This is a genomic window from Cupriavidus sp. 291-E7 (assembly GCF_057798835.1).
In genome coordinates this window covers 57672-113460 of record NZ_JBYOJV010000019.1, presented here as the reverse complement: position 1 = coordinate 113460, position 55789 = coordinate 57672, and the positions used below count along the sequence as shown (strand labels likewise).

The window sequence follows — 55789 nt, the reverse complement described above, 5'->3', positions numbered from 1 at the left end:
CGTCTGGGCCCAGGTGCGCTTTGGACTGGCGCCGCTGGCGCGATTGCGTGCGGCGGTGGCGCGGCTGCAGGCGGGGCGCGAACCGACGCTGCCGGGCGACTGGCCCGCCGAAGTCCAGCCGCTGGTCGACGAGATTCACCTGCTGCTGCGGCGCAATCATGAGGCCGTCGAGCGATCTCGCCGGCAGGCGGCGGATTTGGCGCATGCGGTCAAGACGCCGCTGGCGATCCTGGCCAACGATGCCGCCACCTTGCCCGCGCCTGCATCGCAGCGCGTGGCGCAGCAGGTCGATGCCATGCGCAAGCAGGTGGACCGGCACCTGGCGCGCGCCAGGGCGGCGGGGGCCGGCGGGGCGGCAGGCAACGCCGTGGCGATCCGGCCCGCCGTGGAAGAACTCGTGCGGGCCTTGCAGCGGCTGCATGCGGACAAGCCAATAGCGGTCCAGATCGACGGACAGGCCAGCTTTGCGGGCGACCGCCAGGACCTTGTGGAAATGCTCGGCAACCTGCTCGATAACGCCTGGCAGTGGGCGCAGGGCCGGATCCGCGTTGCGCTGGTGCCATCGGAGAACGAGGTGGAGATCCGCATCGAAGACGATGGCCCCGGCATGCCCGACGACGTCATGATCCAGGCGGCGCAGCGCTTTACGCGGCTCGACGAGTCCGCCGACGGTAGCGGCCTTGGATTGGCCATCGTACGCGATGTCAGCGCGCTTTATGGCGGCACGTTTGCGCTGGCAAAGTCTCCGCTGGGCGGGCTGGCGGTCAGCGTGCGGCTACCTGCCGCGTCCAACGCTGGCTGACCGGGCCAATCGGGTATCATCGCGCCCTTTGCCGTTTTCGCTCCAGTCCCTTGTCTCAAGCCGTACCCAGCGCCGCAGCACGCCGCCGCCAGCGGCCGCCCGTTGCCCCGGCGCGCCTGCTCGGGCCTCATCACTTTGCCTATTACCGCGGTCATCTGCAGGGTCTCGACCTTGGGCGGCTGGCCACGCGCTATCTGACGCCGGGCCTTGACCTGCGCCAGGCGCGTACCACGCTGGCCTGGATCGAAGGCGAGCTGGTGCGCGGCGTGAAGCGCCTGGCAACGCGGCCCCGGCACGATGGCGAAGCCACGATCCTGACCGAGAAAACGTGGCTGGCCATGATCGTGCCGCCGTCCGGCGAGCGCGGCGCGGCCAGGCAGACAAGGCAGCGCAAGCTGCTGCGGGCGCTGGACGCGCTGCAGCCGCTGCTGCTGGCGCACCCATCACCCGGCGACGCCGTTGCGGGCTGGTTCACGCCCGCCGTTGCCACGCGGCTGGCCGATGCGGGATGGCCGACGCTAGGCGCGCTACGGACGGCCGTGGCCGCCGATGCGCGTCACTGGTATCGCCACGCGCAGGGCATCGGTGACGCGACGGCGCGCGAGATCGAGGCATGGCTGCGCGCGCAGTCGCTGGAAGCTGGCGCGCCCGAGCTGCCGCCGAATCTGGCCCCGCTCGAATCGCTGAAACACGCGGCGGCCCAGTCGGATGTGGGCGCCGTTCAGGCATGGCTTCAGGGCTATCAGCCAGAGGGCAGCCACACCTGGCGCAGCTATCGCACACAGGCCGAGCGCTTTCTGCTTTGGACGGTTTTCGCGCGCGGCAAGACGCTGGGCCGCCTGGACGCGGAAGACTGCGGCGCATACCTGGCTTTCCTGGCCGACCCGCAGCCGGCCGCGCAATGGGTGGGGCCACGCGGCACACCACGGGACCGCCATGACTGGCGGCCGTTCGAAGGCCCGTTGTCGCCGGCCAGTATTCGCCACGCGGGCAAGATCCTGAAGGCGCTCTGCGGATGGCTGGTGCGGCAAGGGCACCTGCAAGCGAATCCGTTCGAATCGGCCGCGATGCCGGATGCCCAAAGCGCGCCGCGCATTCAGGTGGATCGCAGTCTTGGACGTACCCAATGGCAGCATCTGAAACGGTACGTCGGAGACTTGCCGGCGGACGATCCCCGTGCGGCACGGCTGCGTTTCATGCTCCGGCTGGCGCATGCCACGGGACTCCGCGTTTCGGAGCAGGCGCAGGCACTGGTTGGCCATCTGGCGCTGGCCGATGGGTGGAAGCTGAGCGTGCCCGGCAATCGTTCACGCACCAATGCCTTGCCGGAGACCGTCATCGATGCCTTGCGCGATCACATGGAGGCGCGCGGACTGGGACGAGACTTCGAGCGCTTGCCCGCCACTACGCCGCTGATCGGACGTGTTCAGCAGGGTGCGGACGACGTGCCGCTGTCGGTCGCGCAGGTGGCCGCGATCTGGAAGCGCTGCTTCACGCGCGCGGGGCAATGGCTGGCCGACGACGATCCCACGGCAGCCGTGCGGCTTGCGCAGGCCAGCGCGCACTGGCTGCGGCATACGGCGGGCGCCCATGCGCTGTCCAGAGGCATGGCGCGCAAGGCCGTGCAGGAGCAGTTGGGCCATGCCTCGATCAGCACTACCGCCGCCTACGCCGACGTCGAGCTGCATTAAGGCGCGCGGCGCTATACGTATTTGCCGGTCAGGCCGCCATCGACCACCAGTTCGGTGCCGGTGACATAGGCCGCCGCATCCGACACCAGAAACGCGCACGCATGGGCGACGTCCCATGCGGTACCCATGCGTTGCAACGGCACCTGCCTGCTGCGTGCTTCGCGCGCATCGTCGAGGCTGGTCTCCGAGAACTGCCTGGCCACGGTATGCGCGATGCGCGGCGTATCGATCAGCCCCGGCACCACGCAATTGGCACGGATACCGTGCGCCGCATATTGCTGCGCGATCATGCGCGTGAACTGGATCACGGCCGCCTTGGTCACGCAATAGGACAGGTGCGGGTAACCGAGGTAGCGCAGTCCCGCCACCGACGAAATCGTGACAATGGCGCCACGCCCGCGCTCGACCATCGATGGCAATACCTGCTGCGATGCCAGCAGCAGGCTGCGCACATTGACGTTGTGGGCGGCGTCGAAGTCAGCGATGTCGGTGTTCAGGGGGCCGCCGGGCTTGCCGATGCCCACGTTATGGTGCAGCACATCGATGGGACCAAAGCACTCGCGTGCCGCGGCGAACAGGCGCGCGATATCGGCCTCCACCGCCACGTCGCCGACGAACGTTTCCGCCGTGCCGCCTTCGGCGCGAATCAGCGCGGTGGTTTCGGCAGCCGACGCTGCGTCGCGATCCGCCACACAGACCCGCGCGCCAAGGCGCGCATAGGTCAGGCTGGCCGCACGGCCGATGCTCCAGCCGGGGCCTGCCGAGCCGCCGCCGGCTACGAACACGGTCCGGTCTTGCAGGCTCAACGGCAGGGCGTTCATCTGCCGTCTCCGTGGGGCGCGTTGCCGGCGTATGGAATGGCTTCCTCGACCACGTCCCAGATGTAGCGCCCCGATGGGCTTTGCTGCTCCTCGACGATATGCGCGACCAGCCCCGCCGCGCGCGAAATCACCGCGAATCCACGCATGACGGCGGTCGGCACGCCGATTTCGCCAAGCAGGGCGGCCACCGCACCCGTGGCGTTGATCGTGATCGGGCGGCCCGATACTTCGTCCACGGCTGCCGACAGGCGTTTCAACGCACCGATGTGCGCGCCACCGAGTTCGCTTTCGGCTTGGCCAAGCTCCAGCAGCTTGTAGGCGCGCGGGTCCACCGGCTTGTGCAGATGGTGGCCGAAGCCCGGCACCGGCGCCTTTCTCTCCTTGCAGTCGCGCGCGATGGCCAGTGCTTCGGCATCGGGGTCCTGCGCGGCAAGAATGCGGTCCAGCAGCACCGAGCAGTTTTCCATCGTGCCGACAAACGAGCTGCCCACAGCGAGCAGCCCGGCGGAGACCGCGCCCTGCAGGTTCTCGGGGGCGCTCATATAGATCAGCCGCGTGGCGATCGCGCTGGGCGTCAGGCCATGTTCCATCAGCACGACCAGCACCATGTCCGCAATGCGCATGTCCACGGGGCGCGGTGTGCGGCCCAGGATCTGCATCAGCATCACCTCGGTAAAGGTCTTCTTGCCCAGCAGGTCTTCCACGAGATCGGCGTCGCGGTAGTGTAGGCTGGTCAGGGTATGGGTGCAGAGCCGGGTCACCGGCTTTTGTTTTTCTTGCTGACTCATGATTGGTCTCCGGTGGTGGGCAACTCGGCCAGGGCGTGGTCGCGCACGGTGTTCTTGAGCACCTTGCCGACGGTCGAGCGCGGCAGGCTGGCATGGAAGTGGATCTGCTTGGGGGTCTGCACGGGACCAAGCCGCTCGCGCACGAAAGCGATCAGGTCGGCGGCGGCGGCCTCGCAGCCGTCGCGCAATTGCACGGCGGCGTGTACGGCTTCGCCCCATTTGTCGTCGGGCACGCCAAACACGGCGCACTCGTGCACGGCCGGATGCTGGCCCAGCGCGTTTTCCACATCGATCGGGTAGACGTTGAAGCCGCCGGTGATGACCACGTCACGCAGGCGGTCCTTCAGGTACAGGTAGCCGCGCGGATCGATCAGGCCCCGGTCGCCGGTATGCAGCCAGCCATCGACGATCGTCGCGGCCGTCAGGTCCGGCCGCTTCCAGTAACCGGTCATGACCAGATCGCCCCGTGCCACCACTTCGCCGACTTCGCCGGGGGGCAGCAGGCGACCATCGGGCGCCATGATGGCGACATCGCTGAACCAGGTAGCGCGGCCCACCGAGGCCAGATTGCGCTCGTCGTCGAAATCCTCGGGGCCGATGACGGTCAGCAGTTGCGGCGCTTCGGTCTGGCCGTAGGTGGTGGCCACCACGGGGCCGAAGAATTCGCGTGCCTGGCGGATCTTCTCCGGGGGCATCGGTGCACCGCCATAGATCAGGCGGCGCAGCGCGGGGTAGTCGGCACGGGACGCGCCGGGTAGCGCCATCAGCATGTAGATCAGCGTCGGCGGCATGAAGCAGATGGTTGCCCCGCGATGGCGGAACGCGGTCCGCACGGCTTCGGCGCCGCTGCCTTCCATGATCACGTGGCAGCCACCCTGTGCCAGGATCGGCATCACATAGGTGGAGGTGCCGTGCGTGATCGGGGCCGCCATGACGTAGCGATCCGCCCCGGTAAAGCCCCAGGCGTGGATCTGGTTGACGATATTGGCAAGCCACGCGCGATAGGGCTGCATCACGCCTTTCGGTGCGCCGGTGGTGCCGCCGGTGAACTTGATGGCCTGCGTGGCATCGCGGTCCAGGTCCAGCACTGGGCGCGCGGCATCGGGATACTGGACGATGGCCGAAGCCAGCGTTTCGCCGCGCCCCGGTGCGCGTGCGTGGTCCGTATAGATGCGCGTCCCCGGTGCACCGTCCAGCAGCGCCTCACATCCGGCATCGAGCACGATGATGCCCGGTTCGGTCGCATCGAGAATGCGCCGCAATTCAGGCTGCGTGCTTTTTGGATTCAGCGGCACCCAGATCTTGCCGCTGGCCAGGACCGCCAGCAACGCAACGATGTGCTGCGCCGAGTTGCCGGCGCAGATGCCTACGCAGCGCTGCGGCGCGGGATCGATGCGAAGGAAATGCGTGGCCAGGGCCGCCACCTGGGCAGCCAGCTCGCGATAACGGTATTGGCCGTCGGGCGCGTCGATGGCGATGTTGTCGGGCCAGCGGTCGGCAGCACGCCAGAACAGGTCGATCGGAAGCATGGGATTCTCGGACTCCTTAGTTGACGCGAGCGCCCGACTGCTGCACCACGTCGTGCCAGCGCTTGATTTCGGACATCGCGAAGGTGCGGCACTGTTCCGGCGTGCCAGGCTCGGGCGTGGCCGCCAGGTCCCGCAGACGGTCGCGCACTTCGGTATTGGCCAGTGCCTTGTTCAGGGCGGCGTTCAGGCGGTCGACCACCGGTCGCGGGGTGCCGGCCGGCGCGGAGATGGCGAACCACGACTGGACATCGAAGCCGGGATAGCCGGATTCGGCCACGGTCGGCACGTCGGGCAGCAGCGGCATGCGCTGTGCGCTGGTTACGGCAATGGCGCGCAGCTTGCCGGATTTCACATGCGGCAGCGCTGACGGCGTGTTGTCGAACATCGACTGGACCTGTCCACCCATCAGGTCCGTCACGGCCGGTGCGCTGCCTTTGTAGGGCACGTGCAGCATGTTGGCGCCGCTGCGGGCGCGGAAGATCTCGCCGGACAGATGGATCGACGAACCGCTGCCCGATGAGGCGAACGTCACCCCGTTCGGCGATGACTTCGCCAGCTTCACATAGTCCGCCACGCTCTTGACCGGCAGGCTGGGGTTCACCACCAGCACGTTCGGAATCCTGGCGATCATGCCAACCAGTTCGAAATCCTTTGCGGGGTCGTAATTGAGCTTGTCGTAGAGCGTGGCGTTGATCGTGTTGGCGATGGTGTAGACGTAGAGCGTGTAGCCGTCCGGCGCGGCCTTGGCCACGACCTCCGCGCCGACGTTGCTGTTGGCGCCGGCCCGGTTTTCCACGACCATCGGCTGCCCCAGCGCCTCGCCCATCTTCTGGGCCACCAGCCGCGCCAGCACGTCGGTGGCGCCGCCTGCCGCGTAGCCCACCACCAGCCGCACCGGCCGCGTGGGATAGCCGGCATCGGCGGCCCGGACCAGGGAAGGGCCGCACGCCAGCGCGGTGGCAAGAACAAGGGCATGGCTGATCAGGCGCCTGCGCGCCGCGCTACGGATGGTCATGATGGCTGTCTCCTGTTATCGAATATCGTGGCCAGTGCGCGTCCGTCTGCTCGATGTGCGGCATACTGCGGACTGCTTCCGGCCAGCAAATTCTTTCCGATGACCTCTCGTACTGCGAATCGAAACGTCCGGCAGGCGGACGTTTTGCCGCCGCCCGCCGAGGAGGGCACCCGTGCCCTGCGACGCGGCCTGACGCTGCTGGACGCCATCCTGGCCGGCGGCAAGGATGGCCTGCGCGTGGTGGATCTGTGCCGCGCGGCCGGTCTGGAGCGGCCCACCGTATACCGCCTGCTGGCAACGCTGATCGAGTGTGGCTACGTGGTACAGCGTGGCCGCTTCCGCTACGGAAAGGGGCCAAGACTGGCGGCCTTGCCGCAGCGCGGGGAATCGGCCGATCTGGCCGAAAGGCTCAACCCCGTGCTGGCACGCATCAGCCAGAACTGCGGCGATGCGGCGTTCGGCATCATCCGCGATGGATCGCTGTCGCGCTGCATTGCGCGGCATGTCGGCACGCATCCGGTGCAGGTACTGGTGATCCAGGTGGGCACGCGCCAGCCGCTTGGCGTGGGCGCCGCGGGCCTGGCGCTGCTGGCCGCGCTGCCGGACCCGACCGTGGACGATGTGATTGCTACGAATGCCGAGGTGCTGGCGCAATACGGCGGCATGACGCCGGATCGCATGCGCATCCTGATCCGCGCCACGCGCGAACGCGGGTATTCGGTGATCGGCAATCACGCCACGCGCGGCGCGCTCGCCGTGGGTATGGCGGTGGCGGACCGCGACGGCGAACCCGTGGCCGGCATCAGCGTGGCCACCACGCTGGCGCGCATGCCACGCGAACGGCAGCAATTGCTGGCGCGGGTCATGCGCGACGCCGTCCGCACCTTGCTGCCGCAAGGTCTTTGACGCCGGCGGTTGCCGATTTCATTCAACATCCCGGTCCAAAACTCTTAATTCGGTTTCCTTGCGCCAGGGCGTAACCTGCCCGCATGCCGGCGGTCCGGCATGCCTGAGGGGAGGGTACACACGGTGACCGATCTGGCCGATATCGTCACGCCGCTTCCGCCATCCTGGTTACCTCAAACGCCCGGCTGGCTGGTGCTCGGCGTTGGCATGCTCGGTGCGCTGCTCTGGCTGGGCTGGCGAACGTGGCGTCACTGGCGCGCAAATCGTTATCGCCGCGCCGCGCTGCGGGAACTTGCGCGCCTGCAGCCCGCGCTGAATGCCGATGGCCAGGCGCGTGCCCATGCGCTGCTGCTGGTGGCGGAACTGCTCAAGCGCACGGCGTTGGCGGCCTGGCCGCGCGAAACGGTGGCCGGCTTGTCGGGGACCACCTGGCGCGATTTCCTGCGGACCCACGCCGGCAAGGCCACGGACGCCGTGCCGCCGCTGGCCGTTCTGGTCGAGACCGAGTATCTGGATCGCGCCGCGCTGGCGCATTGGCCGGCACAGCAGGCAACCGATACCGCCACGGCCTGCCGCCGCTGGATTGCCGGACATCAGGCGCCGCAACCATGATCGCGTTCGCCTATCCGTGGCTTTTCGCGCTGTTGCCGCTGCCCCTGTTGGTGTGGTGGCGCCTGCCGCCGTATCGGGAAAGCAGTGCGTCGGTACGTCTGCCGTTCTTTGGCGAAGTGGCGAGCGCCGCGGGATTGCAGCCGTCCGCCGGCGCTCACGTGCCCCGGCGCAACCTCGCACAGCACTTGCTGGCGCCATTGGCATGGGCACTGGTCGTCGCGGCACTGGCCCGGCCGCAGTTCCTGGAACCGCCCATCTACAAGACCGAGCCAGTGCGCGACCTGCTGCTGGCGCTCGACCTGTCGCAGTCGATGGATACCCGCGACTTCCGGAATCCGGCCGGTGTAGTGGAAGCGCGCGTGCAGGCCGTGCGGCAGGTGGTCAGCGACTTCGTGGCACACCGGCCCGGAGATCGCATCGGCCTGATCGTATTTGGCGACGCGCCGTATCCGCTGGCGCCGTTTACGCTCGACCACGCGCTGGTGCGCACGCTGATCGATGACATGGTGCCGGGCATGGCCGGCGCCAGCACGTCGCTCGGCGACGCCATCGGCCTGGGTATCAAGATGTTCGACAACAGCCACGCCGCCGAAAAAGTGCTGATCCTGCTGACCGATGGCAATGACACGGCCAGCCGCATGCCTCCGGCCCAGGCGGCCGATATTGCCAAGGCCCGTGGCGTGGTGGTGCACACCGTGGGAATTGGCGACCCGGCGGCCACGGGCGAGCAGAAGGTGGATCTGGAAACGCTGAAGCGCATTGCCTCCACCACGGGCGGGCGCTACTTCTTCGGCGCGGACCAGACCGCGCTGGCGTCGATCTACGCCACGCTGGATCGCGTGACGCCGCACAAGGAAAAAACGTTGAGCTGGCGGCCGCGCCGTGAACTGTTCATGTGGCCGCTGGGCGCTGCCGTGCTGCTGGTGGTGGCGTATCAACTGGCGATGGCAGGCTATGCGCGTTCGGCGACACGCGCACCCGCCATCCGCAAGGAGCCGGCGGCATGAGCGAATGGCTGCATACGCTTGGCCAGTTCCACTTCCTGCGGCCGTGGTGGCTGCTGGTGCTGATTGCCGCCGTCTGGCTGCCGTGGGCGGTGGGCCGGCAAAGCGATATGCGGCGGCGCTGGCGTGGAACCATCGCACCGCACCTGCTCGATGCGCTGGTCGTGAACGGCGATCAACGGCGCGCGGCGCGCCCCGTGCACCTGACCGCGCTGGCATTGGCGTTGGGTGCCATCGCGCTCGCGGGCCCAACCTGGGAGCGCGAGCGGCCACCGTTCCTCTCGGACAAGGCGCCGCTGGCGATAGCGGTCGACCTGACGCCGGAGATGAATGCCATCGACATCACGCCGACGCGGCTTGAGCGGGCCAAGCTCAAGGTGAAGGCGTTGCTCGCGCATCGTGACGGCGGACGTACCGCGCTTTATGCCTACGCCGGTTCCACGCATCTGGTGCTGCCGCTGACCGACGACGCGAGCCTGCTGCAGACCTTCGTGGACGCGCTGCAAACCGCCATCATGCCCGTGCCCGGCAAAGACACCGCGCGTGCCGTCGGCACCATCGACGCAGCGCTGTCGAAGGAGCCGGTGCCCGGCACGATCCTGCTGCTGACCGATGGCGTCGAGGCCACGGCAGCGCAAGCCTTGCAGAAGCGCGACAAGCGTACGCAGGTCGTGGTGCTGGCGATTGGCACGGCGGCAGGCGGCCCGTTGAAGTCGGGCGACGGCGCGGCCCCCGGGCTTGACGCGGCGGCGCTGCATCGGCTGCGCGACGCGGGCATTCCCGTGGCAACGCTGACGACCGATAGCGACGAGGACGTGGCCTGGGTGCAGCGTCATATCCAGTCGCATGTGGAGCAGGCCAGCGCGCAAGACACCCTGCGCTGGCACGATGCGGGCTGGCCGCTGACGATTCCCATCGCCGTGCTCACATTGCTTTGGTTCCGCAAGGGTTGGTCGATCCGCTGGCTGGCCGCCCTGGCGTTGGTGGTGCCGATGCTCGCGCCCCCGGCCGATGTCCGCGCGCAGGGCAGCCCCGCGCCACGCGGCTGGCACTTCATCGATCTCTGGCTCACGCACGACCAGCAGGGGCGCCGGGCCTTCGAGCGCGGCGACTACACGGCGGCTGCAGCGCTGTTCGACGATCCGATGTGGCGCGGCGTCGCGCTCTACCGCGCGGGCAGGTTCGAGGATGCGGTGCGCGCCTTCGAGCAGATCAGCACGGTCGATGCGCAGTTCAACCTGGGCAACGCGCTTGCGCAGCAGCAGAAATATCAGGAGGCCGCCGCCCGTTACCGTCTGGTGTTGCAGCAGCGCCCGGGATGGGAGCCCGCGCAACGCAATCTGGCGTTGATGACGCAGCGCATCGAGCGCCAGAAACAGCAGGACAAGGGGGACGAGGAACCCCCCGATCTGAAGCCCGACAAGATCGAGCTGGATGCGGGCAAGCCGCCACCGCCTCCGGGCGGTGACAAGATGCAGCAGGGCCTGGTGCAGCAGAACGCCGATATGTGGATGCGCGCGATCCAGACCTCTCCCACGGAACTGCTGGCGCGCAAGTTCGCGCTGCAGGCCAGGCCATGATCGCGCGGTGGCTGGTCTGGTTGTTGCTCTGGCTGACGGCCACGGCGCAGGCCGCGGACCCCACGGTGCGCGTCAGGATCGTGGGGCAGCAGCCCGTGGTCGCCGGGCAGTCCGTGCAGGTCGAGGTGACGATCCTGGCGCCGAATTTCTTCCTGTCGGCACCTGCGTTTCCGGCGCTGCAGGTGCCGGGCGCGGTGATCACGATGCCAGACGAACGCGGCGTCAATTCGACCGAAACCATCGACGGCACCAGTTACGCGGGCATCCGCAAGACCTACGTGTTCACCCCGCAGACAGGCGGCGATTTCGTGCTGCCGACGCCGGACATCCACTTCACCTATTCCGGTGTAGACGGCAAGCCCCACGACGCCAGCGTGATCCTGCCGGCCACCACGATCCATGCCGCCGGGCAGCAACGCACACCCGCGCAGGCGGATGCCGGCGCGCCGACACTGCCAGCGGCGCGCATCCATATCGGGCAAGCCTTCGACCAGCCCATCAGCGGCAAGGAGGCCCATCTTCGCGCGGGGGATGCGCTCGTGCGAACCATCACGATGTTTGCGCCCGGCACACCGGCCATGATGCTTGAGCCGCCCGTGCTGAAGGCGCCACGTGGCGTGCGCCAGTTCCACGCCGATCCGGTGCTGCGCGACGGCGTGGCCGCGACTGGCGATGAACCGGCGGGCGCCACCGGCGGCAGGCGTGTGGAAACCGTGACCTACGTGTTCGAAAGCGGCGGCCGCTACACACTCCCGGCGGTTTCGGTGTCCTGGTATGACCCGGCCACCGGCAAGCGCGCGCAGTCGACGCTTCCGGCCGTGACCGTCGATGTCGGACGCGCCGCGCCCGGCATCGGCCTAGCGCCGACCGGTGGTTCGCCGGGGCTGCCGGACTGGCTCGATACGCGCACCGCCGCCGCGCTGGCCGCGTTGGCACTGGTGGTCGGCTATGCGGCGTATCGCTGGCTCGGCGGATGGCGTCCGCGCTGGCATGCGGCGCATGCCGCGAAGAAGCGGCAGGCTGGCGAGCCGCTGCCGCCGCTGAATCCGTAGGCGACATCGGCGACAAAATCATTCAGATCAAAAACCAAAATTTTGCATTCCGTTCTTGCCGGACGCCCACCCATACTTGGATGGCCGGATCAGGTGATGGCGCCGTACCTTGGAGGGAGTGCCGATGGAACACAAGCGACCGCGCGGGGCCTTGGCCACAGCAGCGCCAGCCTGGCGCCGCAACGCATGGCTGATGGTCCTGGTGCTGGGCATGGCCGTTGCGGGTGCGGGCGCGTCGTACTGGTACACCGCGAGCGCTGGCCGTGCGGCCGCAGGGGCCGCCGTCCGGCCGGGCGATGGCGTGAGTGGTCCGCGCGGCATGGTCCATGTGCCAGGCGGCGAATTCCAGATGGGCAGCGACCACAAGATGGCGCAAGCCAATGAACGGCCGGCGCACAAGGTGCAGGTCAAAGGCTTCTGGATGGACCAGCACCATGTCACCAACGCCGAGTTCCGCAAGTTCACAGAGGCGACCGGCTATGTGACCACTGCCGAGCGCGCGCCGGACTGGGAAACCATGAAGGTCCAGTTGCCGCCGGGTACGCCACGGCCGCCCGACAGCGCGATGGTTGCCGGGGCGATGGTGTTCGTCGGCACCCGTAGCCCGGTGCCGCTGCGCGAATACTGGCGCTGGTGGCGTTTTGTGCCCGGTGCAGACTGGAAGCACCCGGACGGCCCCGGCAGCAATATCGAAGGCAAGGACAACCATCCCGTGGTGCAGGTCTCGTACGAAGACGTGCAGGCGTACGCGCGCTGGGTCGGCAAGCGGCTGCCCACCGAGGCCGAATGGGAGTTTGCGGCGCGCGGTGGCCTGGAGCAGGCCACCTACACCTGGGGCGACAAGTTTGCACCCGATGGCCGCCAGATGGCCAATGTCTGGCAAGGCCAGCAGGTGCAGCCGTTTCCGGTGGTCAGCGCCAAGGCGGGCGGCGCGGCGGGCACCAGCCCCGTCGGCACGTTTCCCGCGAATGGCTATGGCCTGTACGACATGACCGGCAACGCCTGGCAATGGGTTGCCGACTGGTATCGCGCGGACCAGTTCCGGCGCGAGGCACGAACCACCGCGGCAGTGCTACAGAACCCCGCCGGGCCAGCGGACTCCTGGGACCCGACCGAGCCGGGCGTGCCCGTATCGGCGCCCAAGCGCGTGACGCGCGGCGGCTCGTTCCTGTGCAACGAGGACTTCTGCCTGAGCTACCGCCCCAGCGCGCGGCGCGGGACCGATCCGTACACGAGCATGTCGCATCTTGGCTTCCGGCTGGTCATGGATGACGGCACCTGGGCCGATATGCGCAGGCAGCCGGCGGTCGCATCAAGACAATAAGCCGGCGCCATTCAACGACGAGGGAGAGTTGCGTGAAGGGATTCGTCACGGCAGGAACTGACCGGCGTCTGCACCATGCGTTGTCGCGCCTGGCCCTACTGGCGTCATTGCTGGCGGCGTTGGGCGGCTGTGCGTCGGCGCCCGGCACCGATACGGCCGCGGCCACGCAGCCGGCTGGCACGGCCAGCGCTGCCACCGCGTTGCCATCGTGGCGCGACGGCGCGGCGCGGCAGACGATCGTCCGCTTCGTGGAGGCGGTCACCCGCCAGGGTACGCCCGAGTACGTGCCGCCAGCGGAGCGCATCGCCGTGTTCGACAACGATGGCACGCTGTGGAGCGAGCAGCCGCTGTATTTTCAGTTCTTCTTCCTGCTGGACCAAGTGCGGGCCGTGGCGCCGCAGCATCCCGAATGGAAGAACAACCCTGCATTCAAGGCGTTGATGGCCAACGATATGGCGGCGCTGATGCGCGAGGAAAAACGCCTGCTGCCGCTGATCGCCACGGCTAACGCAGGCATGACGGTGGATGAATACGACCGCACGATCCGCGCGTGGCTGGACAGCGCGCGGCATCCCAAATTCAACCGCCGCTATACGGATCTGGTGTACCAGCCACAGCTGGAACTGCTGAGCTACCTGCGCGCGAACGGATTCAAGACGTTCATCGTGTCCGGCGGCACGATCGAATTCATGCGTCCGTGGGCGGAGCGCGTCTACGGCATCCCGCCCGAGCAGGTGGTCGGCTCCACGCAGACCGTCACCTATGAGGTGCGCAACGGGCAACCGACGCTGGTGCGTGGCCCCAAGCTCGAATTCATCAATGACGGCCCCGGAAAACCAGTCGGCATCTATCGGCAGATTGGCAGGCGGCCCATCCTGGCCGTGGGCAATTCCGATGGCGACCTGCAGATGCTGCAGTACACGATGGCCGGCACCGGTCAGCGATTGGCCGTGCTCGTGCATCACGACGACGCGGAACGCGAATTCGCATATGACCGCAAGTCAGGCATCGGCAAGCTGGACAAGGCGCTCGATGAAGCGCTAACGCGCGGTTGGACCGTCATCAGCATGAAGCAGGACTGGGCGCGGATATATCCGTCAACACAACCCTGAACCTCCGCAACGCCCTGAAGCACAACAACGGAGCTTACGATGAGACCTGATACAGATGCGCGGCTGACCAGGCTGGCCGTCAGCGCGGCAATCGTCGCCACGCTGCTGGTGGCCGGTTGCAAGAAGGCCGACGAGAACAAGGCGGCTCCTTCGGCTGCCTCCCCACCGGCTGCACAGGCACCGGCCGCGCCGCCGGTTGCAACCACGCCGGTTACGCCGGCACCAGTGGCATCCGCACCCGATGCCGGGGGCGCCTCGCCGGTGGCCGCCGCCCCGGCAGGCTCGCAGGGCGGCAAACCGAACATCCTCGTGATCTTTGGCGACGACGTGGGCCTTGGCAACGTCAGCGCGTTCAGCCACGGCGTGGTGGGCTACAAGACGCCGAACATCGACCGCATTGCCCGCGAAGGCATGATGATGACCGACTACTACGCCGAGAACAGCTGCACGGCGGGCCGGTCCACGTTCATCACAGGGCAGTCCGTGTTCCGTACCGGCTTGTCGAAGGTCGGCCTGCCGGGCGCGCCGGTCGGCCTGCAGGACCGCGACATCACGATTGCGCAGGCATTGAAGCCGCTGGGCTATTCGACGGCGCAGTTCGGCAAGAACCACCTTGGCGACCAGGACCGTTTCCTGCCGACCAAGCACGGCTTTGACGAGTTCTTCGGCAACCTGTACCACCTGAACGCCGAGGAAGAACCGGAGCGTCCGTACTGGCCGAAAGACAATCCCGACTTCCTGAAGTTCTACAACCCGCGTGGCGTGCTGCACAGCACCGCCGACGGCAAGATCGAGGACACCGGGCCGCTGAACCGCAAGCGCATGGAAACGATCGACGATGAAACGACCGGCGCGGCGGTGAACTACATCCAGAAGCAGGCGCAGGGGAAGCAGCCGTTCTTCGTCTGGATGAACTTCACGCGCATGCATCTTTTCACGCACGTGCGTCCCGAGTATCGCGGCAAGGCCGGCCTTGGCGCGGGCCATGAGTATGCGGACGGCATGTGGGAGATGGACCAGAACGTCGGCAAGCTGCTCAAGGTGCTGGACGACACGGGCATCACGAACAACACGATCGTGATCTTCACCACCGACAACGGCCCGAACTTCTTCAGCTGGCCCGACTCCGCGAATACGCCGTTCCGCAGCGAGAAGGATTCCAACTGGGAAGGTGCGTTCCGTGTGCCGGCTATGGTGCGCTGGCCTGGCCACATCCAGCCGGGGTCGATGACTAACGGGTTGATGTCGGGGCTGGACTGGTTCCCGACGCTGCTCGCCGCAGCTGGGGATGGCGACATCAAGGACCGCCTGGTGAAGGGGACGAGCCTCGGCGGCAAGAGTGCCAAGGTCCACCTGGACGGCTACAACCAGTTGCCAATGCTGACAGGGCAGACCGATAAGAGTGCGCGCAACGAGTTCTACTACTTCAATGACGATGCCGAGCTGGTGGCGATGCGCTACGACGTGCTGACGACGGGGGCGACCGTGCCCACGGCATGGAAGATTGTGTTCTGCGAGCAAAGGGCGAAGGGAGGCATCGAGGTGTGGAAGGAACCGTTCACCTGCCTGCGCGCACCGAAATACTTCAACTTGCGAATGGACCCATACGAGCGGGCGGACACCGGGCCGACCAATCAGTACCACCAGCTTGAAACGGAAAACCCGTACGTGTTCATCGAGGGTAACCGCCGGGCGATCAACTTCCTGCAGACGTTCGTGGACTTCCCGCCGAGCCAGATTCCGGCCAGCTTCACGATCGATCAGGCCAGCGAGAAGATCAAGCGGCAGGTGGCCGACCAGCTCGCCAAGCAGCAACAGGGCCAGCAGAAGAAGTGACGGCGGCCCATCGCAAGCTGGAGCCGGGCGTGAAGCGCCAGCGCGCGGCACGCCAGCCATCGGCATCCGTTCCCGCCCAGGCGGGTGCGGATGCCCAGGTATGCCGCGGCCTCTGGCAGGCCGCGGCATTGTTATGTCTGTCCGGGGTCGCCGGACTCGTCTATCAGGTTCTCTGGATCAAGCAGTTGTCGTTGGTGGTGGGCGTGGACGTGCATGCGGTCACCATCGGCGTCAGTGCATTCTTTGGCGGGCTGGCGTTGGGAGGCTGGGCGATAGGCCGTCTCGCCGACCGCGTGGGCTCTGCATGGCGGCTCTACGTCTGGCTCGAATGCGCGATCGCCGTGCTCGGGATTGGCGCCACGCTGGCGCTTTCCCACGCCGCCGCGCCATTTGCGTGGCTCGAAGCGCGTATCGGTGGCGCCGCATGGGCCTTGCCGCTGATGCTGGTCGCGCTGCCGGCGATTGCGATGGGTGGCACGTTGCCGGCGCTGATGCGTGCCGTCCGAAGTGGCGGCGCATCGGTGGGTGGTCCCGGCGGACGGCTCTACGCCGCGAATACGGCCGGCGCGATAGCCGGCACGCTGCTGGCCGCGTTCGTGTCGATCCCGCTGCTGGGCGTGACGGGCAGCGCGTTTGCTGCGGCCGCATTCAACGGGCTTGCGGCGATCGGGGCATGGTGGTTCGGCCGCGATATGGCGGCGCAGGCCGAGGCGCCAGCCGCGCCGGCCGCCGCTGCGCGAACTTCCGGACAACGTGTGCTTGCGCTTGGCCTGTATGCATTGGCGGGCGCGATTGCGCTGGGCTACGAGGTGGTTTGGTCGCAGGCCATCGTGCAATTCCTGAGCACCCGTGCGTTTGCGTTTGCGGTGATGCTGGCCACGTACCTCGCCGGCCTGATGATCGGTAGCATTCTCGTGGCGAAGCGCGTCGACCGCGCGAGGGACCCGTGGGGCGTCTTCGCGCTGCTGATCGTCGGGGCCGGACTGGTGGCGCTGGCGGAGTTCGCGTGGCTGGGAGAATGGCTGCCCGCCGCGCAGCAGCTGGTTTCGCAACGTGTGCTAGGAGCGACGGGAAATCTGCTGGCGGCCACGTGCGCGAGTTTCGCGGTGGCGGCGCTGGTTGTGGTGTTCGTGCCGACGCTGCTGCTGGGCGCGGCATTTCCGTTCGTGGTGCGGCTCTCCGTCGATCCGGCACGCGCTGGCACGGGCGTGGGAGCGGTGCTGGCCGTGAACACGCTGGGCGGTATTGCGGGTTCCGTACTGACCGGCGTCGTGCTGGTGCCATCGCTCGGCGTGATTCATACGCTCGGCGTGCTGGCCACCGCAAGCGGCGCGGTGGCGATGCTGGCCGTGGCGTTTGGCGATGGCGTGCAGCGTCGCGCGCGCCTGGCTATCCCATTGCTGGCCGTTATCACGGTGATCCTTGCCGTGGCCACACCGGCCGACCGCATGGCGGCATTGCTGGCCAAGACGCGGGGCGGAACGCTGGCGTTCTACGAGGAAAGCCGCGGTGCGACCGTGGCGGTGGTGGAGCAGGGCAAGGCCGCGCAGCGCTTCCTCCGACTCTATATCCAGGGCGTGTCGAACTCGGGCGACACGATGACTTCGCTGCGCTATATGCGGCTGCAAGCGCTATTGCCGCTGATCGTGCATAACGGAACGCCGCGCGCATCGCTGGTGATCGGCCTGGGCACGGGCATTACGGCAGGCGCGACGCTGCAGTATCCGGGGCTGGATCGCCGTGTGGTCGCGGAGCTTCTGCCGGCCGTGGTGCGTGCCGTCCCCTTGTTTCACGGCAATTTCGATGCGGGCCGCGATACGCGGCTGGACATTCGTCTGCGCGACGGCCGGCGGGAACTGCTGCAGAGCGGGCAACGCTACGACCTGATTACGCTGGAACCGCCGCCGCCATCGGCCAGCGGCGTCGTCAACCTCTATTCGCGCGAGTTCTACCGGCTGGCCGCCGCCCGCCTGCAGCCCGGCGGTATCGTGGCCCAATGGCTGCCGCTGCCGACGCAGAACCGGGACGACACCCGCTCGCTGGTGCGCAGCTTTCTCGACGTATTCCCGCATGCCACGCTGTGGACCACGGAACTGCACGAGATGCTGCTGGTAGGTTCGATGGAGCCGATGCCGCTCGATGCCGCTCGCATCGCCGACCGTTTTGCGCAGCCGACGGTCGCGGCGGCGTTGCGCGATGTCGGCGTGGCGTCGCCGGCGGCACTGCTGGCCACCTACGTCACTGACCGCGCCGGGCTGGACTGGGTTGCCGGCGATGCCCCGGCCGTGACAGACGACCGTCCCCGGATCGAATACACGAGCTGGGTGCGGCGCCAGGACTTTCCGCCCGTGGTGCGCGAACTGCTCGACCTGTCGGCCGATCCGCCGCTGACCGGCGCCAGCGACGCGCTGTACCAGGACATCCGGCGCGAACGCGCCACGCTGCATACGTTCTACGCCGCCGGGCTGGACGCCTATCGCGGAGACCGGGACCAATGGCTGCGCGACATCACGACGGTCATGCAAGCCGACCCCGACAATCCCTACTACAGCTGGTTTACCGGCGGTCGTCCGGCTCACTGAACAGGAGAAATGGGATGAGCGCGCGCGAAGACATCCTGGCGCTGCAAGCGCGCATGACCGAGTCGATCGTCGGCCAGGACCGGATGATCGAACGTCTGCTGCTTGGGTTGCTCGCCGATGGCCATCTGCTGGTGGAAGGGCTGCCCGGACTTGCCAAGACACGCGCGATCAAGAGTCTGGCGAAACATCTCGACGCGCGTCTGTCGCGCGTGCAGTTCACACCAGACCTGCTGCCCGCCGACATCACCGGCTCCGATATCTACGTGACGGATGGCGGCAAGGGCGAGTTCCGCTTCCAGCCGGGACCGCTGTTCGCCAATCTGGTACTGGCGGACGAAGTGAACCGCTCACCGGCCAAGGTGCAGGCCGCGCTGCTGGAAGCGATGGAGGAACGGCAGGTGACGGTGGGCGGCCATACCCATCGTCTGGACCGCCTGTTCCTGGTGATGGCCACGCAGAATCCCATCGAGCAGGAGGGCACCTACCCGTTGCCCGAAGCGCAGATGGACCGCTTTCTGATGCATGTGAGCGTCGGATACCCGCAGGCCGATGCCGAAGCGCAAATCATCCGCCTTGCACGATCCGAGGAAGCAGACGCGAGCCAGCAGGCCAACGGACAGGGCGGTCAGGCGCGATTGGCGCCGGAGGCCATCTTCGCCGCGCGCGAAGCGATCCACGCCATCGCGGTCAGTGAGCCGGTCGAGCGCTATATCGTGACGCTGGTGCAGGCTACCCGTGAAGCGGGGCGCTTTGACGACGACCTGCGGAAGTGGATTCAAGTGGGTGTCAGTCCGCGCGGGTCCATCGGGCTGGACAAGGTGGCGCGTGCCATCGCCTGGCTGCGCGGGCGCGACCACGTCACGCCCGAGGACGTGCAAGCCGTGGTGCACGACGTATTCCGCCACCGGCTGATTCTCTCGTATGAAGCGCATGCCGCCGCCGTGGCCGCCGATGTGGTGATCGACCGGTTGTTACAGCGCGTGGCGGTGGCCTGACACGGAAACGGTGCCATGAAACAGGACAGTGCGGCGCGTGCGCGTGTCCAGCCCGGCTCCTCACCGGCCGCGTCGGGGGCGACGGCGGGCGTCAGCGTGGACCTTGCCGCGCTGGCGATGCTGGAGGCCAGCGTGCGCGACTTTCATTTCCGCAGCCGGCAACCGGTTCATAGCCTGCTGTCGGGCCGTCACGGTTCGCGCGTGCATGGCCGGGGCCTCGCTTTCGAGGAACTCCGCCTTTACCTGCCTGGCGACGATGTCCGGACGATGGACTGGCGCGTGACCGCGCGCACCGGCAAGCCGCATGTCCGCATCTATGCGGAGGAAAAGGAGCGGCCGGTGCTGCTGGTGGTGGATCAGCGCATGAACATGTTCTTTGGCAGCCGCCGGGCGATGAAATCGGTGACGGCCGCCGAGGCCGCGGCGCTGGCCGCGTGGCGTGTGCTGGCGGACGGCGACCGCGTTGGCGGCGTGATCTTCGGCGATGCGGAACAAACCAGCCTGGCGCCCCAGCGCAGCCGGCACGGCGTGCTGCACCTGCTGGGCGACCTCGCGCAGCATAACCAGCGGCTACGCGCGGACGCGCGGGCACAACGCGGCGCGGCGCAACTGAACGGTGCCTTGCAGCGTGCGCTGCGGTTGGCTCACCATGACCACCTTGTCATCGTGATCAGCGATTTTGACGGCGGCGACGAGCAAACGCGCGAGCTGATGCTGGCGCTGCGCAGCCGCAATGACGTGCTTTCGGTGCTGGTCTACGATCCGTTCCTGCTTGAACTGCCCGCGTCGGGCCAGCTCGTGGTCAGCGACGGCGAACTGCAGGTGGAGCTTGGCTTCTCGCAGGAAGCGCTGCGGCGCAATGTCCGCAGCTTTGCCGATGGCCACAGCGCGGCGCTGATGGACTGGCACAAGGCCATTGGCGTGCCACTGCTGCCGTTGTCGGCGGCGGAGGACACCGCTACCCAGTTGCGCCGGCTGCTGGGCCGGGCCGACACCGGCACCCGCCAGGGGCGAACGCCGGCGGCTTTCGGCCGTGCTCAGACCTGACTCATCGCCGGATCGCTGACCGTGTGCCGGCCCGTTTCCACCCGCCCGGCAAAGCGGCGGTAGTAGGACGGATCGCTGCTGCAGGTGACCGCGAAGTCGTACCACTGGCCGCTTTCCTGCAGTTTCCAGTCAAGCGTCGATGTGGCATTGGCGGCGACATTGGCTTGCCAGGGGCCATCGGTGCGATAGGCCATCGGCGTTACCGTGAACGTGCACGGCTGGTTGCCCTTGTTGATCAGGTCCACAAAGACATTGCCGTTGGCGATGTCGTAGCAGACACGGATCTCGGGCGATGCCTGCGCGGCGCCAAGGCGTTTCAGGTCTCCCTTGAAATGGCGGTGGTAGCCGTTCGGGCCCAGCATCCAGAGGTCGTAGCCGCCGAAGTTGTCGAGCGCGGCGTCCCAGCTGTCGACCAGCGTCTTGCCGGCTTCCACCATGTAGCGGCGCGGCACGCGGTCGAGCTTGAAGACGTCATAGACATGGAACACGGCTGCCTGCGTGCCGGTGTTCGAGAAGATCAGCTCGACCTGGCCGCTTGCATAGCAGCGGGCACTGGTATGCAGCTCATAGGGCAGCGCCCGCGATGGCCGCGTGCCCGGTGCCTGCAACGGCAGCTGCATGTCGCGCGGTACCGGCACGGCGGGCAGGGCCTGCTGCGCGGCGCGAATCTGGTCCGCTTCGGCGCGCGTGGACGGGCCGCTGAACGCGGGCAGTGCCTCGGTGTTGGGCGTCTTGAAGTTGAATGCCGAGGTCAGGTCGCCGCAGACCGCGCGGCGGTACGGACTGATGTTCGGCTCCTTGACGCCGAAGCGCGCCTCCAGGAAACGCAGCACCGACGTGTGGTCGAACACCTGCGAGTTGACCCACCCGCCACGGCTCCACGGCGAAATCGCGTAGAGCGGCACGCGTGGTCCCGGCCCGTAGACGCGGCCATCCGGCGCGGGCTGGCTCGTGCTGCCGGCCGGTGCGGGATGCGTGAAGTACTCGGACTTCAGGTCCGCTTCGCTCAGCGTGGTCTTGCCTGCGTAGCTCTTGTCGGGGTTCAGCGACGGCGCGGACGGCGACGGTACGTGGTCGAAGTAGCCGTCGTTTTCGTCGAAGTTGATCAGCAAGACGGTCTTGCTCCATACCTCGGGATTCGCGGTCAGGGCATCCAGAACCTCGGCCAGGAACCACGACCCCTGCACCGGGCTGGACGGCCCCGGGTGCTCGCAGTAGATCGACGGTGCATTGATCCACGATACCTGCGGCAGCGTGCCGTTCATCGCATCGCGGCGGAAGGCATCGAGGTATTGCTCGGGCGCCGTGCCCGGCAGGGTGTTGGCGACGCCCTTGTAGAGCGGGTTGGCTGCGTTGTCGGTGGCGGCGTTGTACGCGTGATAGGGCAGCGCCTGGCCGGTGTTGGTGTACGGCGAGCCTGGCGAGCCGCCGCTGGAAACCGGAAAGCCCGAGGCGAGGTTAGCCTGGCGGAACGTGCGGAACGCGCCGAGCATGTTGTCGCCCCATTCGTCGGGCATGTTCTGGTAGCTGATCCAGCTGACGCCGGCTTCTTCCAGCCGTTCTGCGTAGGTCTTCCACGTGTAGCCGATATTGGCATCGGCCGCCACGCCGTTGATGGCATCCCACTCGTTGTTCACGAAGGCCGCGTTCTGCGGCATTGCGCCGTTGGTGCCGGTCATGTGGAACGAACGGTTGGCATCGGTGCCCGTGTGCATCGAGCAATGGTAGGCGTCGCAGATCGTGAAGGCGTTGGCCAGCGCGAACTGGAACGGAATCTCCTTTTCCTTGTAGTAGCCCATCGACGTATCGGTCTTGGCTACCGGCCAGCGCGACATGCGGCCGTTGTCCCAGGCTTGCTGGCTGTCCGCCCAGGCGTGCGGCGTGCCCGATACGCGCTGCGCGTTGCCGGCCCTGTCATCGAGGTGGTACGGCGTGATGAGCGTGCCGTTGGTGCGCTCCTGCTGCCAGACCTTGCGGCCGTTCGGCATCGGAATGGTCATCCGGTCACCAAACCCGCGCACACCGTTGAGCGTGCCGAAGTAGTGGTCGAAGGAACGGTTCTCCTGCATCAGGATAACCACGTGCTGGACATCCATGATGGTGCCGGTGACGTTGCTGGCCGGAATGGCGAGCGCGCGGCGGATGCTGGGCGGAAAGGCGGCGAGTGCTGCGGCCGAAAAAGCGGCGCCTGCGCTCGCCTGCAGGAATTTGCGGCGAGAGTTCATGTTGTGAGGTACGAGGGAGAGTTGGGCGGTGCGTACGATCCGGGACCGATCACGGCGCGCAGCGCTTTTCGGCCGGCTGGGACGGGTTGGACGGATTGGCGGGGTTGGACGGCGCCGAAGCGGAGTCGTCGTTGCCGCCACAGGCGGACAGTGCCGCGGCCGTCAGGCAGACGGCGAGCAGCACCCTGGTCAGGCGCATGGATTGCATTGGGGAGTCCTCGACTGGAGGGGTAATTCGAAAGATGTGCTTCCGGAGGCCCAGCAAGGCTAAGGACTGAAAGTGACAGACCAGTGACGAAATGTGCGTCATTGGCAACAAGTTGTAAAAAGACGAGATGTCACGGAAATGACAAAGGGGCGCCATGAAGGCGCCCCTGAAAGGTGCTACGCGTGCGGGCCGGACGGTGATCCGGCCGGCTGGAGCCGGCTTAGTCGGCGGTGATGTTGCCGGTCTGGATGACCTTCTTCCAGCGCGCGAACTCCGTGGCCTGGAACGCAGTGAACTGCTCAGGCGTATTGGCGACGATCTCGAATCCGACTTCGAGCAGCTTGGGCTTGTTGGCCGGGTCGTTCATCGCGGCAACCACCGCGCTGTGCAGCTTGGCCTTGATGTCGGCGGGCAGGCCCTTTGGCGCGGCAATGGCCTGCCACGAATAGACCGTCACGCCCTTGTAGCCGAGTTCTTCCATCGTCGGCACATCGGGCAGGATCGGCGAGCGCTTGGTACTGGTGATGGCCAGCGCGCGTAGCTTGCCGGCCTTGATATGCGGCACGGCGGTGTTGATGTTCATGAACGTGGCGTCCACCTGGCTGCCCAGCAGGTCATTCAATGCGGGGGCGCCACCCTTGTACGGCACGTGCAGGCCGGTGGTGTTGGTCTGCTGCCAGAACAGCTCGGCGGTCAGGTGGTCGCTGGTGCCATTGCCGGCGGACGCAAACGTCATCTTGTTCGGATTGGCCTTTTCATAGGCAATCACGTCCTGCAGGGACTTGTGCGGCGAATTGGCCGGCACGGCCAGGATGTTCGGCGCCTGCACGGCCACGCTGATGTAGTCGAAATCCTTGGTCGGGTCATAGCCGGCGTTCTTCGTCAGATGCGGGCCGATGACAAAGGGTCCGAGCGACGATACGAACAGCGTGTAGCCGTCGGCCGGCGCACGCTTGGCAGCCGCCGCGCCAATCATGCCGGCGGCGCCGGGGCGGTTGTCCACCACGAAGCTGCCGCCAAAGGTCTGCTGGAACTTCGCGCTCAGGATGCGCCCGATGACGTCGGTGGAGCCTCCGGGCGGGAAGGGCACGATCATCGTGACCGGTTTTTCGGGCCACGCCGCATGTGCGGCGGCCATCGTGGCGCCAAGCAGAAGCGATACCAAGGCTTTCTTCATCATCGATGTCTCCTTTTATATGGGTTGTTGCGGTGATGTTGTCTGATGAACGCGGGCTGTGTCAGTTCGTGCCGAACTCGGCCTGCTCGCGCGTCCAGGCGCGTGCCTGCTCGCTGATGGTCAGTCCCAGGCCAGGGCGGGTCGGCACAATGATCCGGCCACGGGCGATCTCCAGCCGCTCGTTGAACAGCGGCTCAAGCCAGTCGAAATGCTCGACCCACGGTTCACGGGGATAGGCGGCGGCCAGGTGCACGTGCAGCTCCATCGCAAAGTGGGGGGCGATCATCAGGCCGGCATGTTCGGCCAGTGCGCAAACTTTCAGGAACGGCGTGATGCCGCCCACGCGCGGGGCGTCGGGCATCAGATAGTCGGCGGCGCGATGACGGATCAGGTCCCAGTGCTCGGCGGCGCTGGTCAACATCTCGCCGGTGGCGATCGGCGTGTCAAACTGCTGCGCCAGCGCGGCGTGGCCTTCGTGGTCATAAGCATCGAGTGGTTCCTCGATCCAGACCAGATTGAACGATTCGAAGGTGCGGCACATGCGTTGCGCGGTGGGGCGATCCCACTGCTGGTTTGCATCGACCATGATCGGTACGGCATCGCCGAGCTTTTCGCGCACGGCGGATACACGCTGGATGTCGATCTTGCCGTCCGGCTGGCCGACCTTGAGCTTGATGCCGCCAATGCCGCGCTCCACGGAGGCCGCGGCATTGACCAGCAGCTGGTCGAGCGGCGTATGCAGAAAGCCGCCGGACGTGTTGTAGCAGCGCACTGAATCACGATGGGACCCCAGCAGCTTGGCCAGCGACAGGCCGGCGCGCTTGGCCTTCAGATCCCACAGGGCCACGTCGAAAGCACCGATCGCCTGCGTCGACAGGCCGCTGCGGCCCACGGATGCGCCGGCCCAGCACAGCTTGTCCCACAGCTTGCCGATATCGCTCGGGTCTTCGCCCAGCAGGGTGGGGGCGATCTCCTTCGCATGGGCAAACTGGCCCGGACCTCCGGCGCGCTTGGAGTAGCTGAAGCCCAGCCCTTCGTGGCCATTGGCCGTGCGAATCTCGGCAAACAGGATGGCAACTTCGGTCATCGGCTTCTGGCGGCCAGTCAGCACCTTGGCATCGCTGATCGGCGTGGCCAGGGGCAGATAGCAGGACGACAGGCGGATGGCGGTAATGGCGTCAGAGGCGGGCGAGGCAGTCATGGGCGGTGCATCCTGAAAAGCATCAAAGACTTCGGACATCGTATGACATCGTTGTCAAAAAACGGCCGGAATTCGGCCGATCTGCGTTGCTATAATGCGGGCCGTCGCCATTTTTCACGCAAATCTGGCGCGTAATGGCAACGAAAACTCGTATCCGGGCATGCTGGGCTACTGACGCCCAGACAGCGGGTGAAGGGAATGCTAACGTTGTCATTCTGGCCGGTCAACCGCTGCGGCGGCACTTGGCCTAGTCGTTTACCCGCAGCACAACCTATTTATCCGAGCAGGCATGTCCGATTCAACCGGCAGCAAGTCCGTGACGCTGCACGATGTGGCACGCGAAGCCGGCGTGTCGCTGATCACCGCGTCGCGCGCATTGAGCAATCCGGGGCTGGTTTCCGCCAAGACCATCGCCCGCGTGCAGCAGGCGGTGGAAGTGACCGGGTATATCCCGAATCTGCTGGCCGGCGGGCTCAAGTCGCGCCGCAGCCTGACCGTGGCGGCGCTGGTGCCCAATATCGCCGTGGCGCAGTTCATCCCGACAGTGAAGGCGCTGACCGATGCGCTGGACGCCGCCGGATACCAATTGATCCTCGGGCAGACCGGTTACGACCACGCGCGCGAAGAGGCGCTGCTCGGCACGATGATCAGCCGCCGGCCCGACGGCATCGTGGTGACGGGGCTGGTGCATGCGCAGGCGTCGCGGGACCGGTTGCGCCGCTCGGGCATCCCCGTCGTCGAGACCTGGGACCTCAGCGACCGCCCCGTCGACATGGCCGTGGGCTTCTCGCATCTGAAGGTTGGCAGCGCGGTGGCGGGATACTTCCTGGCCAAGGGATGGCGGTGCTTTGGCATTGCCAGCGGCGACGACCAGCGCGCCGCCGTGCGCCGCGAAGGGTTCATCTCGACACTGGGGCACGATGTGCCCACCGCGCGGGTACCGGCACCAAGCAGCCTCGGACTCGGGCGCCAGGCCCTGAGCGATCTGCTTGCGCAGGACCCGGCCATCGAGGCGATCTTCTGCAGCTCCGACCAGCTTGCGCAAGGCGTGATGGAAGAGGCCAGGGCGCGCGGCCTGCGTGTGCCGGAAGACATCGCCATCTGCGGCTTCGGCGACGCGGACTTTGCCGCGTACATGGCACCCTCGCTGACCACGGTGCAGGTCGACGGGGCCAACATCGGCACGCTTGCGGCGGGCCTGCTGCTGCAACGCTGCCGGGGCGAGACGGTGCAGGAGCCGGTTGTCGATGTGGGATTCAGGATAGTGGAGCGGGGGTCGACCTGACCTCAACGTGCGCCGGCCACGGTCTGGATGACCTTGCCCAACCGCCGCGCCGCCTCCACGATCTCGCGGTCCTCGAATCCACCAAAACCGAGCACCAGGCCGGTTGGCCGACGGTCGCCCGCATACGTTGGCGACACCGCCCGTACCGCCACGCCGGCATCGCCCGCGCGTTTGACCACTTCCCGGTCGTCGATGCCGGGCGCCAGCCACAGCAGCAGGTGCATGCCCTGGTCCGATGGCTGCAGCCACGCCAGGGCAGCGGGAATCTCCCGTTCGATCGTCTTGATCACGAACGCGCGCCGCTCGGCATGCACGCCACGCACCCGGCGGATATGGCGATCGAGATAGCCCTCCGCGATGAACGCCGCCAGCACATGCTGGTCCGCCGTGGGCGGATGGCGATCCATCAGCACGCGTGCGCCGATGAAGGCGTCGACCAGTGCATCGGGTACCACCGCGTAGCCCAGACGCAATGACGGGTACAGGATCTTGCTGAACGTGCCCAGGTAGATCACGCGCTCGGGCGCCAGTCCTTGCAGCGACGGAAATGGATGGCCCGCATAGCGCAATTCGCTGTCGTAGTCGTCTTCGATGATCCATGCCTGCCGCGCATCGGCCCAGGCCAGCAGTGCCTTGCGGCGGGCCATGCTCATCGGCATGCCCAGCGGATATTGATGAGATGGCGTGACAAAGGCGGCGCGGGCATCGCGCGCCAGGGCAATGCCGGCCTCCACATCGATGCCTTCGTCATCCACCGGCACACGCACGATGCGCTCGCGCGGCCCGACGCTCTCCAGGATCGCCGTAATGCCGCGGTAGGCGGGGTTTTCGACCCACACGGCATCGGCCGGATCGAGCAGCACCTGGCAGGACAGGAACAAGCCCTGTTGCGTGCCCGTGGTGATTACCACCTGGCCGGCATCGCAAAGTACCGAGCGGGAGCGGCGCAGGTAGTCGGCAATTGCCTCGCGCAGCGGCAGCGCGCCTTGCGGTTCGCCATAGCCGGCCGGCGCCGCGCTGCCGCCGGCGCGCAGCCGGTTGCCCAGTTTGCGCCAGTCCTCGTTGGGCGCGGCCGCGCCCGCGGGCACCGATACGGCAAACGGTACTTGCGGCAACGCGGTGAATTCGCGGGCGATGGCTGCATATCGCTGTGCCGTCGCGGGCAGCTCGACGCTGCCGCGCACGCGCCGGCGCGTAGCGGGGGCTGGCGCCAGCGCCGCGACACGCGTGCCGGCGCCATGCTGCGCGGCGAATACGCCCTCGGCAACCAGCTGCTCAAACGCTTCGACCACGGTGCCGCGCGACACCCGCAACGTTTCGGCGAGCGCACGTGTGGAGGGCAATGATTCGCCGGGCTTCAGGTCGCCACGCGCCACGGCATCACGCAGCGCCTGCACCAGTTGCCGGCTCAGCGGCCCCGCATCCCGATCCAGCGCGCCTAGAAACGGGATATCGGGCACCTTTGCGGTTCTTGACATGGCGGGGGGAGGTTCGAAAGTGGTCTGGTGGAATCGGTGCAAACTGGCCCTACACTCTACTCCAGTTTGCCACCACAATACGGCCTCAACGTCCCCAGAAAACACACGGAGCAGCCATGTACGTTCCCGCCCATTTCGAACTCGCCGGCGCGCAGGCCATGCACGCGCTGATCGCGGCACATCCGTTCGGCACGCTGGTCACGCATGGCCGCGGCGGTCTGGATGCCAACCACGTGCCGTTTGAACTGGAGGCCGGGCAGGGTGAGCATGGCATCCTGAAAGCGCATGTGGCGCGCGCGAACCCGGTCTGGCAGGAAGTGGCCAACGGTGACGAAGTGATGGTGATCTTTCGGGCCGGCGATGCGTATATCTCGCCAAACTGGTACGAGGCCCACAAGCAAGTGCCGACGTGGAACTATCAGGTCGTGCACGCCCACGGCCGCATTACCGTCCATGACGACGAACGGTACGTGCGCAGCGTGGTGGCGCGGCTGACCCGCACGCATGAAGCGGCGCAGCCGCGGCCGTGGAAGATGGGCGACGCGCCGCCAGATTTTCTCGACACGATGCTCAAGTCCATCGTCGGCCTGGAAATCGAGATTACCCGGCTGCAGGGCAAGGTGAAGCTGGGCCAGCACAAGGACGTGCGCGATATCCGCGGCCCCGGCGAGGCGCTGATGGCGCAGGGCAATACGAAGATCGGGCAGGCAATGCTCGATAGCGCGGCGGCGAAGGAGCGCGGCTGAAGCTGCGCCGGCTGCCTCAGGTCCGTGTCACGTACCGCACGCAGTCCAGGAATTCCTGCGCCAGCGCCGGTACGGGGTGCTGCTGGTTGTGCAGCACGTAGCTCTCGAAATGGATGGCTGGCTCGAACGGCAGCACCTTCACCCCCGGCAACTTGAGGCTGCGCACGACCTGCGGATTTACCACGCTGACACCGAGACCCATTTCCACCATCGTGCAGATCGTGGCCGCGTAAGGGGTTTCCAGCGTCAGCACGCGCCGGTCTGGCACAAACGCGGCATCGACGATGGCGCGCGTGCCATCGCCACGCGTCAGCGAGATGAACCGTTCGCCGTTCAGGTCTTCCGCGCGGATGCGGCGCTTCTTTGCAAGCCGATGCCCGACGGGCACGATGCACACGCCTGACTCCCGCCGCAGCGGATCGCTCCGAATGCCGGCCATTTCCACCAGGTAGGAAACCAGCCCGAAATCGCAGAAGCGCGCGGCCGTCCATTTGGCAACGGTCGGGGAGTCGCTCGTGTGCACCGCGATTGGCACGTCGGGGTGCCGCTCGCGGAAGCGGGCAATCGCCGAGGACATCACCGTCATGGCGATCGACGGCACCGTGCCCACGCGCAACGTACCCACACCAACCTCGCGGATCGAGCGAGCCGATGCCTGCAGGCTGTCCAGCCCCACAAACGCGCGCTCCACGTCTCGAAACAGCGCTTCGGCCTCCACGGTCGGCGTCAGCCGCCCGGCAATGCGCGTGAACAGCCTGAAGCCGCTTTCCTTCTCAAGCTGCGAAATCACCCGGCTGATATTGGGTTGGGACGTATGCAGCTGCGTGGCCGCAACGGTCATCGAGCCGGACAACATCACGGCGCGGAATGCTTCGATCTGCTTGAAGTTCATGGGTCGGAGGGGGCGTTTCAGGGCTGTCGCGATGGTATATCAAATCCGCATGCTGGCACCGTAAATACTGATTTGACGATATGACGGCGCGATTCCCATACTGGTCTCCAACATCGAGGAGAAAGTTGTATGGAATCGAAAGTCAGCCGCCGCCTGACGCAAGCCACCGCCCCCGAGGTCTGCGCGCATATCTATGCGCCGCGCCTGACGCGGGAATTCGGCCCCGGCTTTCGCTATCTCACGGACATCAACCAGGCGCACCTGCTGATGCTGCATGGCGCCGGATTGATCCCAGCCGATGTGGCTGCACCGCTGGCGCGGGCATTGATCCGCATCGAGCAGGAAGGCCCCGAAGCGGTACCGCTCGATCCCGAGCGCGAGGACGCCTATTTCAATTACGAAGCCCGCTTGATGGAAGTGGCCGGCGCGGATGCGGGTGGCCGCCTCCACGTCGCGCGCAGCCGCAATGACATCCTCGCCACGCACGACAGGCTGCGCGCACGCGACACCGTGCTGGCGCTTCTTGCCGCGCTGGCGGATGCACGTGACGCGGTGCTGCTGCAGGCCGAGGTGCACGCCGACACCGTGATGCCCGGCTACACGCACCTGCAGGCCGCGCAACCGATCACCTACGGTTATTACCTGTCCGGCGTGGCCCAGGCAATGGGCCGCGACATGGCGCGGTTGCGTCATGCGCTTGAAGGGCTGGATGCCTGCCCGCTGGGTGCCGGCGCGCTGGCCGGCACGGCTTTCCCGATCGACCGGTCGGCGACGGCCAACTGGCTCGGATTCTCGACGTATGCCCCCAACTCGCTCGATGCTGTGGCGTCCCGCGACTTTGCCTGGGAGATCCTGTCCGCCGTGACGATTGCTACCGTCACCTGGGGCCGGGTCGCACAAGACCTGTTCGTCTGGTCAACACCGGAGTTCGGGTTGATCGATTTCCCGGACAGCGTGGCCGGGACGTCCAGCATCATGCCGCAGAAGAAAAACCCGGTCGTACTGGAATACCTGAAGGGCAAGGGCGGGCACATGATCGGCTTGCTTACGGCATCGCTGGCCGCGCTCAAGGGCAGCAATTTCACCCACACCGGCGACGGCAACCGTGAAAGCATGCGCGGCTTCTGGGAAGCGATGGATGAGTCCCTGCGTTGCGTGAGCCTGCTGAAGCTGGTCCTGCAAAACGCCACGCCGCAGCGCGCCAACATGCTGGCGCGTGCCCGGCGCGACTTTTCATCGGCGACCGATCTGGCGGACATGCTCGTGCGCGATGCCGGCATGTCTTTCCGCGAAGCCCATCACGTGGTGGGCGCGGTCGTGCGCGAGGCGCTGGACCGGCACATTCCCGCCTGCGAAATCGACAGCGAAATGGTGAACCGGGCGGCATTGCATCACACCGGCCGTGCCTTTCAGTTCGATGCGCAGGCCGTGGCCCGTTGCCTCGATCCCGTGCAGGGCGTGGCGGCCCGGCGGGCGGCCGGCGGACCCGCGCCCGACCTCGTGCTCGGCCAGGTCGCGGCACAGCGCGACGAGCTGGCACGTCACCGCCAGGCCATCGACTCGATGTGCAACACCGCGGGTACGAATCGTGCCACGATGAAGCACGCGGTCGAGCAACTCGCCAGCCTGCGCGCATAGCAGGCGGTGCTTATTTCCACGACTGTCCGACCCCGGAGAACTGCCCTCATGAAACCGATTGCGCACGCACTCGCCGCCGTCTGCCTGACACTGGGCGCTGCCCTGACGTCCCCGCTGGTGTCCGCGGGCTCATTCCCTGACAAGCCGATCCGCCTGGTGGTGCCTTTCCCGCCGGGCGGCACCACCGATCTGCTGGGCCGCGTGCTGGCCAACCGGTTGTCGGAGACGCTGGGCCAGCAGGTGATCGTCGACAACCGCCCCGGCGCGGGTGGCACGATCGGCTCGGACGTGGTGGCCAAGTCGCCGCCGGATGGTTACACGCTGATGTTCGGCACCGTTGGCACGCAATCGATCAACAGCTCGCTTTACAAGCGCCTGCCGTTCGACGCGCAGAAGGACTTCACGCCCGTTGCGCCGTTCGCGGGCGTGCCGAACATCCTGGTGGTCAACCCGAAGGTGCCGGCCAGGAACGTGAAGGAACTGGTCGAGTATGCGAAGGCACATCCGAATGCGCTGAACATGGGATCGGCGGGCAACGGCACGACCAATCACCTGTCCGGCGAGCTGTTCAAGTCGATGGCCGGCGTGCAGATCGTCCATGTACCGTACAAGGGCAGCGGCCCGGCGATGGCGGATCTGCTGGCCAACCAGGTGCAACTCATGTTCGACAACCTGCCGGGATCTCTGCCGCACGTGAAAGCCGGCCGCCTGCGCGCACTGGCCGTGACCAGTGCCACGCGCTCGCCCGCGCTGCCCGATGTACCGACGCTGGCCGAAGCGGGCATCGCCGGTTACGAGGCCGACGTCTGGTTCGGGGTGGTGGGGCCGAAGGGTATGCCCGCGGACATCGTCAGCAAGCTTTCCGCCGAGATCACGCGCATTGCGCAGGACAAGGCGATGAAGGACAAGCTGCTGCAGGCGGGTGCCTCGCCGCTGACGGCGACGCCCGCGCAGTTTTCGAGCCTGATCCAGCATGACACCGTGAAATGGTCCAGGTTGGTGCGTGACTCGGGTGCCAGCATCGACTAGGCAATATCGATAGTCAAAAGTCTTCGTTGTGTGGGAGTGCGGCGGTTCGCAATACTGCGAGCGGAACTGCACTCATCACACAACTATATGGCCTCCGATCTTTTCACTCGCGCGCCCGGCCGTCGCGGCGCGCTCAAGCAATTGGCATCGCTGGCAGTGGCCGGCAGCATGGGTCCGCTGCTCGCCGCCTGCTCGAAGGGCGATTCCGCCGCGCAATCCGCCGCAAAGCCTGCCGCGCCGGCCGTCATCGGCAAGGCCGGCGACAAGGTCACGTTCAAGTACCCGGACAATCCCACCTTCGATCTGGTTTATCTGGCGGACCAGCTTGGCTACTTCGAAGGCACCAACACTCGGCCGAACTACATCGGCAAGGTGGCCGCGCCGCAGATCATTCCGCTGACCGGCACGGGCGAGATCGATTTCGGGTCGCGCATGGTGCCGCTGGTCATCTCGGCCGTGGCGGCCGGTGCCGATATCAAGATCGTGGCTGCCGGCAACAAGACGCTGCAGGATGCGCCGCATATGAAGTACTTCGTGCGCAAGGATTCGGGCATCCGCGCGCCCCGTGACCTCGAAGGCAAGACCATCGGCATCAACAGCTTTGGCGCCTGCGCGGAGTTCGTGACCAAGACGTTCCTGCGGCAGAAGGGCGTGGACGTCAACAAGATCAATTTCGTGGTCATCCCTGACGACCAGGCGGAGCAGACGCTGGCCACCGGCAACACGGACCTGGCCATCATCCATGCGCCGTTCTCGGGCCGCGCCGACCATGCGGACAAGCTCACGCGGCTGTGGAGTGACTTCGACCTCGATGGCGGCCTGGGCGGCATGCAGCCGTACAGCGTGCATGGCAAGTTCCTGCGCGAGCATCCGGAGAGCGTACGTGACGTGGTGACCGCGCTCGCCAAGGCGGCCAACTGGGTCAACGCGAACCCCGAGGAAGCGCGCAAGCTGGTCTCCAAGCGCATCAACCTGCAGCTCGAATACGTCGATCGTTACGCGTACGTGGACAACCTCGTGGTCACGGAGCCGCCGATCCAGTACTACATCGACGTGCTGGAAGCCGAAGGCAAGCTGCAGAAGGGAAAAGTGGCGGCGCGCGACATCTATACGAACGAGTTCAACCCGTTCGCCAAGGCATAGGAGCCGCGACCATGAGCCACAAGATCGTGGCGCGCGGTGTCACGATGGACTATGCCGTGCGCAATGAAGCGGGCCGCGCCGACAACGTGGCCGTGCTGCGGGATTTCAATCTCGATATCCGCGAAGGGGAGTTCATCTCGATCCTCGGCCCGTCAGGATGCGGCAAGTCGACGTTCCTGAGCATCCTTGCCGGGCTGACCGAGCGCACTGGCGGCGACATCTCGATCGATGGCCAGCGGCTGCGCGGCATCAATCCGGCGCAGGGCGTGGTCTTCCAGGGCTATGCGCTGTTTCCGTGGCGAACCGTGCTGCAGAACATCGAAGTGGGCCTGGAGATTCGCGGCGTGCCGAAGGCCAGGCGCCGGGCGGTGGCGGAGGAATATCTGGAGCTGGTGGGCCTGCAAGGCTTTGGCCAGCGCTATCCGCACGAAATCTCGGGTGGCATGAAGCAGCGCGTGGCGATTGCGAGATCGCTCGCGTACCAGCCGGAGGTTCTGCTGATGGACGAACCGTTCGCCGCGCTGGACGCGCAGACGCGCGAAATCCTGCAGGGTGAACTGCTGCGGATCTGGGAGCAGCGCCGCAAGACTATCGTGTTCATCACGCACAGCCTCGATGAGGCGATCTTTCTGTCGGACCGCATCGCGGTGATGACGCGGCGTCCCGGCACGGTCAAGCAGATCATCGATGTGCCATTGCCTCGGCCACGGGAGCCCGAGGTACGGAATTCGGCGGAATTTGTGCGCCTGCGCCAGCAGGCATGGGACATCCTCAAGGACGAAGTGCAATTGTCGAATCCGGCAGCGGTGCCGCGTCCGCTGGGGGCCACGGCCAATCCCGGTGAGCGCGTGCATGGCGAGCGTGCGGCGACGAACGTGGCGAAGGTGGCAACATGAGCCGTGCGTCGTCGCTATCGCGCCTGGGCGACCGGGCACTCGGCATGCTGGGCATCATTGGCTTTCTGGTGATCTGGGAACTGGTGCCACGGCTGCATATCGTCAGTGACGCCTATCTGAGTCCGCCGTCGCAGATCGTCGTCACGATCTGGGATCTGGTCAGCAGCGGGACACTGTTCAAGCATCTGTTCGCCAGCTTGCAGCGATCGCTCTATGGGCTGCTGTCGGCCATCGCGCTCGGCGTCACGCTGGGCCTGCTGATGGGATGGTTCAGCCGCTTCGAAGCCATCGTCGATCCGATCCTGCAACTGTTCCGGCAGACCTCGGCGTTTGCGCTGTTTCCGGTATTTATCCTGTTCCTGGGGATTGGCGAGACCTCCAAGGTAGCCATCATTTTCTGGGCGTCGTTCTGGCCGGTGCTGCTGAGCACGATCAGCGGCGTCAAACAGGTTGACCGGTTGCTGATCGATTCGGCGCGTTCGATGGGAGCCAACCGTCTGTTCGTGTTCCGCAAGGTGGTGCTGCCCGCGGCTTCGCCTTCGATCTTCACGGGCGTGCGGCTGGCCGGCACCTACTGCATTACCGCATTGGTGGCCGCTGAGATGATCGGCGCGCATTCCGGGCTGGGCTTCCTGACGCTCAATTCGCAGGAGGTGTTCCAGATTCCGACGATGTATGCGGGCATTCTGTTGCTGGCGTTGCTGGGACTGGCGCTCAACTATGTGCTGGCGATCGTGGAGCGCCGGCTGACGCGGTGGCGCAAGGGGCTGACGCTCAATGGCTAAGCTGCGGCAGTACCGGTGGCTGGCGCTGCTGCTGGTGATCGCCGGCATTGGCACTGCCATCTCGGCCGCCTACGGCATCGGGCGCCCGGTTGCGCCGGGGCCGTGGCTGGCAGCGGTGCAACAGCGCGGCACGCTGGTGGTTGGCGTGCGGCAGTATGCGCGGCCGGCGCCGCCCAAGGCGCCAACGCCGCCTGAGCCGGATCACTTCGATGTGGCAATGGCGCACTTTCTGGCGGACCGCCTCGGTGTCGCGCTGAAGGTCATCGGCCTTCCCGGCGAACCGGATTCGTCCGCGTGGCAAGTGGCGGAACGGCGCGTCGATATCGTGATCGCCGGCGCAGCCAAGGCCGGGGAGGGAATTCTTCCGGTTTCTTCGTCCTACGCCACCGGAGAAGGCGCGCTGCTAGTGCTGCGCGGCAGCCGGTACCAGCGCGCTCAGGATCTGCATGGCCAGTCAGTGTGCGTGGGGCAGGGTAGCGCGTATGCGTCGCGCATTGCGCGGGACTTCGATGGCGTGCCCAGGGTCTATGCGTCGTCGATTCGCGCGGCGAGCGGTTTTCTTGCGGGAGAGTGCCAGGCGCTGGCCGACGACTCGCCCGTCGTGGCCCGGCTACTGACGCTGCCGGAATGGCGCTTCTACCGCACACTCGATGCTGGTTTGCAATCCGATGCGGAGGCGGCACGGATCGGCCTGCGTGGCGCCGATCCGCAATCGAGCGCGTGGATCGATCGTGCCGTGCGCGACTGGCGGCGCGATGGCGCGCTCGACCGTGCACGTGCGCAGCGCGCTGGCGATGTCGCCTATGAAGCGAGCCAGCTTCAGGATGGACTGGTCTGTCATTCCTGAGCCGGCCCGGCTTGCCATTTACTGCTTCACGTAACGCGGGGCCGGCGTGTTGCGCGACAGCACACCGGACATCGCGCCGCGCGCCGCCTCGTAGGCGTTCCAGTGCTCGACGGCGTGCAGTGACGGAATCGTGATCAGTTCGCCGTTGTCGAAGCCGACCAGTGCGGCATCGACCATGTCGGTGGCCTGCATCACGATCGATTGGTCCAGGTGTTCCACGGGCAGACCCCCGATTTCCCAGAAGTCCGTTGCCGTTGCGCCCGGCAGCACGGCCTGCACGCGCACGCCCTTGGCACCCAGTTCGTGATGCAGCGACTGGCTGAACGCCGTGACGAACGCCTTGCTGCCGCCATAGACGCCATTGAGCACCTCGGGTGCGATGCTGACGATCGACGAGATATTGATGATGGCGCCCTTGCCGCGCGCCACGAAACCCGGCACGGCGGCATAGGTCAGGCGCGTGAGCGCCGTGACGTTCAGCTCGATCATTTTCGTCATGGCGTCGACGTTGCTGTCGAGCAGCGGGGTGTGCGTGCCAACGCCGGCGTTGTTGACCAGCAGCGTGATGCTGGCATCGTCGCGCAGCTTCGCTTCGACGGTGGCCAGCGACGCGCGGTCGTTAAGGTCGGCGGGGAAGACTTCCACGGCGCGGCCCGTCTCGTCGCTGATGCGGCGCGCCAGAGCGTCCAGCTTGGCGCGGTTGCGGGCAACCAGCACGAGGTCATGGCCGCGTCGTGCGAGGCGTTCGGCATAAATGGCGCCGATGCCCGACGAAGCGCCAGTGATCAGTGCGGTGCCAAGGTGTTGTTGCTGCGTCATGATGCTTCTCCATTCGATTGGGTGGGGCCGGATGCGGCGCATCCATGTGAAGCATCGTAGTCCCGCTCACCGATGACTGAAATGACGTATATAGTCATGTTTCAGGACATCGGGAATAAATGCGGAGTTCGGTATGCACCGAGTGGGATTTCTGTTGACGGATGGCTTTCAGGTCATGACGCTGGCGGCACAAAGCGTGTTCGAGTACGCCAACATGGTGGCCGGTGAGGCCTTCTATAAGATCGACGCCTTTTCATTGGAAGGCGGGCCGGTGCGGTCGTCGCTGGGCATGGCGGTGGATACGCGGCCTGCCCGCACGCGAGCGATGGTGGATACCTGGGTGCTGGCCGGCGTTGCCGATCCGGTCGCCACCCCGACGCCTCCGCCAGTGCTCGACTTCGTGCGCAAGGCGGCACCGCGGGCGCGCCGTGTGGCGTCGATCTGTACCGGGGCGTTCATCCTGGCTGAAGCAGGGCTGCTGGATGGCCGCCGGGCCACCACGCACTGGTTCTACGCGCGGGACATGCAACGCGCGCATCCCGACATCCACGTCGAGGACGACCGCATCCATATCGTCGACGGTCCGATCTGGACCTCGGCCGGCATGACGGCCGGCCTCGATCTGGCGCTGGCGATGGTGGAGAAGGATTTAGGTGCCGATGCCGCGCGGTCGGTCGCGCACAAGCTGGTGATGTACCAGCGCCGGTCGGGCGGCCAGTCCCAGCATTCGGAACTGCTGGATCTGGCGCCCAAGTCCGACCGCATCCAGAGCGCGCTCGATTACGCGCGCCGGAACCTGCACCGGCCGCTGACCGTGGAAGAGCTGGCCGATGCCGTGCATCTGAGCCCGCGCCAGTTCAGCCGCATTTTCACGGCCGAAACAGGGCAGTCTCCCGCCAAGGCCGTGGAAAGCCTGCGCCTGGAGGCGGCCCGGCTGATGATCGAGCAGAGCCGCCACCCGCTGGATGTGGTGGCAAAAGAAACCGGCTTCCGCGACCGCCGGCATATGCGCGAGGCATTTATCCGTGGCTTCGGCATGCCGCCGCAGGCGGTACGCCGCGAAGCCAGGGCATAGCGGCCGTCGTCACCCCACCAGCTTCAGCACGGCGGGCACTGTCAGCACCGCCGTGTAGTACCCCATGAATTGCACGCCGGTATTGAAGCCGATGGTCCGCGACAGCAGGCCGCCCAGCAGGCCCATCGTCACGATCACCAGCAGCCCGAGGAAGTTGCCTTCCCAGACGCTGATCACCAGGATCAGGCCGACGAACGTGGCGATGATCGCTTCGTGCGAAATCTTGCGGGCGACGAACAGGGCGGCGCGGCGCGCGAAGTTCATGGCAAACGGATACGACACCAGCGCAGCCAGCAGCACCGCCAGCAGTCCGTAGCCCAGGAATTCCCAATGGCTCAGCAGGTTATGCAGGTTGTGCGTCTGACCGCCGCCGGCATCGACCGTGAACACGGGCGGCGCGTTGAATAGCGGCGCCGCCGGGCCGGCAGCCACGGGACTCAACGGCAGACCGAATGCGATCAGCGGAATCAGCGCCTCCGCGATATATGTGGCCTCCGTCACGCCATTGCGCGCGCTGAGTACGGTCGTCAGCCGGTGATAGGCATGCCGTACCCGCGACCCGACGATTTCGCCCAGCACCACGGTCATCGCCACGGGGCTGAACACGAATGTCGCGCTGGATACCACCGCCGTGCCGATGGTCCATTTCACCTGGCTGCGATCGAGCACACGCAGCGGGTTGGGGAAATAGCCTGACCAGCCTTTCACGTCGGGCGCCAGCGAGAACGTGCGCACCTTGTCTCGACGCATGCGCGTGCGTTCGACGGGCGAGATCGACGAGAACAGGTCCGCGATCAGCGGGCCAATCGCGATGCCAAGAAAATAGCTGATGCTGAGCTTGACGCCGAACTTGGCCGTCAGCGTCTGCAACGCGACGATCACCACGACGAACGGCAGCAGCGCGGCCACCGACGCCCAGCGGCCTGCCGAGCTGTACGCGATGATGACGGCGGCCACCACGAAGATCCACGGCGCGGCCTTGGTAATGGCAGGCCCGAACGGTGCGAGCAGCACCGCAAACAGCACCGCGAGCGGCACGGCCACGAATGCTGCGATGATGGCGCCCGAGATCATCTTGCGCAGGGCGATATGGGGCACGCCCAGATTGCGCAGGTGATTGGCGTCCTGCAGCAGCGGCGTTGCCATCGTGTCGCCAGGGATGCCCAGCAGCGCGGTGGGAATGGCGTGGGTCATGTGCTTGGCCACGGCGCCAGCCAGGAAGAATGTGAAAACGCCTTCCGGCGGCACGCCGAGCAGAACCACGAGCAGCGTCAATGGCGCAAGCGTGGTGGTTTCGTCGGTGCCGGAGATCAGTCCGATGGCAGCGAAGACAATGGCGCCGGCCAGGCCCATGCCAGCGGCCACAAGGATATGCGAAAGCAGTGTGGATTCGATCATCAATAGTCTCCCCGGTACTTCAAACCGCTTGCCGCTGTGTCAATGCCTGCGCAGTGGACGCGCTTGCCGGTGCGGCACCGGGTTGTTCGTGCGGATGGAACAGGTCGAGCAGCTGCAGTTCGCGCAGCTCGGCCAGTACCACCGGCGGCAGCGCATGGATGGGTCCGATGCCGCCTGCATCCTCCGCCAGCTTGCGCAGCGCTTCCACACGCGCCAGCGACTGGCCGGTCTCGTTCTCCACGACAATGCGTTTTGGCTTGAACAGCACTGCGCAGATCAGGCCGGCGAGCAGGCAACCGAACAGGCCGGCCAGCATCGCATAGGCGCGCGCCAGCTCTGCGGATTCCACGACGGCGGCCAGCAACCGGCTGGCCAGCCAGTAGCAGGTCAGGCTGACCGTGGCTCCTATGACGATGGACCACGCCAGATGGCGCGTGTCCGCGGTGTCGCCCCAGACCTCCACCAGGCGGCGCTGCGATGCATTCTCGTGTGGATGCATGATTTGTCTCCGATATTGGCGGGCCTCGGCAGCGCTTGGATGCCGGGCCTGCTCTTCTTTCAAGGAAGGACTGCGGACTAGCGGTTGCGCAGCTCCTGGAGCAGCGTTACCGCGCGATCGGTTCGTACATCGTGTTCCTCGGCCATGCGTCGCGCGATGCGGTCCACCTCATCGCCCACGGCACCGGCCACCAGCGCGATGTTGCGCGCGTGCAGCGCCATATGGCCGCGCTGGATACCTTCCGTGGCCAGGGCGCGCAAGGCGCCCAGATTCTGCGCCAAGCCTACCGCCACGGCAACTTCGCCAAGCTCCTGCGCCGACTTGACGTCAAGGATCTTCAATGCGACTCGCGCCAGCGGATGGGTCTTCGTGGCACCGCCCACCAGGCCCACCGGCATCGGCATTTCGATGGTGCCAACCAGCGCGCCCGAGGCGTCTTTCTCCCAGTGCGTCAGGGATGTGTACCTGCCGCTCCGGCATGCATATGCGTGCGCGCCGGCCTCGACCGCGCGCCAGTCGTTACCGGTGGCCACGATCACCGGATCGATGCCGTTCATGATTCCTTTGTTGTGCGTGGCCGCCCGGTACGGGTCGATGGCCGCGAACGTGTAGGCATCGATCACGCCTTCGATGATTTCCTCGCCGCTGCGCTCCCGCGTGGCAAGCGTGGCGGCGGTGAGCCGCACGCGAGCCCGCGCCAGGCGCAGATCCGCCAGATTCGACAGAATGCGCAATCTAACCGATCCGCCGGTGATTTGCTCCACCAGCGGCGACACGGCCTCGGCCATCGTGTTGACGGTGTTGGCGCCCATCGCGTCGCGCACGTCGACGATCAGATGCAGCACGATCATGGCGCCGCGCGGTGTGTCGGGGAACACGTGGACTTCGATGTCCTTGCAGCCGCCGCCCAGGCCGATCAGCACCTTGTCGCGGCCATTGGCGATGGCCAGGATTTCGTCGCGTTGCCGCAGCAGCGCCTGCCGCGCCCCGTATGGGTCGGCGATCCCAAGCACCTGAACCTGCGCACGCATCAGCGGCCCCGAGCTGGAGGTCTGGAATTCGCCATCATCACGGGCCAGTTTGGCCATGAACGAGGCCGCGGCGACTACCGACGGTTCCTCGACCACCATCGGCACGACATAGCTGCGGCCATTGACCTGGAAGTAACCGGCAACGCCGAACGGCAGGTCGAACGTACCCACCACGTTTTCGATCATGCCGTTGGCCCGATCCGTGCCCAACGCACCTGGCTCGGCTATCAGGCGCGCTTCGTCGGCGGTCAGGCCGGTCAAGGCAGCGACTTGATCCAGCCGCTGCGCCGGGGTGAGCGCGCGAAAATTCGGAAGCGCGGAATCGGTTGCCATCAATGTCTCCATGTGTGTAATGATGGAGACAGTTTAGGGACACTGTACCAGTATAAAAAGGTACAGTTTGGCGGGACAGTCGTCCGACATCCGATCCCGGATTCACGTTGACCTTTTCCTTATGAGCCCCAGATCCGCACCGATTTCCGTTTCGCTGGCCGACTCACTGGAGCGCCAGATCCGTGATGGCGCCTACCGCAGCGGCGACAAACTGCCGTCGTTGCGCGAACTGGCCCAGTTGCAGGGCCACAGCAAGAACACCATCGTCGCGGCGTTCGAGATCCTGGTCGGGCGCGGACTGGTCGAGCCACGGCGCGGGGCCGGCTACTTCGTCACCTCGCAGCCGGCCAGGCCGAAGCCTGACGAGGATGCCGGCTCGCTCAACCGCGCGATGGACATCGTCTGGCTGATGCGCGAGCAGCTCAAGAGCCGTCCCGACGTGCTGGCGGTGGGGGACGGTTTCCCGCCTGTCGAATGGTTGTCGGAAGCACGGCTGGACAAGTATCACCACAAGGTCGTCCGCACGGGGCTGGGGGCGTTGTTCCGCTACGGCAACCGCTTTGGCTACGCGCCGCTACGCGACCACCTGGTGCGTAAGTTGGGCGATCTGGGGATAGGCGCCGAGGCGCGGCAGATCGTGCTGACTCATGGCGCCAACGATGCGCTGGACCTCGTGATCCGCTACTTCCTGCCGCCGGGTGAGACGGCACTCGTGGACGATCCGGGCTACTACCCGCTGTTTGGCAAGCTCAAGCTGGCCGGTGTGCGTATCGTCGGGGTGCCGCGCCTGGCGGATGGCCCCGATATCGAGGCGCTGGAGCAACTGCTGGTGCGCGAGCGGCCGCGCCTATTTTTCACGCAATCGGTGGGGCATAACCCGACCGGTTCCGATGTGTCGGCCGCCAAGGCATTCCGCGTGTTGCAGCTTGCACAGAAGTACAACGTGCAGGTGGTGGAGAACGATCCGCTGGCCGACTTCAAGCCGGCCACGCTGCCGCGTCTATCGGCGCTCGATCAGCTCGACAGGACGATCTATATCGGCAGTTTCTCGAAGTCGTTCTCGGCGGCGCTCCGTGTTGGCTTTATCGCCTGCGGCGCCGATCTGGCCAGCGATCTGGCGGACTTGAAGGCATTGATCCACGTGAGCAGCTCGGAGTATTGCGAGCGTACCGTCGACGTGATTCTGAGTGAAGGCCACTATCAGCGCTATATCACGCGGTTGCGTGCCAGACTGGCGGATGCCACCAGTCGCGCATTGACGCTGTTCGACCGGCTTGGCGCCGATGTGCTGGTACGTCCCGAGCAATCGCTGTACCTGTGGGCGGCGTTGCCCGATGTGCCGGACTCGCTGGCGCTTGCCGAGAAGCTGCTACAGGAAAAGGTGATGATCGCACCGGGCCGCATCTTCCGTGTGGATGCCGACGCGCCTTCGCCGTGGTCGCGCTACAACGTCGGCGCGCTGCAGGACCCGCGCTTCGAGGCGGCCCTGCGCACGGTGCTCGGCTGGCGTTAGCCCCAGCTACGCACGCGCCCCGTGTCCACGTGGATGAAATTCTCGGACTGATAGAAGCCGACGCCGCCGATCTGCAACGACTGCGCGGCGTCACGCAGGTCCGCCAACGCCACACCGGGCAGGCGGATATCGATGGCCATGCCGTCCATATGAAGACTGCGCTTTGCCACGCCGCCACCGCGCGTCCTGCGCAGGCGATCATTGGTAGTCGGGCAGCGGTAACCCGAAATGACCTGGTATGCGGCGTCGCTGCCCACCTCGCGGCGTAGTGCGAACAGCAGGGCAAACAGCTTGGGATCGATCTCGCCGACGGTGCCCGAATAGTGGTCGCGCAGGAAGTGATTGAGCGACGACTGCGCCTGCGGCAGCACCTGATCGCCCAACGCATAGACCAGCGACAGGTGTTCGCCGGTATGGGTGTGCTCGAAGGAGAGCGAGCGGGCGTCGGGCCCCAGCGCTGCCAGCGCGGCGCGCGGCGCCAGCGTGGACAGACCCGCGCCTAGCGCAATGGCGCCGGCACGATGAAAAAAGCGGCGGCGCTGGTTGGAACTGGATTCGGACATGGAAACTTTTACAACGATGCGGCGTTCAGGAGGGCCGTACGGCAGGCTTGGCCCCCGCGCGCTGCCGCAGCGCCTGGTCCAGCAATTTGTCCTGTCCGTAAATATCAGGCACGAAGTATACCCGTCCATCGGCGCGCGCAATGGCAGTGCCGTAGGCTAGCACCACAGGCACCGGCTGCTGCAGCGCGACCGTCTTCGATTTGCCAGCCGTCATTGCCTCACGGATGCGCGGTACGGTCCATTCGGGCATGCCCTGAAGCGCGAACTGGGCCAACGCCACCGGTTCCTCCACACGGATGCAGCCGTGGCTGAAATCGCGCCGCCCGCGGCTGAACAACTGTGGCGTGGGCGTGTGGTGTAGATAGATCGCCTGGTTGTTCGGGAAGATGAATTTGATGTCACCCAGCGCATTGAGCGGGCCGGGACGCTGGCGAATCCGTGCCTGCCCGTTCAGCACCGCATCGATGTTGGCCGGGCTCAGCGTGGCATCGGCCTGGTTGCCGGACACAAACTCAAAGCCCTGCCGCGCGAAGTAGCCAGGGTCGCGTTGCGCCTTAGGAATGACCTCCTTGCGTGCGATCGACGATGGCACGTTCCAGTAAGGGCTGAACTCGATGTAGCGCATGTCCTCCTTGAACAGCGGCGTGCGCGTGTCCAGTGCCTTGCCAACGATGACCTTCATCTCCAGCTTGATATCGAGCTTGCCCTCCGAATAATCGTAGGCGCGCAGCACAAACTCCGGCACGTTCACGACGATCATGCGAGGGCCTTCGGCCAGCGGCGTCCAGCGCAGGCGTTCCATCGTCAGGCCGATCTGCTCCACGCGCGCCGCCGGCGATATGTTGAGCTGCGCGAGCGTCCCCGCACCAATCACGCCGTCGGCGTCCAGCGCGTGCCGCAACTGGAATGCCTTCACCGCATCGACGAGCGCACCTTCGTAGCGCTGGGGCGCTGGCTGGCCCTGCGGCAGGTCGCCCAGTGCTTGCAGGCGCTGGGTCAGTTGCGGCAAGCCGGTGTAGGACTGACCAGGCGTCAGCTTGCCCGCCGGCAGCGGCGGCAGCGGGGACTTCCAGTACGGTTCGGCCGCGAGTCCGCGATATTTCGCCAGTGCGTCGCGCAGGGTGCCGTAGAGCGGGAAAGATGGCGCGGCTTCGCGCATGGCATCGGGCAGCCGGTTGGCCGCCAGGGCATTGCGCAGATAGCTTTCCGGATCGAACGGCGGCAGATTGCCGGCGACGAAATTCGCTTGGACCTTGCGTGGGTCGACGCGCCCCCGATGCAGATCCGCCAGGTAACGGGTCATCGCGCGGGTCAGCGCGGCGTCGAATCGCTGCGCCGCATCGGCGGGCGGGGCAGGGTTGCCGGCGAACTGCGAGAGCGTGCGCTGCAGGCCCTCGGTATCGTAGTCGCGCGGATCCAGGCCGTCCGCCGGGGATTCACTCAACGCCGTGATGGCCGCCTGTGCGGCCTGGGATGGGCGGCCGTCGGCAAACCAGAGCAATCCCTGCGGCGGCTGTGCCCAGGCGGCGGTTGCGTTGCCGAGCAGCCAGGCCGTGCCGGCGCAGACAAGCAGGTCTCTGGACAATCGGATGAGCCGCGACGACGGCGAGGCCGGACTCGGCTTCAGGCCAATGTTTGCAACCGGGGCGAGAGTCATCGTATGAAAGTCGATAGCGTTTTGCGTCCACGTATCGTATCCGAACATAGGTGACGTATCCCTTCCTTTGTCTTCTGAATTAAAGTTTCTGCGATTACAGCGGTCTTGATTCAGGTCAATTCGTACGTCTTTCCGGGAACTATGCTTGTCATCAAGGACACGTCAAAAACGGAGGTAATCGATGTACGAACGGATACTTGTCGCGGTGGATGGCGGCCCCTCGTCGGAACTGGCTATCGCGCAGGCCGTTGGCCTGGCCAAGCAACTGAAGGCGGAAGTCAAGGTGCTGTTCGTGGTTGACGACAGCGAACTGTTTTTCGAGCACGCCTACATCGATCCCAACGAGATCGTGAACGGCATGATCAGCGTGGGGCAGAAGGCGCTCGCCACAGCCGCGCGCCGCTTTGAGAACGCAGGCGTGCGTTGCCTGACGGAGCTGGCCGAAAAGCCGGTGTCGCCCGGCAATATCTCCGGCACGATCGTCAATCATGCCGACCAGTGGCCCGCCGATCTGATCATCATGGGCACGCATGGCCGGCGCGGCATGCGCCGGGTGATCATGGGCAGCGTGTCGGAAGGCGTGATCTCGAAGTCGACCAAGCCGGTGTTGCTGATTCGCGGCGAGACCGTGCACTGATAGATAGGCCACCGGGCGTCACTCGAAAGCGAAACGCTGCAACTGGTTTGCCGCCCGTGCGACCCCTCCCCGGGGAGATCCCGGAGAGGGCGCACGGTCCCCGGTCGGCAACCGTTGTTGCGCAGGTTATTGGGAGATGCGCAGAATTTCGGAGGCCAGCTTCGAAAAGCATGGCCGCAGATCGTTAACCGTCTTGGCGTAGCAATAGATCCCGGAAGGCTGGTTCTTGTTGTAGCCCGTGGCGTCCGGGGTGTTGGCGATGCGTTTCAGCAGGGGTTCGTCAAAGCCGCCGTTGCCGTCCAGGCCCAACGTGAAGATATAGACGCCCTGGTCGCGCAGCGACGATGCCATTGCGATCGGCAGGTTGTATGAGGCGGCGGTGATATTGCTATTGAGGTTGTTGCCGTTGACGCTGGACGTGACGGTCATGGGTGAACTGCCGACCATCTTGAATTCGGTGTCCGTCGGGCTGTGCGCGGTGTAGTACGCCGGGATCTGAGTTGGTCCCTTATTGTTCCCCGTCACGTCGTTGCAATTGCCGTTGAGCGTGGTGTTTTGCTCATTGATTGCGTAATAGCCGCTCAGACTGCCGCCTGCGGTAATGCCGCCGGTACATGTGCTGTTCTTGGTCTGGTAGGCGGCCGCAATGGTATTGGGCTTGCCATCGGAAAAGAACACGACCACGCGCAGACTGGAGCGGCTGGTTTGCGGGATATTGTTCAACTGGCTACGCGCCTGCCAAAGTCCCTCCATGTAGTTCGTGTTCCCGCCATTGGGCATGTTCGTGATGGTGGTCTGCATGCTCGGCCGGTCGAACCCGCGCGATGACGTGCGGATTGGAACATCGACCACGGCCCCGGACGAAAAGTGCACGAGCCCCACGCGGTCGGTCGACGGGCTGAACTGGTTGAGAAAGCTGTTCGCGTTGCTGCGCACGGTACTCCAGACCGGCTGCATCGATCCCGACGAGTCGATCACGAAGATCATGTCGAGGTCCTTGCGAATCGTCGTTGACGTGGCTGCCACGGCGACGTTATTGAAACCCAGCACCTTCATCATCGTCAGCGGCATATTGGCCGTTGCCGACACCGCGATCGTGACCTTGCCCTGGTCGAAGGTCACGCTAGGCGTATTGAGCGCGGCGGTGCCTTTCAGATAGTTGGCCGCGAAATTTGCATTGAAAAAGTCCGTGGCCGCCTGCCTTGCGGCGGCCGTCTGCTCGGCTTGCGTGGTGCCGTTGGTGACCGCGCGCGCGGCGGCCACCGCGGCCGAGTCCACCGCGGCGTTCAGGCGCGCCTTCGTCATATAGGCCATGCCGCCATCGATACCCAATCCCGCCACCCCGACCAGCCCGATCATCAGCGCAGCGGCGATCAGCGTGATCTGGCCGCGCTGGCGCGACTTAGGACCGTTGGCCCGCCTTGGAATCCGTCCCGCTTTCATGATGGTCTCCTTCACGCGGCTCAAAAGATCGTGGCCGAATAGAGATTGGGGCCAAGCGTCGGCATCTTGAGCACACCCATCGTCAGGCCCTGGAAGAACATGTTGAAGCTGTACCAGCTCTCCACCACGTAGATGACCTGGCCGTCCGTCAGCTTGCCTGTCATCGCATTGGCGGTGGGCGAGCTGGTGCCCGGGGAAGGCAGGTTCTGGCACGACCCGTCGCTGCTGCTGTAGCCGCCGCAACCGTAGACCTTGCTGCCTGGGCTGCTGCCGCCAACGCCCCAGCCATCGGTCCAGCGGTACTGTTCGAGCACGATGTTCCGGACGGTGCAATTGGTGCCGCTCTTATTGCAGTTCTCGGCGTTACCCATGACCTTGGTGATGTAGATCATGCCGCGCTGGGTCATGTTCAGCGGCGGCGTGGTCTGCGCCAGCGAGTCCATGATCGTCTGCGGGAGCTGGCTCGTACGGGACGCCAGGCTGGCGCCTTCGCGGGTCAGGTTGATCAGTATCAGGTTGGCCTGGATAGCGCGTGCGAAGTCGATCACCGGCAAGGTCAGGAAGACGAAGATCGGCAGCAGGATGCCGAACTCGATCGCGGCGATGCCGCCCATCCTTGCGCGCATCGCATGGCGTCGCGGGTGAGTAAGGCGATGGGTCCTGGCGGTCATGGCTGTCCTCGCAGAAGGTCGGTTGGCTAGAACGCTTCGTTGCGCATGGTGGCGGCCACGCTGAAGTGATACTTGCCGCCGGTGGACTTGTAGAAGGCCGCCACCACCGGGGTCAGCAGCGGCCAGTCGCAGGTAATCTGGATCACGACGATGTCACCGGCGGTGCCGAACATGCCCGCGCCGCCGCTGGGCTGGGACGTGCCGTTAACCCAGGTGGCCACCTTGGCGTTGGACATGTCGTAGACACCCAGCGAGCTTTCACGAATCTTGTCCAGCACCGCGCCGTAGCGGCTGCCCTGGGGGTCGAGGCTGGTCTGCCCGGTTACCGCATAGCGGGCGCCTTCCCGTACGGCGTGCTGCATCGTCAGGTTGGCCCACATCATCGCGCCGAAGTCGACGATCGAAAACAGCAGCAGGAAGAAGATCGGCGCCACCAGCGCGAATTCGACGGCGCTGGCACCACGTTGGCGCCGGGGAACATGTCGAAGAAGCGGTTGCATGGTCGTACTCCTCAGCCGCCCTGGGTCATCATGAACGGCATCAGCGACCGGTAGAACTGCAGCGCTGGCGCGCCCAGCAGCACCACCATCAGCGATGGGAAGATGAAGAAGATCAGCGGAAACAGCAGCTTCACCGCAATCTTGGCGGCGCGCTCTTCCGCGCGCTGGCGTCGGCGCGTGCGCAGCGTGTCGGCCTGAACGCGCAGCGATTCGGCGATGCTGGTACCGAAGCGGTCCGCCTGGATCAGCATGCTGGACAGCATGTCGACGTCTTCCACGCCGGTTCGCAGCGCCAGGTTGCGCAGGGCTTTTTCACGCGACAACCCGGCGCGCAGTTCCAGCACCAGCAATTCGAGTTCGTCGCAGATCGCGGAACCGCCACCGGCGCGCAGTTCTTCGACTACCTTCAGCAGGGCCGCGTCGAGCGCCAGACCGGCTTCGACGCAGACGGTAATCAGGTCCAGCGCGTCAGGGAACGATTCGAAGATTTCCTGCTTGCGCTGGGCAATGCGCCGCCGCAAGATCAGATCGGGCAGATAGAAGCCGATGATGGCCGCTGCCAGCAGGGCCGCGGGTAGCAGGCGCGGATTATCGGCGCTCAGCACGCCGCCCGTGCCGACGAACAGCAGGGCGGGAAGAACCAGCGCCAGCAGCGTCTTGGCCGCGAAGTAGAGCGGAATGGCCGATGGATTGCGCCAGCCCGCATTCATGAAGCGCGTGCGCAGCGCCGAGTTGTCCCAGCCGTCCTTCGGCACTGCCAGCTTGGCGAGCGGACGCGACACGCGCACGGCACGTTGCAGCCATTCCTCCTGCAATGCGGGCGCCGTCGCGTCCTCCGCGACCGCCTGGTTGGCCTGCGTGATGCGCCGGCGAATGGCGTTTGGCTGGACCAGCAGCATGACGGCCAGCGCCGCGCCGAAAGTTAGCGCGAAGGTCAGTACGAGAATCAGAATCTGGCCGGTTTTCATGACGTGCTCCTCAGACGTGAATCCGCACAAGCCGTTGCATCCACAGCAGGCCCATCGCCATCAGCGCCAGCGCGTAGCCCACGATCCACGGGCCAACCGGGTCATTGGCCAGCGGCTCCAGGAATTCGGGGTTCACCAGGTACATGGCACCCCCCACGCCGAAGGGCAGCAAGGCGAGGATGACGCCCGAGAGCCGCCCCTCGGCGGAGAGAACGCGCACGTGTCCCATCAGCTTCATGCGCTCGCGGATGATCTGGCTGACGTTGCCGAGGATTTCGGCCAGGTTGCCGCCCGATTCGCGCTGGATCAGCACGGCGATCACCAGGTAGCGCAGATCCGGCAGCGGCACGCGTTCGGCCAGGCCGCTCAGCGCATCGTGCATCGACGTACCGAAGTTGATTTCGTCGAACGTGGTGCGGAACTCCGCGCCCAGGGGGTCCGGCAGTTCGTCGCCAGCCATATCCAGTGCGCTGGAGAACGAATGCCCGGCCCGCAGCGCGCGGCTGATCATGTCGGCGGCTTCCGGCAGTTGCAGTTCGATCCGCAACAACCGGCGTTGGCGAGCGCGCCGCACATAGAACGCGGGCACCGGTAGCCACACCGCCGCGCCCACCGCGACGGCGATGGCGGGCAAGTCCAGCATGTGCCCCACGATCCAGAGCGCCACCGGAGGCAGCAGTGTCATGGTCATGAAGACCGACACCGTCCATTGCAGGCCCGACTGCCGCAGGATGCGGTCCAGCGCATCGCTATGCGGCATGCGGCGCAGCAGCGCGGTCATGAAGGGCGTTTGAGCCAGCGCGCGCGCCTTCATGATCGAAGCCGCGGCTTCATCCTGCCAGGGGGTCGATGTCACCGCGCGCAGGCGCCGGCCAAAGCGGCGTGCCGCGGTGCTGTGCCTGCGCTGCCACCACTGATAGCCCATCGTGGCCGCCATCACGATGGTCACGAACAGGCAGGCGCCAAAGGCGAGGAGGGTGCGATCCATGATAGGTCTCCGCGTTGCCGTGCCGATGCTAGACGTCGAACCGCACCGTTGGCTCGTAGAGCCGTTCGGGCACCGAAAGGCCGAATGCCTGCAGACGATCGGAGAACTGCGGCCGCACGCCGGTCGCGCAGAAATAGCCCTTGACGCGGCCTTCCGCATCCACGCCGGTGCGCTTGAACGTGAAGATCTCCTGCATGTTGACCACGTCGCTTTCCATGCCGGTGACTTCCTGAATGCTCATCAGCTTGCGCCGTCCATCGGAAAGCCGCGACACCTGCAGGATGACCGTGATGGCAGACGTGATCTGCTGGCGCATGGTGCGCGGCGGCAGCGACAGGCCGGCCATGCTGACCATGTTTTCCAGCCGCGTCAGCGCATCGCGCGGGGTATTGGCGTGGATCGTGGCCAGGGAGCCCTCGTGGCCCGTGTTCATCGCGTGCAGCATGTCCAGCGCCTCGGCGCCGCGCACTTCGCCCAGGATGATCCGGTCCGGCCGCATCCGCAGTGCGTTGCGCACCAGGGAGCGCTGCGTGATCTCGCCGCGGTTTTCGATGTTGGGCGGTCGCGTTTCCAGGCGCAGTACGTGGTCCTGCCGCAGTTGCAGCTCGGCCGCATCCTCGATGGTCACGATGCGCTCGTTTTCGGGGATGAACCCGGACAGGATGTTCAGCATCGTGGTCTTGCCGCTGCCGGTACCGCCGGAGATCAGAATGTTGAGCTTGGCTTTGACCATAGCCTCGATCAACTGCGCCATCGGGGGCGTCAGCGTCTGCAGCTCCACCAGGTCCTTGACCATCAGCGGGTTCACGGCAAAGCGCCGGATCGAGAGCAGCGGCCCGTCCACGGCGGACGGCGGAATGATCGCGTTGATCCGTGAGCCATCGGGCAGGCGTGCATCGACCATCGGACTCGATTCGTCCACGCGCCGGCCCACGCGCGACACCATCTTGTCGATCACCTTCATCAGGTGCGCGTCGTCCTGGAACGTTACGTCGGTAAGTTCCAGCCGGCCGCGCCGTTCCACATAGACCTTGCTGGCCGTATTGACGAGGATGTCCGATACAGTCGGGTCGGCCAGCAGCGGCTCCAGCGGGCCGTAGCCCAGCATTTCGTCGCGCACGTCCGATACCAGGCGACGGCGCTCGGCTTCGTTGAGCGGGATGTTGCGTTCTTCGACGATGCGCTCCACCAGGATGGCCAACTCGCGCTTGACCTGATCCGGTGTCAGCCGCAGCAGCTTTTCCAGTTCCACGCGCTCGATGATGGCTGCATGAACGTCCATCTTGAGCTGCTGGTAGGCGGCGGTCGTACCCGCGCCATTGGCGGCGCGCTCTGAGCCACGCTCGCCCGTGCGTTCGGGCACGCGGTCATTGACGCGGTCGGGTACGGCTTCGCCGGCCTTCTCGAACAGTTGAGCGCGCAGGGACATGGCGGTTCTCCTAATGGGTTACGCGTGCCGGCCCACGGGCAACGGCTGGGTGGTATCGCCCCGGTTTCCGAGCAGCCGGGCGAACAAGCCTTCCTCCTTCTTCGCCGCTACCGGGAAGGCGGTGTCCACCATTTGCAGCAGCGCGCGGGTGATGGCGCTGCTGGGTGCGAGCTGCGGAACGGGTACGCCTTGATTGGCGGCTTCGCGGGCCGTCTTGGCATCGGAAGGCAGCGTGTGGGCAATGCGGGCACCCAGCGAGTCTTCCATCGTGCGGATGGTGATCGCGGCGTGCTTTTCGAATTGGTTCAGCAACACGTGTATGCGATCAGCCGGATAGCCGAGTGAATGGAAGATCTCCATCATGTGGCGGCCGGCACGCAGGTAGGGCAGGGTAAGCTGCACCACGGGATGGATCGTGTCGGAATGGTCCAGCACCATGATCGAGGCCGGGTTGATCGCCTGGCCCAGATCGAATACCAGAACGTCATACGCGGGCCTGGCCAGATCCAGAATGCGCTCGAGGTGCGCGGCCTTGACGTCGGCCGACTTGACCGGATCACCCGCGCCGGCGATGACGTCCAGGTTCGGGTGCGCATGCGTGACGCAGGCGTCCAGCAGTGCGGAGTCGAGCCGGTCGATCTGGCGGCAGATGTCGCCAAGCGTGGCTGGCGGCAGGCTGTCGGTGACGACGAAGGCGGCGTCGCCGAATTGCTGGTCCAGATCCACCAGCAGCACGCGCTTGCCACGCTGGGTCGCCACCGCGTAGGCAAAGTTGGCGGCGGCGAACGTGGTGCCGCTGCCGCCTTTGCACGACGTGAATGCAAAGGTGCGGGCCTGCGCGACGGCGTCGGCCTGTGCGCGCGTATCCAGTCGCGTCAACTCCTCGTTGAACTCGCGCGGATCGAGCGGCCAGCGCAGGACGCTGCGTACGCCCATGCGCATCGCGCGCATCAGCAACTCGGTGGACGGTTCGGGTGTGACCAGGATGCAAGGCACGTCGCCCGGTTCGGGAAAGCGCTGGCGCAGCCGCTCCAGCACGTCCATGTCGAACTCGTCGGCCTGTAGCACCACGAAGTCCGTGGCGTGGATCAGGCCGGGCATGCCGAGCGCCTTGGCCGGGTCCACGCAGACCAGTTGCGGCTGGCGCCGCGTATCCGCCTGCTGGGCCAGTGCCAGCATCTGGCGCGCGCGCACATCGTCGGCGGAGACCAGTATCAGCTTTGCCATGTTGCAACTCCCTCGGGTGGTCCTGGTGGTTCTGGTGGTGCTCGGATTGGGCCGGGCCGGCCGGCCATGCTTACTGCGAGCCGTTGTTGCCCGAATTGCCGATGCCAATCACGAACGTGTTGCCGTCCGTCGGCGGATTCCGGAACGACTGGCCGTAGCGGTCCATCGCATACGTGGCGGCGCGGCCGTCGACGCCGGTGACGGGGTCGGTGTTGGTGTACGACGCATTCGGGTTGAGCGTCTGCATCATTCGCACGGTGCGTACCGATTCCCCGAAGTGGGCGTCCCAGATCGGCGAGGTGCTCATGCAGCCAGTCAGGCCGCAGCAGAGGAGCGCCCCCGCGGCGATGCACAGATGTCGTGTGGTGGAAGTCATGATGTTCCCCTGTCGATGTCGGTTCACTGGGCGCTGCCGGCCGCCAGCGTGGCGGGCGACGAAGGCGGCAGCGCGGCGGTTGGCACGAATTTGCCGTTGTCCGGCTGCGGCGGGTTCGCGGGACTCGGGCCGAGCGGTTGCGCGGTGACCGGTTGCATGTTCACGGGTTGGGTCGAGGCCGTCGGGGCAGGCCCAATGGGCGTGGTCGGCATGGTCGGCGTGGTCGGGATGATCGACGTGACCGGCGCGTTCGCGGGAGGCACAGGCGCGGCGGGTCCGACTGGCATCGCGGGCGGCGCCAGGTTGTCCGGCAGGCGTTGCGGATGACCTTCCATGTTGCCGTTGATATAGACCTCGCCGTTGATCGGAGGACCGAACGAATCGGTCGGCATCGGGTAGTTCGGCGGCAGCGGCTTCACCAGGCGCGGGGTGACCACGAACAGCAGTTCGCTGCGGTCCTGCTGGAAGCTTGTGCTGCGGAACAGGTTGCCCAGTACCGGCAACTCGCCAGCACCCGGCAAGCCCTTGAGGCTGCCCGTGACGTTGCTCTTGATCAGGCCACCGATGGCAAAGCTCTGGCCGTCCATCACCTGCAGGGTGGTGGAGGCGCGCCGGGTGTTGATCAGCGGCAGGATCGTGGAGCCCGACGTATTCGGCGCGGTTACCGCCACGCCCGTTGGCGACAGCTCGGATACTTCAGGCGCCACCTTCAGGTTGATGCGGCCGTTGGCCAGCACGGTCGGGGTGAACTTGAGTCCCACGCCGAAGGTTTCTTCCTGCAGCACGATGGTGGTGACGCCTCCGAAGTTCGATTGCGGTACCGGGATGAAGACCTTGCCGCCCGCCAGGAAACTGGCTTCCTGGCCGCTGATCGCCATCAGGTTTGGCTCGGCCAGGATCTTGACCAGGCTGTCGCCCTTCTGCGCGTCGAGCTGAAGTGCCAGCGGCAGATTGTTCTTCTTGATGGCGGTCAGCGCGGACGGGGCGCCGGACAGGAAATTCGCCAGCAGGCCGAACTGCCAGCTGCCGAAGGCGCCCTGGATATTGGCCGCCGCGCCAAGCTGGTCGATCAGCGTCTTGGACACTTCGGCCACCTTGACTTCAAGCATCACCTGTTGGGGCGCGTCCACCGTCAGCATGTTGATGAGCTTGCTGCTGCGGATCGGCATGCCGCCGTTGTTGCTCGGCGTGTTGGCCGCGATGGGCATCATCACGCCGCCCATCGGCATCATCATGTTCGGGCCGCCGGGCGCGTTGGATGGCGCGCCCAGCGATTGCGGCGGCGCCTGCAACGGGCTGCGCGACTGCCGCAGCACGAACGCGTTGGCAATGTCCATGACCTGCAGAGCGGTGGCGGAATCGGGCACATTACCGCTCAGTACCAGGCTGTCGGCGGCGGACGCCACCTGCACGTTGCGCGCGCCGGGCAGCAGCGAACGCAGCGTGGATTGCAGGCCCGCGGGATCGGCGCCGACGGTGACATCGATCACCAGGCAGCGGCCGCTGCGCCCCTGCACGATCATGTTCGTGGTGCCAATGTCCAGACCCAGCAGGTACATGGTCTGCGGCGACACCAGCATCGCCTGCACCACGCTCGGATTGCCCAGCGTGCGCGTCTTTACCGGTTCGGGCAGTGGCAGCATGCGCGACTTGCCGATCGGCACCGTGACCTGCTCGGGCTCGGCGGCGGCACCCACGCAGCTCGGTCCGCGTCCACCGCCGGCGTCGGCGGGGGCGGGCGGCGGCGTGGTGGCGCCGATGGTCAGCTGGATCGGACCGTTCGCCGCGATGCGTGTGGCCTGCGTGGCGAGGGTGGTCTCCTCGGCGGCCTGCACCTGCGCGCTGGCCAGCCAGACGCTGGTGATGGCCAGGGTGGCGACGGCGCTCAGGCGGACGGTGCCGTGCATGCGCTTGTATCGCGCATGGCCTGACGGTGTGTGGCTGGTCTTCATGATGATTTCCCCCGGTTGGTGTCTTCTGGGCGTGCCGGCTCGCACGCTCAGAAGCACTCCTTGTCCTGATGCATGCCGCTGATGACGCCTACGCAATTGGTATTGACGGGCTTGCGTTCGACGATGCGCTGGGCCACCTGGATGACCTTGGTGATGGTCGTGGGCGCCGCTGCCTGGACCACCGGCTCATTGAGCAGGCTGCGCTTGGTGGCGCCGGCCGTGTCCACCGGGCGCGCTTCCACCTGGTTGCGCAGCACCAGCGACAGCGAACCGACGCTGCGTGCCAGGTCCAGCTTCTCGGCCTCTTCGGGCGAGACTTCGAGCGTCACGGCATTCACTACCTTGGGCTTGGTCTCGTCGCGGTTCACTTCCTGCGCCACGGCCAGCACCAGGATCTTTTCGAGCACGATCTTCGAGATCGACTGCTCGGTCTCGGAGGGCCCGCTCTTGCCGTCCTTTTGTGT

General features: G+C 66.0%; 50 protein-coding genes (2 of these 50 only partly in view). 24 read left to right on the top strand and 26 right to left on the bottom strand.

Translation table 11 applies throughout. The features are described 5' to 3' along the window. Both AC3FLX_RS26950 and AC3FLX_RS26945 read left to right on the top strand, forming a co-directional pair. A protein-coding gene (locus tag AC3FLX_RS26950) for a sensor histidine kinase (RefSeq protein WP_488700401.1) crosses the window boundary here: on the top strand, positions 1 to 802 show its 3' portion. 536 nt of this gene lie to the left of the window's left edge; 802 of the gene's 1338 nt are visible here — the last part of the coding sequence; its start codon lies off the left edge, out of view; it ends in the stop codon at positions 800 to 802. A gap of 50 nt (positions 803 to 852) precedes the next feature. Then, positions 853 to 2493 carry a site-specific integrase gene (locus AC3FLX_RS26945; protein WP_488700400.1) on the top strand — a complete coding sequence of 547 codons (1641 nt, stop codon included), beginning with the start codon at positions 853 to 855 and terminating at the stop codon, positions 2491 to 2493. Between the two features lie 11 nt (positions 2494 to 2504). Here the strand turns inward: AC3FLX_RS26945 and AC3FLX_RS26940 are convergent, their stop codons facing one another. From AC3FLX_RS26940 to AC3FLX_RS26925, 4 genes are read right to left on the bottom strand one after another with little or no spacing between them, the layout of a single operon-like run. After that, positions 2505 to 3314 carry an SDR family NAD(P)-dependent oxidoreductase gene (locus AC3FLX_RS26940; RefSeq protein ID WP_488700399.1) on the bottom strand — a complete coding sequence of 270 codons (810 nt, stop codon included), beginning with the start codon at positions 3312 to 3314 and terminating at the stop codon, positions 2505 to 2507. Continuing rightward, positions 3311 to 4102 (bottom strand): citryl-CoA lyase, encoded by a 792-nt coding sequence (locus AC3FLX_RS26935; protein WP_488700398.1) that lies wholly within the window; start codon positions 4100 to 4102, stop codon positions 3311 to 3313. The genes AC3FLX_RS26940 and AC3FLX_RS26935 overlap by 4 nt, the downstream gene beginning before the upstream one ends. Then, the gene (locus tag AC3FLX_RS26930) at positions 4099 to 5631 is read right to left on the bottom strand and encodes a class I adenylate-forming enzyme family protein (protein WP_488700397.1); all 1533 of its coding nucleotides are present in this window, start codon (positions 5629 to 5631) and stop codon (positions 4099 to 4101) included. The genes AC3FLX_RS26935 and AC3FLX_RS26930 overlap by 4 nt, the downstream gene beginning before the upstream one ends. Before the next feature lie 16 nt (positions 5632 to 5647). Then, positions 5648 to 6646 carry a Bug family tripartite tricarboxylate transporter substrate binding protein gene (locus AC3FLX_RS26925; RefSeq protein WP_488700396.1) on the bottom strand — a complete coding sequence of 333 codons (999 nt, stop codon included), beginning with the start codon at positions 6644 to 6646 and terminating at the stop codon, positions 5648 to 5650. A gap of 99 nt (positions 6647 to 6745) precedes the next feature. Between AC3FLX_RS26925 and AC3FLX_RS26920 the strand changes: the two genes are divergently transcribed. The 11 genes from AC3FLX_RS26920 (at position 6746) to AC3FLX_RS26870 (ending at position 20696) form a co-directional block, all read left to right on the top strand. Beyond that, a complete protein-coding gene (locus AC3FLX_RS26920; RefSeq protein WP_488700395.1) occupies positions 6746 to 7552 on the top strand; it encodes an IclR family transcriptional regulator in 807 nt (268 codons plus the stop codon). A gap of 99 nt (positions 7553 to 7651) precedes the next feature. Then, entirely contained in the window at positions 7652 to 8164 is a 513-nt protein-coding gene (locus AC3FLX_RS26915) for a DUF4381 domain-containing protein (protein ID WP_488700394.1), read from the top strand. Then, positions 8161 to 9171 (top strand): vWA domain-containing protein, encoded by a 1011-nt coding sequence (locus AC3FLX_RS26910; protein ID WP_488700393.1) that lies wholly within the window; start codon positions 8161 to 8163, stop codon positions 9169 to 9171. Before AC3FLX_RS26915 ends, AC3FLX_RS26910 begins: the two co-directional genes overlap by 4 nt. Beyond that, on the top strand, positions 9168 to 10748 hold the full coding sequence (locus AC3FLX_RS26905) for a VWA domain-containing protein (protein WP_488700392.1): 1581 nt from the start codon (positions 9168 to 9170) through the stop codon (positions 10746 to 10748). The genes AC3FLX_RS26910 and AC3FLX_RS26905 overlap by 4 nt, the downstream gene beginning before the upstream one ends. Beyond that, positions 10745 to 11800: a BatD family protein gene (locus AC3FLX_RS26900; protein ID WP_488700391.1), complete on the top strand. Its 1056-nt coding sequence runs from the start codon at positions 10745 to 10747 to the stop codon at positions 11798 to 11800. Before AC3FLX_RS26905 ends, AC3FLX_RS26900 begins: the two co-directional genes overlap by 4 nt. A gap of 124 nt (positions 11801 to 11924) precedes the next feature. After that, positions 11925 to 13124, top strand: a complete 1200-nt coding sequence (locus AC3FLX_RS26895) for a formylglycine-generating enzyme family protein (protein ID WP_488700390.1) — start codon at positions 11925 to 11927, stop codon at positions 13122 to 13124. A gap of 68 nt (positions 13125 to 13192) precedes the next feature. Beyond that, positions 13193 to 14236, top strand: a complete 1044-nt coding sequence (locus AC3FLX_RS26890; protein ID WP_488700411.1) for an HAD family hydrolase — start codon at positions 13193 to 13195, stop codon at positions 14234 to 14236. A 39-nt stretch (positions 14237 to 14275) separates the two neighbouring features. After that, on the top strand, positions 14276 to 16072 hold the full coding sequence (locus AC3FLX_RS26885) for an arylsulfatase (protein ID WP_488700389.1): 1797 nt from the start codon (positions 14276 to 14278) through the stop codon (positions 16070 to 16072). Next, positions 16069 to 18654 carry a spermidine synthase gene (locus AC3FLX_RS26880; protein ID WP_488700388.1) on the top strand — a complete coding sequence of 862 codons (2586 nt, stop codon included), beginning with the start codon at positions 16069 to 16071 and terminating at the stop codon, positions 18652 to 18654. The genes AC3FLX_RS26885 and AC3FLX_RS26880 overlap by 4 nt, the downstream gene beginning before the upstream one ends. Before the next feature lie 14 nt (positions 18655 to 18668). Then, a complete protein-coding gene (locus tag AC3FLX_RS26875; protein ID WP_488700387.1) occupies positions 18669 to 19649 on the top strand; it encodes an AAA family ATPase in 981 nt (326 codons plus the stop codon). Positions 19650 to 19664: 15 nt separating this feature from the next. Then, positions 19665 to 20696, top strand: coding sequence for a DUF58 domain-containing protein (locus tag AC3FLX_RS26870; protein WP_488700386.1), 1032 nt, complete (start codon positions 19665 to 19667; stop codon positions 20694 to 20696). Here the strand turns inward: AC3FLX_RS26870 and AC3FLX_RS26865 are convergent. The 4 genes from AC3FLX_RS26865 to AC3FLX_RS26850 all read right to left on the bottom strand — a co-directional run bounded on the left by AC3FLX_RS26865 (position 20687) and on the right by AC3FLX_RS26850 (position 25507). Next, positions 20687 to 22921, bottom strand: coding sequence for a phosphocholine-specific phospholipase C (locus AC3FLX_RS26865; RefSeq protein ID WP_488700385.1), 2235 nt, complete (start codon positions 22919 to 22921; stop codon positions 20687 to 20689). The genes AC3FLX_RS26870 and AC3FLX_RS26865 overlap by 10 nt on opposite strands. Positions 22922 to 22970: 49 nt before the next feature. After that, entirely contained in the window at positions 22971 to 23129 is a 159-nt protein-coding gene (locus AC3FLX_RS26860; RefSeq protein WP_488700384.1) for a hypothetical protein, read from the bottom strand. Between the two features lie 220 nt (positions 23130 to 23349). Further along, positions 23350 to 24306: a Bug family tripartite tricarboxylate transporter substrate binding protein gene (locus AC3FLX_RS26855; protein WP_488700410.1), complete on the bottom strand. Its 957-nt coding sequence runs from the start codon at positions 24304 to 24306 to the stop codon at positions 23350 to 23352. A gap of 61 nt (positions 24307 to 24367) precedes the next feature. Beyond that, entirely contained in the window at positions 24368 to 25507 is a 1140-nt protein-coding gene (locus tag AC3FLX_RS26850) for an L-talarate/galactarate dehydratase (RefSeq protein ID WP_488700383.1), read from the bottom strand. Positions 25508 to 25796: 289 nt separating this feature from the next. Here AC3FLX_RS26850 and AC3FLX_RS26845 point away from each other — a divergent pair, with 289 nt between their 5' ends. Continuing rightward, positions 25797 to 26792 carry a LacI family DNA-binding transcriptional regulator gene (locus AC3FLX_RS26845; protein WP_488700382.1) on the top strand — a complete coding sequence of 332 codons (996 nt, stop codon included), beginning with the start codon at positions 25797 to 25799 and terminating at the stop codon, positions 26790 to 26792. Positions 26793 to 26794: 2 nt separating this feature from the next. On the opposite strand, the gene pdxR is transcribed toward AC3FLX_RS26845, so the two are convergent. Next, a complete protein-coding gene (pdxR, locus tag AC3FLX_RS26840) occupies positions 26795 to 28270 on the bottom strand; it encodes a MocR-like pyridoxine biosynthesis transcription factor PdxR (protein WP_488700381.1) in 1476 nt (491 codons plus the stop codon). A 116-nt stretch (positions 28271 to 28386) separates the two neighbouring features. Between pdxR and AC3FLX_RS26835 the strand changes: the two genes are divergently transcribed. Then, complete coding sequence (locus tag AC3FLX_RS26835) at positions 28387 to 29016, top strand: FMN-binding negative transcriptional regulator (RefSeq protein WP_488700380.1); 630 nt, start codon at positions 28387 to 28389, stop codon at positions 29014 to 29016. Between the two features lie 16 nt (positions 29017 to 29032). On the opposite strand, the gene AC3FLX_RS26830 is transcribed toward AC3FLX_RS26835, so the two are convergent. Next, complete coding sequence (locus tag AC3FLX_RS26830; RefSeq protein ID WP_488700379.1) at positions 29033 to 29908, bottom strand: LysR family transcriptional regulator; 876 nt, start codon at positions 29906 to 29908, stop codon at positions 29033 to 29035. 129 nt (positions 29909 to 30037) lie between these two features. Here AC3FLX_RS26830 and argH point away from each other — a divergent pair, with 129 nt between their 5' ends. The 6 genes from argH to AC3FLX_RS26800 all read left to right on the top strand — a co-directional run bounded on the left by argH (position 30038) and on the right by AC3FLX_RS26800 (position 36246). Beyond that, complete coding sequence (argH, locus tag AC3FLX_RS26825; RefSeq protein ID WP_488700378.1) at positions 30038 to 31546, top strand: argininosuccinate lyase; 1509 nt, start codon at positions 30038 to 30040, stop codon at positions 31544 to 31546. Positions 31547 to 31594: 48 nt separating this feature from the next. After that, on the top strand, positions 31595 to 32575 hold the full coding sequence (locus tag AC3FLX_RS26820) for a Bug family tripartite tricarboxylate transporter substrate binding protein (protein WP_488700377.1): 981 nt from the start codon (positions 31595 to 31597) through the stop codon (positions 32573 to 32575). Between the two features lie 87 nt (positions 32576 to 32662). Next, positions 32663 to 33718: an ABC transporter substrate-binding protein gene (locus AC3FLX_RS26815; RefSeq protein WP_488700376.1), complete on the top strand. Its 1056-nt coding sequence runs from the start codon at positions 32663 to 32665 to the stop codon at positions 33716 to 33718. Positions 33719 to 33729: 11 nt separating this feature from the next. Further along, positions 33730 to 34614: an ABC transporter ATP-binding protein gene (locus AC3FLX_RS26810; protein WP_488700375.1), complete on the top strand. Its 885-nt coding sequence runs from the start codon at positions 33730 to 33732 to the stop codon at positions 34612 to 34614. Next, on the top strand, positions 34611 to 35399 hold the full coding sequence (locus tag AC3FLX_RS26805) for an ABC transporter permease (protein ID WP_488700374.1): 789 nt from the start codon (positions 34611 to 34613) through the stop codon (positions 35397 to 35399). The genes AC3FLX_RS26810 and AC3FLX_RS26805 overlap by 4 nt, the downstream gene beginning before the upstream one ends. Continuing rightward, the gene (locus AC3FLX_RS26800; protein WP_488700373.1) at positions 35392 to 36246 is read left to right on the top strand and encodes a type 2 periplasmic-binding domain-containing protein; all 855 of its coding nucleotides are present in this window, start codon (positions 35392 to 35394) and stop codon (positions 36244 to 36246) included. The genes AC3FLX_RS26805 and AC3FLX_RS26800 overlap by 8 nt, the downstream gene beginning before the upstream one ends. An 18-nt stretch (positions 36247 to 36264) precedes the next feature. Here the strand turns inward: AC3FLX_RS26800 and AC3FLX_RS26795 are convergent, their stop codons facing one another. After that, complete coding sequence (locus AC3FLX_RS26795; protein WP_488700372.1) at positions 36265 to 37065, bottom strand: SDR family NAD(P)-dependent oxidoreductase; 801 nt, start codon at positions 37063 to 37065, stop codon at positions 36265 to 36267. A 133-nt stretch (positions 37066 to 37198) separates the two neighbouring features. On the opposite strand from AC3FLX_RS26795, the gene AC3FLX_RS26790 reads away from it, so the two are divergent. Beyond that, positions 37199 to 38140 (top strand): GlxA family transcriptional regulator, encoded by a 942-nt coding sequence (locus tag AC3FLX_RS26790; RefSeq protein ID WP_488700371.1) that lies wholly within the window; start codon positions 37199 to 37201, stop codon positions 38138 to 38140. Between the two features lie 9 nt (positions 38141 to 38149). On the opposite strand, the gene AC3FLX_RS26785 is transcribed toward AC3FLX_RS26790, so the two are convergent. The 3 genes from AC3FLX_RS26785 to AC3FLX_RS26775 form a co-directional block, all read right to left on the bottom strand. Further along, positions 38150 to 39538, bottom strand: coding sequence for a tripartite tricarboxylate transporter permease (locus tag AC3FLX_RS26785; RefSeq protein ID WP_488700370.1), 1389 nt, complete (start codon positions 39536 to 39538; stop codon positions 38150 to 38152). A 19-nt stretch (positions 39539 to 39557) separates the two neighbouring features. Further along, entirely contained in the window at positions 39558 to 40037 is a 480-nt protein-coding gene (locus AC3FLX_RS26780) for a hypothetical protein (protein WP_488700369.1), read from the bottom strand. Positions 40038 to 40114: 77 nt separating this feature from the next. Next, positions 40115 to 41401: a hydroxymethylglutaryl-CoA reductase, degradative gene (locus AC3FLX_RS26775; protein ID WP_488700368.1), complete on the bottom strand. Its 1287-nt coding sequence runs from the start codon at positions 41399 to 41401 to the stop codon at positions 40115 to 40117. Between the two features lie 121 nt (positions 41402 to 41522). Here AC3FLX_RS26775 and AC3FLX_RS26770 point away from each other — a divergent pair, with 121 nt between their 5' ends. Beyond that, complete coding sequence (locus tag AC3FLX_RS26770; RefSeq protein WP_488700367.1) at positions 41523 to 42914, top strand: aminotransferase-like domain-containing protein; 1392 nt, start codon at positions 41523 to 41525, stop codon at positions 42912 to 42914. On the opposite strand, the gene AC3FLX_RS26765 is transcribed toward AC3FLX_RS26770, so the two are convergent. Both AC3FLX_RS26765 and AC3FLX_RS26760 read right to left on the bottom strand, forming a co-directional pair. Beyond that, complete coding sequence (locus AC3FLX_RS26765; RefSeq protein ID WP_488700366.1) at positions 42911 to 43477, bottom strand: YcbK family protein; 567 nt, start codon at positions 43475 to 43477, stop codon at positions 42911 to 42913. The genes AC3FLX_RS26770 and AC3FLX_RS26765 overlap by 4 nt on opposite strands. A gap of 25 nt (positions 43478 to 43502) precedes the next feature. After that, positions 43503 to 45134 carry a L,D-transpeptidase family protein gene (locus AC3FLX_RS26760; RefSeq protein ID WP_488700365.1) on the bottom strand — a complete coding sequence of 544 codons (1632 nt, stop codon included), beginning with the start codon at positions 45132 to 45134 and terminating at the stop codon, positions 43503 to 43505. 181 nt (positions 45135 to 45315) lie between these two features. Here AC3FLX_RS26760 and AC3FLX_RS26755 point away from each other — a divergent pair, with 181 nt between their 5' ends. After that, on the top strand, positions 45316 to 45771 hold the full coding sequence (locus AC3FLX_RS26755) for a universal stress protein (RefSeq protein ID WP_488700364.1): 456 nt from the start codon (positions 45316 to 45318) through the stop codon (positions 45769 to 45771). Between the two features lie 126 nt (positions 45772 to 45897). Here AC3FLX_RS26755 and AC3FLX_RS26750 read toward each other — a convergent pair whose 3' ends face one another. From AC3FLX_RS26750 to cpaB, 10 genes are all read right to left on the bottom strand, one after another. Continuing rightward, positions 45898 to 47214, bottom strand: coding sequence for a vWA domain-containing protein (locus AC3FLX_RS26750; protein ID WP_488700363.1), 1317 nt, complete (start codon positions 47212 to 47214; stop codon positions 45898 to 45900). Positions 47215 to 47234: 20 nt separating this feature from the next. After that, entirely contained in the window at positions 47235 to 47885 is a 651-nt protein-coding gene (locus AC3FLX_RS26745) for a TadE/TadG family type IV pilus assembly protein (protein WP_488700362.1), read from the bottom strand. 26 nt (positions 47886 to 47911) lie between these two features. Further along, positions 47912 to 48385: a TadE/TadG family type IV pilus assembly protein gene (locus tag AC3FLX_RS26740; RefSeq protein WP_488700361.1), complete on the bottom strand. Its 474-nt coding sequence runs from the start codon at positions 48383 to 48385 to the stop codon at positions 47912 to 47914. A gap of 11 nt (positions 48386 to 48396) precedes the next feature. After that, the gene (locus AC3FLX_RS26735) at positions 48397 to 49353 is read right to left on the bottom strand and encodes a type II secretion system F family protein (protein WP_488700360.1); all 957 of its coding nucleotides are present in this window, start codon (positions 49351 to 49353) and stop codon (positions 48397 to 48399) included. A gap of 10 nt (positions 49354 to 49363) precedes the next feature. Then, a complete protein-coding gene (locus tag AC3FLX_RS26730; protein ID WP_488700359.1) occupies positions 49364 to 50341 on the bottom strand; it encodes a type II secretion system F family protein in 978 nt (325 codons plus the stop codon). Between the two features lie 28 nt (positions 50342 to 50369). Beyond that, complete coding sequence (locus tag AC3FLX_RS26725; protein ID WP_488700358.1) at positions 50370 to 51770, bottom strand: TadA family conjugal transfer-associated ATPase; 1401 nt, start codon at positions 51768 to 51770, stop codon at positions 50370 to 50372. Positions 51771 to 51788: 18 nt separating this feature from the next. Beyond that, the gene (locus AC3FLX_RS26720) at positions 51789 to 52997 is read right to left on the bottom strand and encodes a CpaE/TadZ family protein (RefSeq protein WP_488700357.1); all 1209 of its coding nucleotides are present in this window, start codon (positions 52995 to 52997) and stop codon (positions 51789 to 51791) included. Positions 52998 to 53067: 70 nt separating this feature from the next. Beyond that, positions 53068 to 53373: a hypothetical protein gene (locus AC3FLX_RS26715; RefSeq protein WP_488700356.1), complete on the bottom strand. Its 306-nt coding sequence runs from the start codon at positions 53371 to 53373 to the stop codon at positions 53068 to 53070. 23 nt (positions 53374 to 53396) lie between these two features. Beyond that, a complete protein-coding gene (locus AC3FLX_RS26710; RefSeq protein ID WP_488700355.1) occupies positions 53397 to 55325 on the bottom strand; it encodes a type II and III secretion system protein family protein in 1929 nt (642 codons plus the stop codon). A gap of 47 nt (positions 55326 to 55372) precedes the next feature. After that, positions 55373 to 55789 carry the final stretch of a Flp pilus assembly protein CpaB gene (cpaB, locus tag AC3FLX_RS26705; RefSeq protein ID WP_488700354.1) on the bottom strand. Its footprint extends 429 nt past the window's final position, so 417 of the gene's 846 nt are visible here — the last part of the coding sequence; its start codon lies beyond the right edge, outside the window — the gene reads right to left on this strand; it ends in the stop codon at positions 55373 to 55375.

What these genes read in the sequence shown, in the direction of transcription:
- AC3FLX_RS26805 (WP_488700374.1), top strand. Translation starts at nt 34,611, where the DNA reads ATGAGCCGTGCGTCGTCGCTATCGCGCCTGGGCGACCGGGCACTCGGC.
- AC3FLX_RS26795 (WP_488700372.1), bottom strand. Translation starts at nt 37,065, where the DNA reads ATGACGCAGCAACAACACCTTGGCACCGCACTGATCACTGGCGCTTCG.
- AC3FLX_RS26745 (WP_488700362.1), bottom strand. Translation starts at nt 47,885, where the DNA reads ATGACCGCCAGGACCCATCGCCTTACTCACCCGCGACGCCATGCGATG.
- AC3FLX_RS26760 (WP_488700365.1), bottom strand. Translation starts at nt 45,134, where the DNA reads ATGACTCTCGCCCCGGTTGCAAACATTGGCCTGAAGCCGAGTCCGGCC.
- AC3FLX_RS26740 (WP_488700361.1), bottom strand. Translation starts at nt 48,385, where the DNA reads ATGCAACCGCTTCTTCGACATGTTCCCCGGCGCCAACGTGGTGCCAGC.
- AC3FLX_RS26710 (WP_488700355.1), bottom strand. Translation starts at nt 55,325, where the DNA reads ATGAAGACCAGCCACACACCGTCAGGCCATGCGCGATACAAGCGCATG.
- AC3FLX_RS26815 (WP_488700376.1), top strand. Translation starts at nt 32,663, where the DNA reads ATGGCCTCCGATCTTTTCACTCGCGCGCCCGGCCGTCGCGGCGCGCTC.
- AC3FLX_RS26925 (WP_488700396.1), bottom strand. Translation starts at nt 6,646, where the DNA reads ATGACCATCCGTAGCGCGGCGCGCAGGCGCCTGATCAGCCATGCCCTT.
- AC3FLX_RS26800 (WP_488700373.1), top strand. Translation starts at nt 35,392, where the DNA reads ATGGCTAAGCTGCGGCAGTACCGGTGGCTGGCGCTGCTGCTGGTGATC.
- AC3FLX_RS26865 (WP_488700385.1), bottom strand. Translation starts at nt 22,921, where the DNA reads ATGAACTCTCGCCGCAAATTCCTGCAGGCGAGCGCAGGCGCCGCTTTT.
- AC3FLX_RS26895 (WP_488700390.1), top strand. Translation starts at nt 11,925, where the DNA reads ATGGAACACAAGCGACCGCGCGGGGCCTTGGCCACAGCAGCGCCAGCC.
- AC3FLX_RS26870 (WP_488700386.1), top strand. Translation starts at nt 19,665, where the DNA reads ATGAAACAGGACAGTGCGGCGCGTGCGCGTGTCCAGCCCGGCTCCTCA.
- AC3FLX_RS26830 (WP_488700379.1), bottom strand. Translation starts at nt 29,908, where the DNA reads ATGAACTTCAAGCAGATCGAAGCATTCCGCGCCGTGATGTTGTCCGGC.
- AC3FLX_RS26770 (WP_488700367.1), top strand. Translation starts at nt 41,523, where the DNA reads ATGAGCCCCAGATCCGCACCGATTTCCGTTTCGCTGGCCGACTCACTG.
- AC3FLX_RS26785 (WP_488700370.1), bottom strand. Translation starts at nt 39,538, where the DNA reads ATGATCGAATCCACACTGCTTTCGCATATCCTTGTGGCCGCTGGCATG.
- AC3FLX_RS26730 (WP_488700359.1), bottom strand. Translation starts at nt 50,341, where the DNA reads ATGGATCGCACCCTCCTCGCCTTTGGCGCCTGCCTGTTCGTGACCATC.
- AC3FLX_RS26715 (WP_488700356.1), bottom strand. Translation starts at nt 53,373, where the DNA reads ATGACTTCCACCACACGACATCTGTGCATCGCCGCGGGGGCGCTCCTC.
- AC3FLX_RS26725 (WP_488700358.1), bottom strand. Translation starts at nt 51,770, where the DNA reads ATGTCCCTGCGCGCTCAACTGTTCGAGAAGGCCGGCGAAGCCGTACCC.
- AC3FLX_RS26940 (WP_488700399.1), bottom strand. Translation starts at nt 3,314, where the DNA reads ATGAACGCCCTGCCGTTGAGCCTGCAAGACCGGACCGTGTTCGTAGCC.
- AC3FLX_RS26755 (WP_488700364.1), top strand. Translation starts at nt 45,316, where the DNA reads ATGTACGAACGGATACTTGTCGCGGTGGATGGCGGCCCCTCGTCGGAA.
- AC3FLX_RS26900 (WP_488700391.1), top strand. Translation starts at nt 10,745, where the DNA reads ATGATCGCGCGGTGGCTGGTCTGGTTGTTGCTCTGGCTGACGGCCACG.
- AC3FLX_RS26720 (WP_488700357.1), bottom strand. Translation starts at nt 52,997, where the DNA reads ATGGCAAAGCTGATACTGGTCTCCGCCGACGATGTGCGCGCGCGCCAG.
- AC3FLX_RS26810 (WP_488700375.1), top strand. Translation starts at nt 33,730, where the DNA reads ATGAGCCACAAGATCGTGGCGCGCGGTGTCACGATGGACTATGCCGTG.
- AC3FLX_RS26935 (WP_488700398.1), bottom strand. Translation starts at nt 4,102, where the DNA reads ATGAGTCAGCAAGAAAAACAAAAGCCGGTGACCCGGCTCTGCACCCAT.
- AC3FLX_RS26860 (WP_488700384.1), bottom strand. Translation starts at nt 23,129, where the DNA reads ATGCAATCCATGCGCCTGACCAGGGTGCTGCTCGCCGTCTGCCTGACG.
- AC3FLX_RS26850 (WP_488700383.1), bottom strand. Translation starts at nt 25,507, where the DNA reads ATGACTGCCTCGCCCGCCTCTGACGCCATTACCGCCATCCGCCTGTCG.
- AC3FLX_RS26930 (WP_488700397.1), bottom strand. Translation starts at nt 5,631, where the DNA reads ATGCTTCCGATCGACCTGTTCTGGCGTGCTGCCGACCGCTGGCCCGAC.
- AC3FLX_RS26845 (WP_488700382.1), top strand. Translation starts at nt 25,797, where the DNA reads ATGTCCGATTCAACCGGCAGCAAGTCCGTGACGCTGCACGATGTGGCA.
- AC3FLX_RS26875 (WP_488700387.1), top strand. Translation starts at nt 18,669, where the DNA reads ATGAGCGCGCGCGAAGACATCCTGGCGCTGCAAGCGCGCATGACCGAG.
- AC3FLX_RS26775 (WP_488700368.1), bottom strand. Translation starts at nt 41,401, where the DNA reads ATGGCAACCGATTCCGCGCTTCCGAATTTTCGCGCGCTCACCCCGGCG.
- AC3FLX_RS26855 (WP_488700410.1), bottom strand. Translation starts at nt 24,306, where the DNA reads ATGAAGAAAGCCTTGGTATCGCTTCTGCTTGGCGCCACGATGGCCGCC.
- AC3FLX_RS26920 (WP_488700395.1), top strand. Translation starts at nt 6,746, where the DNA reads ATGACCTCTCGTACTGCGAATCGAAACGTCCGGCAGGCGGACGTTTTG.
- AC3FLX_RS26790 (WP_488700371.1), top strand. Translation starts at nt 37,199, where the DNA reads ATGCACCGAGTGGGATTTCTGTTGACGGATGGCTTTCAGGTCATGACG.
- AC3FLX_RS26735 (WP_488700360.1), bottom strand. Translation starts at nt 49,353, where the DNA reads ATGAAAACCGGCCAGATTCTGATTCTCGTACTGACCTTCGCGCTAACT.
- AC3FLX_RS26910 (WP_488700393.1), top strand. Translation starts at nt 8,161, where the DNA reads ATGATCGCGTTCGCCTATCCGTGGCTTTTCGCGCTGTTGCCGCTGCCC.
- AC3FLX_RS26915 (WP_488700394.1), top strand. Translation starts at nt 7,652, where the DNA reads ATGCCTGAGGGGAGGGTACACACGGTGACCGATCTGGCCGATATCGTC.
- AC3FLX_RS26750 (WP_488700363.1), bottom strand. Translation starts at nt 47,214, where the DNA reads ATGAAAGCGGGACGGATTCCAAGGCGGGCCAACGGTCCTAAGTCGCGC.
- AC3FLX_RS26780 (WP_488700369.1), bottom strand. Translation starts at nt 40,037, where the DNA reads ATGCATCCACACGAGAATGCATCGCAGCGCCGCCTGGTGGAGGTCTGG.
- AC3FLX_RS26905 (WP_488700392.1), top strand. Translation starts at nt 9,168, where the DNA reads ATGAGCGAATGGCTGCATACGCTTGGCCAGTTCCACTTCCTGCGGCCG.
- AC3FLX_RS26820 (WP_488700377.1), top strand. Translation starts at nt 31,595, where the DNA reads ATGAAACCGATTGCGCACGCACTCGCCGCCGTCTGCCTGACACTGGGC.
- AC3FLX_RS26885 (WP_488700389.1), top strand. Translation starts at nt 14,276, where the DNA reads ATGAGACCTGATACAGATGCGCGGCTGACCAGGCTGGCCGTCAGCGCG.
- argH (WP_488700378.1), top strand. Translation starts at nt 30,038, where the DNA reads ATGGAATCGAAAGTCAGCCGCCGCCTGACGCAAGCCACCGCCCCCGAG.
- AC3FLX_RS26835 (WP_488700380.1), top strand. Translation starts at nt 28,387, where the DNA reads ATGTACGTTCCCGCCCATTTCGAACTCGCCGGCGCGCAGGCCATGCAC.
- pdxR (WP_488700381.1), bottom strand. Translation starts at nt 28,270, where the DNA reads ATGTCAAGAACCGCAAAGGTGCCCGATATCCCGTTTCTAGGCGCGCTG.
- AC3FLX_RS26765 (WP_488700366.1), bottom strand. Translation starts at nt 43,477, where the DNA reads ATGTCCGAATCCAGTTCCAACCAGCGCCGCCGCTTTTTTCATCGTGCC.